At 69.0% G+C, this 57671-nt stretch carries 43 protein-coding genes and 1 pseudogene (1 of these 44 running past the window's edge); 24 read left to right on the forward strand and 20 right to left on the reverse strand.

The genetic code is table 11. The features are described from left to right. Positions 1-183: 183 nt before the first annotated feature. Positions 184-690 (forward strand): annotated as a pseudogene (locus ACFONC_RS14270) (hypothetical protein); the annotation flags it as partial. Positions 691-1041: 351 nt separating this feature from the next. Here the strand turns inward: ACFONC_RS14270 and kbl are convergent. Both kbl and tdh read right to left on the reverse strand, forming a co-directional pair. Next, on the reverse strand, positions 1042-2235 hold the full coding sequence (gene kbl / locus ACFONC_RS14275) for a glycine C-acetyltransferase (protein ID WP_386745178.1): 1194 nt from the start codon (positions 2233-2235) through the stop codon (positions 1042-1044). A 67-nt stretch (positions 2236-2302) separates the two neighbouring features. Then, a complete protein-coding gene (gene tdh / locus ACFONC_RS14280) occupies positions 2303-3337 on the reverse strand; it encodes an L-threonine 3-dehydrogenase (RefSeq protein WP_386745279.1) in 1035 nt (344 codons plus the stop codon). Between the two features lie 177 nt (positions 3338-3514). Here tdh and ACFONC_RS14285 point away from each other — a divergent pair, with 177 nt between their 5' ends. The 3 genes from ACFONC_RS14285 to ACFONC_RS14295 are packed head-to-tail and all read left to right on the forward strand — an operon-like array spanning position 3515 to position 10094. Beyond that, entirely contained in the window at positions 3515-5692 is a 2178-nt protein-coding gene (locus ACFONC_RS14285) for a S46 family peptidase (protein WP_386745180.1), read from the forward strand. Then, complete coding sequence (locus tag ACFONC_RS14290; RefSeq protein ID WP_386745182.1) at positions 5685-7865, forward strand: S46 family peptidase; 2181 nt, start codon at positions 5685-5687, stop codon at positions 7863-7865. The genes ACFONC_RS14285 and ACFONC_RS14290 overlap by 8 nt, the downstream gene beginning before the upstream one ends. A gap of 51 nt (positions 7866-7916) precedes the next feature. Beyond that, positions 7917-10094 (forward strand): S46 family peptidase, encoded by a 2178-nt coding sequence (locus ACFONC_RS14295; RefSeq protein WP_386745184.1) that lies wholly within the window; start codon positions 7917-7919, stop codon positions 10092-10094. Positions 10095-10161: 67 nt separating this feature from the next. Here ACFONC_RS14295 and ACFONC_RS14300 read toward each other — a convergent pair whose 3' ends face one another. Further along, on the reverse strand, positions 10162-10380 hold the full coding sequence (locus tag ACFONC_RS14300) for a DUF6289 family protein (protein ID WP_386745186.1): 219 nt from the start codon (positions 10378-10380) through the stop codon (positions 10162-10164). A 383-nt stretch (positions 10381-10763) separates the two neighbouring features. Between ACFONC_RS14300 and ACFONC_RS14305 the strand changes: the two genes are divergently transcribed. The 6 genes from ACFONC_RS14305 (at position 10764) to ACFONC_RS14330 (ending at position 16943) form a co-directional block, all read left to right on the forward strand. Next, positions 10764-11408, forward strand: coding sequence for a histidine phosphatase family protein (locus tag ACFONC_RS14305; protein ID WP_386745188.1), 645 nt, complete (start codon positions 10764-10766; stop codon positions 11406-11408). Between the two features lie 134 nt (positions 11409-11542). Then, positions 11543-12847, forward strand: coding sequence for a bifunctional tetrahydrofolate synthase/dihydrofolate synthase (folC, locus tag ACFONC_RS14310; RefSeq protein WP_386745281.1), 1305 nt, complete (start codon positions 11543-11545; stop codon positions 12845-12847). A gap of 65 nt (positions 12848-12912) precedes the next feature. Continuing rightward, positions 12913-13899 (forward strand): SPOR domain-containing protein, encoded by a 987-nt coding sequence (locus ACFONC_RS14315; RefSeq protein ID WP_386745190.1) that lies wholly within the window; start codon positions 12913-12915, stop codon positions 13897-13899. 60 nt (positions 13900-13959) lie between these two features. Next, positions 13960-15432 carry an amidophosphoribosyltransferase gene (purF, locus tag ACFONC_RS14320; RefSeq protein ID WP_386745191.1) on the forward strand — a complete coding sequence of 491 codons (1473 nt, stop codon included), beginning with the start codon at positions 13960-13962 and terminating at the stop codon, positions 15430-15432. Between the two features lie 153 nt (positions 15433-15585). Then, on the forward strand, positions 15586-16392 hold the full coding sequence (locus tag ACFONC_RS14325; protein WP_386745194.1) for a ferritin-like domain-containing protein: 807 nt from the start codon (positions 15586-15588) through the stop codon (positions 16390-16392). A 95-nt stretch (positions 16393-16487) separates the two neighbouring features. Continuing rightward, entirely contained in the window at positions 16488-16943 is a 456-nt protein-coding gene (locus ACFONC_RS14330) for a hypothetical protein (RefSeq protein WP_386745196.1), read from the forward strand. An 89-nt stretch (positions 16944-17032) separates the two neighbouring features. Here the strand turns inward: ACFONC_RS14330 and lpxH are convergent, their stop codons facing one another. Then, entirely contained in the window at positions 17033-17779 is a 747-nt protein-coding gene (gene lpxH, locus ACFONC_RS14335) for a UDP-2,3-diacylglucosamine diphosphatase (protein ID WP_386745197.1), read from the reverse strand. A 233-nt stretch (positions 17780-18012) separates the two neighbouring features. On the opposite strand from lpxH, the gene gltX reads away from it, so the two are divergent. Beyond that, the gene (gene gltX, locus ACFONC_RS14340) at positions 18013-19419 is read left to right on the forward strand and encodes a glutamate--tRNA ligase (RefSeq protein ID WP_386745199.1); all 1407 of its coding nucleotides are present in this window, start codon (positions 18013-18015) and stop codon (positions 19417-19419) included. Between the two features lie 125 nt (positions 19420-19544). Further along, positions 19545-20042, forward strand: a complete 498-nt coding sequence (locus ACFONC_RS14345) for a transcriptional repressor (protein WP_386745201.1) — start codon at positions 19545-19547, stop codon at positions 20040-20042. Between the two features lie 148 nt (positions 20043-20190). Here ACFONC_RS14345 and ACFONC_RS14350 read toward each other — a convergent pair whose 3' ends face one another. Both ACFONC_RS14350 and ACFONC_RS14355 read right to left on the reverse strand, forming a co-directional pair. Continuing rightward, complete coding sequence (locus ACFONC_RS14350) at positions 20191-20682, reverse strand: DUF2938 domain-containing protein (RefSeq protein WP_386745203.1); 492 nt, start codon at positions 20680-20682, stop codon at positions 20191-20193. Between the two features lie 13 nt (positions 20683-20695). Further along, positions 20696-22930 (reverse strand): TonB-dependent receptor, encoded by a 2235-nt coding sequence (locus ACFONC_RS14355; RefSeq protein ID WP_386745204.1) that lies wholly within the window; start codon positions 22928-22930, stop codon positions 20696-20698. 155 nt (positions 22931-23085) lie between these two features. Between ACFONC_RS14355 and ACFONC_RS14360 the strand changes: the two genes are divergently transcribed. Both ACFONC_RS14360 and ACFONC_RS14365 read left to right on the forward strand, forming a co-directional pair. Next, positions 23086-23484 (forward strand): MerC domain-containing protein, encoded by a 399-nt coding sequence (locus tag ACFONC_RS14360; protein WP_386745206.1) that lies wholly within the window; start codon positions 23086-23088, stop codon positions 23482-23484. Between the two features lie 149 nt (positions 23485-23633). Continuing rightward, a complete protein-coding gene (locus ACFONC_RS14365) occupies positions 23634-23891 on the forward strand; it encodes a 30S ribosomal protein THX (protein ID WP_386745208.1) in 258 nt (85 codons plus the stop codon). A 140-nt stretch (positions 23892-24031) separates the two neighbouring features. Here the strand turns inward: ACFONC_RS14365 and ACFONC_RS14370 are convergent, their stop codons facing one another. After that, positions 24032-24859, reverse strand: coding sequence for an inositol monophosphatase family protein (locus ACFONC_RS14370; RefSeq protein WP_386745210.1), 828 nt, complete (start codon positions 24857-24859; stop codon positions 24032-24034). 86 nt (positions 24860-24945) lie between these two features. On the opposite strand from ACFONC_RS14370, the gene ACFONC_RS14375 reads away from it, so the two are divergent. The 3 genes from ACFONC_RS14375 to ACFONC_RS14385 all read left to right on the forward strand — a co-directional run bounded on the left by ACFONC_RS14375 (position 24946) and on the right by ACFONC_RS14385 (position 28876). Continuing rightward, positions 24946-25725, forward strand: a complete 780-nt coding sequence (locus ACFONC_RS14375) for an RNA methyltransferase (protein ID WP_386745212.1) — start codon at positions 24946-24948, stop codon at positions 25723-25725. A gap of 77 nt (positions 25726-25802) precedes the next feature. Further along, positions 25803-26741: a phosphate/phosphite/phosphonate ABC transporter substrate-binding protein gene (locus tag ACFONC_RS14380; protein WP_386745214.1), complete on the forward strand. Its 939-nt coding sequence runs from the start codon at positions 25803-25805 to the stop codon at positions 26739-26741. Next, a complete protein-coding gene (locus tag ACFONC_RS14385; RefSeq protein WP_386745215.1) occupies positions 26738-28876 on the forward strand; it encodes a putative bifunctional diguanylate cyclase/phosphodiesterase in 2139 nt (712 codons plus the stop codon). The genes ACFONC_RS14380 and ACFONC_RS14385 overlap by 4 nt, the downstream gene beginning before the upstream one ends. A 302-nt stretch (positions 28877-29178) precedes the next feature. Here the strand turns inward: ACFONC_RS14385 and ACFONC_RS14390 are convergent, their stop codons facing one another. Then, positions 29179-29826, reverse strand: coding sequence for an exopolysaccharide biosynthesis protein (locus ACFONC_RS14390; RefSeq protein ID WP_386745216.1), 648 nt, complete (start codon positions 29824-29826; stop codon positions 29179-29181). Further along, entirely contained in the window at positions 29816-31123 is a 1308-nt protein-coding gene (locus ACFONC_RS14395) for a hemolysin family protein (RefSeq protein ID WP_386745218.1), read from the reverse strand. Before ACFONC_RS14395 ends, ACFONC_RS14390 begins: the two co-directional genes overlap by 11 nt. Before the next feature lie 284 nt (positions 31124-31407). On the opposite strand from ACFONC_RS14395, the gene ACFONC_RS14400 reads away from it, so the two are divergent. Further along, complete coding sequence (locus tag ACFONC_RS14400; protein ID WP_386745219.1) at positions 31408-32034, forward strand: DUF47 domain-containing protein; 627 nt, start codon at positions 31408-31410, stop codon at positions 32032-32034. Positions 32035-32049: 15 nt separating this feature from the next. Further along, positions 32050-33168 (forward strand): inorganic phosphate transporter, encoded by a 1119-nt coding sequence (locus tag ACFONC_RS14405; protein ID WP_386745221.1) that lies wholly within the window; start codon positions 32050-32052, stop codon positions 33166-33168. A gap of 7 nt (positions 33169-33175) precedes the next feature. Here the strand turns inward: ACFONC_RS14405 and ACFONC_RS14410 are convergent, their stop codons facing one another. After that, on the reverse strand, positions 33176-33586 hold the full coding sequence (locus ACFONC_RS14410; RefSeq protein ID WP_386745223.1) for a hypothetical protein: 411 nt from the start codon (positions 33584-33586) through the stop codon (positions 33176-33178). Positions 33587-33627: 41 nt separating this feature from the next. On the opposite strand from ACFONC_RS14410, the gene ACFONC_RS14415 reads away from it, so the two are divergent. Together ACFONC_RS14415 and ACFONC_RS14420 are read left to right on the forward strand one after the other, a co-directional pair. After that, positions 33628-33957 carry an MGMT family protein gene (locus ACFONC_RS14415; RefSeq protein WP_386745224.1) on the forward strand — a complete coding sequence of 110 codons (330 nt, stop codon included), beginning with the start codon at positions 33628-33630 and terminating at the stop codon, positions 33955-33957. Positions 33958-34192: 235 nt separating this feature from the next. After that, positions 34193-34855 carry a rhomboid family intramembrane serine protease gene (locus ACFONC_RS14420; RefSeq protein WP_386745226.1) on the forward strand — a complete coding sequence of 221 codons (663 nt, stop codon included), beginning with the start codon at positions 34193-34195 and terminating at the stop codon, positions 34853-34855. 380 nt (positions 34856-35235) lie between these two features. Here ACFONC_RS14420 and ACFONC_RS14425 read toward each other — a convergent pair whose 3' ends face one another. From ACFONC_RS14425 to ACFONC_RS14440, 4 genes are all read right to left on the reverse strand, one after another. Further along, the gene (locus ACFONC_RS14425) at positions 35236-37254 is read right to left on the reverse strand and encodes a M13 family metallopeptidase (protein WP_386745228.1); all 2019 of its coding nucleotides are present in this window, start codon (positions 37252-37254) and stop codon (positions 35236-35238) included. Positions 37255-37377: 123 nt separating this feature from the next. Further along, entirely contained in the window at positions 37378-39438 is a 2061-nt protein-coding gene (locus tag ACFONC_RS14430; RefSeq protein ID WP_386745230.1) for a M13 family metallopeptidase, read from the reverse strand. 234 nt (positions 39439-39672) lie between these two features. Beyond that, entirely contained in the window at positions 39673-41760 is a 2088-nt protein-coding gene (locus ACFONC_RS14435) for a M13 family metallopeptidase (protein WP_386745283.1), read from the reverse strand. A gap of 139 nt (positions 41761-41899) precedes the next feature. Continuing rightward, on the reverse strand, positions 41900-43741 hold the full coding sequence (locus ACFONC_RS14440; RefSeq protein WP_386745231.1) for a monovalent cation:proton antiporter-2 (CPA2) family protein: 1842 nt from the start codon (positions 43739-43741) through the stop codon (positions 41900-41902). Between the two features lie 131 nt (positions 43742-43872). Between ACFONC_RS14440 and ACFONC_RS14445 the strand changes: the two genes are divergently transcribed. Both ACFONC_RS14445 and ACFONC_RS14450 read left to right on the forward strand, forming a co-directional pair. Then, positions 43873-44181 carry a putative quinol monooxygenase gene (locus ACFONC_RS14445; protein WP_386745233.1) on the forward strand — a complete coding sequence of 103 codons (309 nt, stop codon included), beginning with the start codon at positions 43873-43875 and terminating at the stop codon, positions 44179-44181. A gap of 355 nt (positions 44182-44536) precedes the next feature. Next, positions 44537-45868, forward strand: coding sequence for a DEAD/DEAH box helicase (locus ACFONC_RS14450; protein WP_386745235.1), 1332 nt, complete (start codon positions 44537-44539; stop codon positions 45866-45868). Positions 45869-46025: 157 nt separating this feature from the next. On the opposite strand, the gene ACFONC_RS14455 is transcribed toward ACFONC_RS14450, so the two are convergent. The 6 genes from ACFONC_RS14455 to ACFONC_RS14480 all read right to left on the reverse strand — a co-directional run bounded on the left by ACFONC_RS14455 (position 46026) and on the right by ACFONC_RS14480 (position 56436). Next, entirely contained in the window at positions 46026-49607 is a 3582-nt protein-coding gene (locus ACFONC_RS14455) for an ABC transporter permease/M1 family aminopeptidase (protein WP_386745236.1), read from the reverse strand. Between the two features lie 2 nt (positions 49608-49609). Continuing rightward, entirely contained in the window at positions 49610-50509 is a 900-nt protein-coding gene (locus ACFONC_RS14460; RefSeq protein WP_386745238.1) for an ABC transporter ATP-binding protein, read from the reverse strand. Positions 50510-50773: 264 nt separating this feature from the next. Next, positions 50774-52594 carry a DUF885 domain-containing protein gene (locus ACFONC_RS14465; protein ID WP_386745240.1) on the reverse strand — a complete coding sequence of 607 codons (1821 nt, stop codon included), beginning with the start codon at positions 52592-52594 and terminating at the stop codon, positions 50774-50776. A 182-nt stretch (positions 52595-52776) separates the two neighbouring features. Beyond that, positions 52777-53547 carry a queuosine precursor transporter gene (locus tag ACFONC_RS14470; protein ID WP_386745241.1) on the reverse strand — a complete coding sequence of 257 codons (771 nt, stop codon included), beginning with the start codon at positions 53545-53547 and terminating at the stop codon, positions 52777-52779. Between the two features lie 19 nt (positions 53548-53566). Next, the gene (locus ACFONC_RS14475; protein WP_386745243.1) at positions 53567-54274 is read right to left on the reverse strand and encodes a DUF502 domain-containing protein; all 708 of its coding nucleotides are present in this window, start codon (positions 54272-54274) and stop codon (positions 53567-53569) included. Positions 54275-54336: 62 nt separating this feature from the next. Next, positions 54337-56436 (reverse strand): protein kinase domain-containing protein, encoded by a 2100-nt coding sequence (locus ACFONC_RS14480; RefSeq protein WP_386745244.1) that lies wholly within the window; start codon positions 56434-56436, stop codon positions 54337-54339. Positions 56437-56556: 120 nt separating this feature from the next. On the opposite strand from ACFONC_RS14480, the gene ACFONC_RS14485 reads away from it, so the two are divergent. Then, on the forward strand, positions 56557-57671 hold the 5' portion of the coding sequence (locus ACFONC_RS14485; RefSeq protein ID WP_386745246.1) for a hypothetical protein. 202 nt of this gene lie beyond the right edge of the window; the window shows 1115 of its 1317 coding nt (coding positions 1-1115); its start codon is at positions 56557-56559; the stop codon falls past the right edge of the window.

Here is a 57671-nt window from a genome sequence, read left to right on the forward strand (position 1 = left end):
AACGTCCAGAACTGAGTTCGACGCTCCATGCAGTACCCCGAAGCCCGGCTCACGCCGGGCTTCGTTTTTCCGGGCTGCCGCACATCGACAATGTTCACGTTTTACATGAACAAGCGTGCGCAAGGCTTGTCCGATTCCGGCTGCGAACCTACACTCGCGGGCACCGAAGAGAAGGTGCTGGACATGCGCAAGACCGCTGTATTCCTGCTGTGCCTGATGGTCGTCCCGGGATTCGCGCACGCCGCCGTGGACTGTTCGTCCACGACCGTGCCGCAGGCAGCGCCGCTGCGTCCGACGGTCATCGCGCCGGTTTCCAGCGAGCTCGCGGCATCGTCATACCAGCTTGGCACGCAGGTCAGCGTGCTCAGCCAGGCGTATGACGAGTCGCAATCCGCTGACCAGGTGCTGCTGCGCCTGCGCATCGAGGGTTGCCAGAACGTCGCCAAGGCAATCCCCGCGCCCAGTGCGATCAACCCCAACGACCCGGCCGCCTACAAGCCGAAGACCGAATTCGACAACACGCCCTGGCGTTTCGACATGAGCCAGAACGGCAAGCGCATGACGGCCGACGAGTTCAGCGCATGGATGGAATCGCGCGGCGTGCGCGTTGCCAAGGGCGCTGCGCCGGCCGCGCCGGCACCTGCAGCGGCACCCGCTCCGGGCGCCGCGCCCGCCACCGATGCGCAGGCAGCACCGGCGCCGGGCACGCCGCCCGGCACCGTGCCGGCCGAAGTACAGGCCCCCGTTCCGGGGACGCCTCCCGGCACCTTGCCGGCTACTGTCCCGGCTCCCGCTGCGCAGCCGGTCGAGGAGCCGTCGCCTGCGCAGCCGCCGACAGACGAACAGGGCGGGGAGCCCGCCACGCAGTAATCCATCGGCAACGAGCGCCTGCAGTCATGATCACGGCCGCTTGATGCACGTGATCCGGGCACCGTCCCCTCGATACATGTAGGAGCGGCTTCAGCCGCGAGCTTTTTGCGTGCCCGGCATCGGGTCGAAAAGCTCGCGGCTGAAGCCGCTCCCACGAGGCAGGGACTGCGCTCAGGCCTTGATGACGCCCAGCTCGCGGCCGATGCGGGTGAACGCATCGATGGCCTGGTCCAGGTGCTCACGCGTATGCGCCGCGCTGACCTGGGTGCGGATGCGGGCCTGGCCCTTCGGCACCACCGGGAAGAAGAACCCGATCGCGTAGATCCCTTCCTCGAGCAGGCGCTGCGCGAATTTCTGCGCCAGTGGGGCGTCGTGGAGCATCACCGGGCAGATCGGATGCACGCCGGGCCTCAGGTCGAAGCCGGCTGCGGTCATCTTCTCGCGGAAGTACGCGGTGTTGGCGGCCAGCCGCTCGCGCAGCTCGCCGGCGGCGTCGAGCATCTCGAACGCCTTGGTACCCGCAGCCACCACGTGCGGCGGCAGCGAGTTGGAAAACAGGTAGGGGCGCGAGCGCTGGCGCAGCAGTTCGACCACGTCCGCCGAGGCCGTCGTGAATCCGCCCAGCGCGCCGCCCATCGCCTTGCCCAGCGTGCCGGTGATGATGTCGATGCGGTCCAGCACGCCCTTGACCTCGGCCGAGCCGCGGCCGGTGGCGCCGATGAAGCCGGTGGCGTGGCATTCGTCGATGTGGACCAGGGCGTCGTACTTCGCCGCCAGTGCGGTGATCTCGTCGAGCGGGGCGATGAAGCCATCCATCGAGAACACGCCGTCGGTGGTGATCATGATCGTGCCGGCACCGTCGGCACGCGCCTGCTGCAGCTGCTTTTCCAGGTCCGCCATGTCGCAGTTGGCATAGCGGTAGCGCCTGGCCTTGCACAGCCGTACGCCGTCGATGATCGAGGCATGGTTGAGTGCGTCGGAGATGATGGCGTCGTTCTCGCCCAGCAGCGGTTCGAACAGGCCGCCGTTGGCGTCGAAGCAGGCGGCGTAGAGGATCGTGTCGCCCTTGCCGAAGAAGTCGGCGATCGTCTTTTCCAGCTGCTTGTGCAGGTCCTGGGTGCCGCAGATGAAGCGCACCGAGGCCATGCCGAAGCCATGGGTATCGAGCGCGGCCTTGGCCGCCTCGATCATCGCCGGGTGGTCGGCCAGGCCGAGGTAGTTGTTGGCGCAGAAATTCAACACCGTGCGGCCGTCTTCCAGCGTGATTTCGGCCGCCTGCGGGCTGGTGATGATCCGTTCGGCCTTGAACAGGCCGGCGTCGCGGATTTCGTCGAGGGTGTCGGCGTAGCGTTGGGTGAGTGACATGTCGATTCCTGTAGGGCGGGTCTCGACCCGCCTGATGCGCGGAAGGCGGGTCGAGGCCCGCCCTGCGTCAATTCCAGCTCAGCACGACCTTGCCGGATTTCCCCGATTCCATCAGGTCGAAGCCCTTCTGGAAGTCGTCCGCCGGCAGCTGGTGGCTGAGCACCTTGCCCAGCGGGAAGCCGTCGAGCACGAGCTGGGTCATCTTGTACCAGGTCTCGTACATGCGCCGGCCGTAGATGCCGTGGATGGTCAGGCCCTTGAAGATGATCCGGTCCCAGTCCACGCCCGCGCCCTTGGGCAGCAGGCCGAGCAGGGCGACCTTGCCGCCGTTGTACATGCAGTCGAGCATGTCGTTGAACGCGCGCGGGTTGCCGCTCATCTCCAGGCCCACGTCGAAGCCTTCCATGTGCAGGTCCGCCATCACGTCCTTGACCGACTGGTTGGTCACGTTGACCACGCGCGTGGCGCCCATGTCGGCCGCGAGTTTCAGGCGATAGTCGTTGACGTCGGTGACCACCACGTTGCGAGCGCCGATGTGCTTGCAGATGCCGGCGGCCATGACCCCGATCGGGCCGGCGCCGGTGATCAGCACGTCCTCGCCGACCACGTCGAACTCCAGCGCGCAGTGCGCGGCGTTGCCATACGGGTCGAAGAACGCGGCGAGTTCGGACGGGATCTGGTCGGGGATCGGCCACAGGTTGGTGGCCGGCATCACGATGTACTCGGCGAACGCGCCGTCGCGGTTGACGCCGATGCCGACGGTGTTCGGGCACAGGTGCTGCTTGCCGGCACGGCAGTTGCGGCAATGGCCGCAGACGATGTGGCCTTCGGCCGAGACCCGCTGGCCGATCGCATAGCCGTTCACCGCGGACCCGAGCTCGACGATGCGGCCGACGAACTCGTGGCCGATCACCAGTCCCGGCCTGATCGTGCGCTGGCTCCACTCGTCCCACAGGTAGATGTGCAGGTCGGTGCCGCAGATCGCGGTCTTCTCGAGCTTGATCAGGACCTCGTTCGGGCCCGGCTGCGGGACCGGGACCTCTTCCATCCAGATGCCCTTGGCCGCTTCGCGCTTGACCAGCGCCTTCATGGTGGAGGGGATCTGCGGGGTCTGGCTGGTGACTGGCGGCATGGCGTGGCCTGGAGGTCGGTGCGGATGCGCGATTGTACCGCCCGCCCGGACCGCGGGCCTCGCCGTGACCGCCGGCATTTGCCTCCATGGCCCCCCTGTGTCTAAGGTTCGAAGTTGCCTTGCCATCACCCGTTTCAAGGAGAGACCGTGCACCTGCGCCTGTTGCCCGCGGCCCTTGTGGTCGCCGTGTTGTCCACCGCCGCCAGTGCCGACGAAGGCATGTGGCAACCGAAACAGATGCCCGAACTGGCCGCGCAGCTCAAGGCGCGCGGCCTGCAGATCGCGCCGGAAGACCTGTCGAACCTCGCCGCCAAGCCGCTCGACGCGGTCATCAGCCTCGGCGGGTGCACGGCCAGCTTCGTCTCCCCGCAGGGGCTGGTGATCACCAACCACCACTGCGTCTACGGCGCGGTCGCCTACAACTCGACGCCCGAGAACGACCTGCTCGCCAACGGCTTCGTCGCCGGCAGCTTCGCCGATGAATTGCCGGCCGACCCCAACGCGCGCGTCTACGTGACCCAGGCGATCACCGACGTCACCGACCGGATCGTCGAGGGCCTCGATGGCATGGACGGCAAGGGCCGTTACGACGCTATCGACGCGCGCAGCAAGGCACTGGTCGCGCAATGCGAGGAGCCGGGCGGCCTGCGCTGCAACGTCTACAACTTCAACGGCGGGCTCGAGTTCTCGCTGATCCGCCAGCTCGAGATCGAGGACGTGCGGCTCGTCTACGCGCCGCCGGCGTCGATCGGCAAGTATGGCGGCGACGAGGACAACTTCGAGTGGCCGCGCCATACCGGCGACTGGGGCTTCCTGCGTGCCTACGTCGGCAAGGACGGCAAGCCGGCGCCGTACTCGAAGGACAATGTTCCGTTCGAGCCCGAAAGCTGGCTGACCGTGTCGCAGGAGCCGCTGGCGGCGGGCGACTACGTGATGGTGACCGGTTACCCGGGCCGCACCAACCGCTACCGGCTGGCCTCCGAAGTGAAGGACACCATCGATTACGGCTATCCGGAATCGGTCGCCTACTTCAAGGATTACCTGTCCACCATCGAGCGCACCACCGCGGGCGACAAGGCCGCGGCGCTGAAGTACGCCTCGACCGTTGCCGGCATCAACAATGCGCTCAAGCTCTACCAGGGCCAGCTCGACGGCTTCGCGCAGATGGACGACCCGGTCGGCATGAAGCGCGCCCGCGAAGACGCGCTGAAGGCGTGGCTGGCGCAGCGCGGCGCCGAGGGCAAGGCGCAGGTCGAGGCGCTCGCCGATCTCGAGCGCGAGCTCGCCGCGGACGAAGCGACACGCGAGCGCGACCGCTGGTTCCCGAGCGTCGCCTCCGGCGGCCTCACCGGCACCGCGGTCAGCCTTTATCGCAACGCGATCGAGCAGGCCAAGCCCGACGCGGAGCGCGAAAGCGGCTACCAGGAGCGCGACGCCGCGCGCCTGGAGGGGCGCATGAAGTCGATGGACAAGCGCTACGACGCGAACGTCGACAAGGCGCTGATGAAGCTGCGCATCGAGCGCTACCTGGCACAGGTACCGGCGGAACACCGGGTGCCGGAACTCGACCGGTGGCTCGGCGTCGGCACGGGCGACAAGTCCGCGCCCGGCCTCGACGCGAAGCTCGACGCGCTGTACGCAGGCAGCAGGCTCGGCGACGAAGCCGTGCGCCTGCAGCTGCTCGAAGCCGACCGCGCGGCGATCGAGGCCTCGGACGACTCCGCGCTGCAGTTCGCGGTGCAGGTGGTGCCGGCGCTGCTGCGGCTGGAGGACGAAGGCGAGGCGCGCAGCGGACGGATATCGGCGCTGCGACCACAGTTCATGCAGGCGATGATCGATTTCAACGCCTCCCAGGGCAAGCCCGTGTATCCGGACGCGAACTCCTCCCTGCGCATCACCTTCGGCACCGTGCGCGGCTACTCGCCGCGCGATGCCGTGCAGATGGAGCCGTTCACCACGCTGGCCGGCATCGTCGAGAAGGACACCGGCGTCGAGCCGTTCGACGCGCCGAAGGCCGAACTCGAGGCGATCGCGGCGGGCAAGGGCGCGCAGTACCGCATGGAGTCACTGGGCGACGTGCCGGTGAACTTCCTCAGCGACGTCGACACCACCGGCGGCAACTCCGGCTCGCCCACGCTCAACGGCAAGGGCGAGATCGTCGGCCTGCTGTTCGACGGCAACTACGAAAGCCTGAGCGCCGATTGGATCTTCAACCCCGACCTGACCCGTTCGATCCACGTCGACACGCGCTACATGCGCTGGGTGATGGACGAGATCGACCACGCCGAGCGCCTGCTCGAGGAGATGGGACTGCCGCATGACTGACAAGAAGAACCCGATTGCCGCCGCCCTCGCGGCGGCCCTCTGCCTGGCCGCCGCGCCGACGCACGCCGACGATGCGGGTGGCGAAGGCATGTGGTTGCCGTCGCAGCTGCCGGCCATCGCCGACCAGCTGCGCGCCGCCGGCTACAAGGGCGACCCCGCCGCGCTGGCGGACCTCACGAAGCCGCCGATGAACGCGGTGGTGTCGCTGGGCGGCTGCACCGCCAGCTTCGTCTCGCCGCAGGGCCTGGTGGTCACCAACCACCACTGCGCCCGCGGCGCGATCCAGTTGAACTCGACGCCGGAAGACAACCTGCTGGAGAAGGGTTTCATCGCCGCCGACCGCGCCGCGGAGCGGTCCGCCGGCCCGGGCGCGCGGGTGCTGGTGACGGTTGCCTTCGACAAGGTCACCGACCGCATCCTCGCCGATGCGCGCGGCAAGACCGGCCGCGCCTACTACGACGCGGTGGACGTCGCGGAGAAGGCGCTGGTCGCCGAATGCGAGGCCGACGAGGGCTATCGCTGCAGCGTCGCCGACATGTACTACGGCACCGACTTCTACCTGATCAAGCAGCTCGAGCTGAAGGACATCCGGCTGGTGTACGCGCCGCCGGAGGCGGTCGGCAACTACGGCGACGAGATCGACAACTTCATGTGGCCGCGCCACAGCGGCGATTTCGCCTTCTACCGCGCCTACGTCGGCAAGGATGGCAAGCCCGCGGAGTTTTCGAAGGACAACGTGCCATTCGAGCCGCAGGCATGGCTGGAAGTCTCCACCGACCCGGTCGCCGAGGGCGACTACGCGATGCTGGCCGGCTATCCCGGCCGCACCTACCGCCACCGCATGGCGATGGAATTCGCGCACCAGGTCGAGATCGGGCTGCCGTCGCGGATCGACCTGTACGGCGCGATGATCGACGCGATCGAAGCCGCTTCCGCTGGCGACAAGGCCGCCGAAGTGGCGTATGCCTCGACCGTGGCTGGCCTGAAGAACGGGCTCAAGCGTGCCCGCGGCGAACTCGACGGCATGCAGCGCAGCGACGCGGTCGCGGTGCGGCGCGCCGACGAGACTGCGATGCTGGCATGGCTGGACGGGCAGCCGGGCGCGGACGCGCTCGAAGCCGACATCCACGCCGCGCAGGCGCTGATCGCCGCCTCGCACGCCGGCGACGAGGCCTCGCAGCTGTTCGCGCAGATCCGCGGCCGCACCGAACTGCTGGCTGCCGCCTACCGCCTGCAGCGGCTGGCGCTGGAACGCGGCAAGCCGGACGCCGGGCGTGAGCGCGGCTACCAGGAGCGCGACGAGGCCCGGATCAAGGCCGCGCTCGAGCAGGCCACGCGGCGCTTCGACCCGAAGGTCGAGAAGGCCCTGCTGGCCGAGCTTCTGGAGCGCCATCGCGCGCTTCCCGCGGATCAGCACATCGCGGAGATCGACGCCGTGTTCGGAACCGATGCCGCGGCGGTCGCGAAGACGATGGACCGGCTGTACGCCGACACCGCGCTCGACGATGAAGCCGAACGCCTGCGCCTGCTCGTCGCCGAGCCGACTGCCGTCAAGGCTTCGACCGATCCGCTGATGCAGGCGGCGGCCAGGCTGCTCCCGGCGGCCTTGCGCGAAGAGGACGCCGACAAGCAGCTCGCCGGCGAACTGCTGCGGCTGCGCCCGTCGTACATGGAGGGCCTGATCGGCTACCGCGAGTCGCAGGGCAGGGCGGTCTACCCGGACGCCAACTCGACCCTGCGCATCGCCTTCGGCAACGTCATCGACCTGCACCCGCGCGACGCGGTGCGTTACGCGCCGCTGAGCACCGTGGCCGGCATCGTCGAGAAGCACACCGGCGAAGCCCCCTTCGACGCGCCCGACGTGCTGCTCGAGGCGATCGCCAAGGGCGACTTCGGCAGCACCATCGATCCTGTGCTCAAGACCCAGACGGTCGACTTCCTGACCAACCTTGACACCACCGGCGGCAACTCCGGCTCGGCGGTGCTCGACGCCAACGGCCGCCTGATCGGCCTGCACTTCGACAGCAACTGGGAGGCGGTCAGCGCCAGCTGGATGTTCGACCCCCGCTACAAACGCGGCATCCATGTCGACACCCGCTACATGCGCTGGCTGATGTCCAAGGTCTATCCGGCGCCATGGCTGCTCGAGGAAATGCGCCTGCCCGCCGAGTAGGCGCGCGCCATCCACGCATCACCACCACGATCCAACAAGCAGGAAACAGACATGCGAATGACGATTCTGGCCGCGGCGACCGCCGCCGTGGCGACGCTGGCGGCCACGCTGCCGGGCAATGCCCGTGCCGGCGAGGGCATGTGGGTGCCGCAGCAGTTGCCGGAGATATCCAGGACCCTGAAAAAGGCCGGCCTCAAGCTCGACCCCGACGACCTGGCCGACCTCACCGGCGACCCGATGGGCGCCGTGGTCTCGCTCGGCGGCTGCACCGCCAGCTTCGTGTCCCCCGAAGGCCTGGTGATCACCAACCACCACTGCGCCTACGGCGCGATCCAGCTCAACTCAACGCCCGAACGCAACCTGATGACCGACGGCTTCAACGCCGCGCAGCGCGGCGACGAGCTGTCCGCCGGCCCGAACGCGCGCATCTACGCGCTCGAATCGATCCAGGACGTCACCGACAGGGTCAAGGCCGCGATCGACGCCGCGCCCGATGCGCTGGGCCGCGCCAACGCGCTCGACGACATCGAGAAGCAGCTGGTAGCCGGCTGCGAGGCAGGCGGCGGTTACCGCTGCCGCCTCTACAGCTTCGCAGGCGGCAACACCTACCGCCTGTTCAAGAACCTTGAAATCCGCGACGTGCGCCTGGTCTACGCGCCGCCGGGCAGCGTCGGTGCTTTCGGTGGCGACATCGACAACTGGATGTGGCCGCGCCACACCGGCGACTTCTCCTTCTACCGCGCCTACGTCGGCAAGGACGGAAAGCCCGCCGCGTACGCCGAAGACAACGTGCCGTACAAGCCAGAGCACTGGCTGAAGTTCGCCGACAAGCCGCTGGGCGCAGGCGACTTCGTCATGGTCGCCGGCTATCCCGGCCGCACCGCGCGCTACGCGCTGGCCGACGAATTCGACAACGCCGCTGGCTGGAGCTACCCGGCGATCGCCAAGCACTACCGCGCGCTCGCGGCGCTGGTCGACGCGGCCGGCATCAAGGACCCGGACATCGCGGTGAAGTACGCCAGCACCGTGCGCGGCTGGGAAAACACGATGAAGAACTACACCGGCCAGGTGGAAGGCTTCGAGCGCATCGGCGCCGCGCAGCGCAAGCGCGACGAGGAGGCCGCCGTGCTCGCATGGCTGCGCGAACAGGGCGATGACGGCAAGCCGGCGCTGGAAGCGCACGACAAGCTCGTCGCGCTTGCCACCGATGCCCGCGCCACGCGCGAGCGCGACCTGGTCGTGTCGCGCTTCAACAACACCGGCGTGATCGACGCCGCGCTGACGCTGTACCGCCGTGCGATCGAGCACGAGAAGCCCGACGCGCAGCGCGAGGCCGGTTACCAGGACCGCGACGACGCCAGGATCGAAGGCGCGATGCAGCAGATGGAGCGCCGCTACGTGCCGGAGATGGACCGCCAGCTGCAGCGCTACTGGCTGCAGCAGTACGTTGCGTTGCCCGAGGCCCAGCACGACGCCGCGCTCGATCAGTGGCTTGGCGGCGGCGACGAGGAACACGTCGAGAAGGCCCTGGACGCGCTGGCGAAGACGAAGCTGGACGGCACCGGCGAACGCCTGCGCTGGCTGCAGGCCTCGCGCGAGGATTTCGAGTCGAGCAAGGATCCCGCGATCGAGTATGCGGTCGCGGTCATGCCCTCGCTGCTCGAGCGCGAGGCCGAGCGCAAGGCGCGCGCCGGCGACGCGCTGCTGTCACGCCCGGTGTACCTGCAGGCGGTTGCCGACTACCGCAAGGACGAGGGCGAGGCGGTGTACCCGGACGCCAACGGTTCGCTGCGCATCACCTTCGGCCACGTGCAGCCCTACACCAAGCTCAACGGCGCGAAGCAGCTGCCGTTCACCACCCTCGAACAGATCGCGGCCAAGACCACCGGCAAGGAGCCGTTCGATTCGCCGCAGCCCCTGCTCGACGCGATCGAGGCCAAGCGCTACGGCGGGCTGGCCGACAAGCGCCTGGGCACGGTGCCGGTGAACTTCCTGTCCGACCTGGACATCACCGGCGGCAACTCCGGTTCGCCGGTGATGGACGCGCGCGGGCGGCTGGTCGGCCTGGCCTTCGACATGAACTGGGAAGCGGTGGTGTCGAACTGGGTGTTCGACCCGGACATGACGCGGATGATCGCCGTCGACGGCCGCTACGTGCGCTGGATCATGCAGGAGGTCTACCCGGCGCCGCAGGTGCTGGAGGAACTCGGGCTCGCGCCGAAGCGCTGAATCCCGATGCTGGAATGGAAACGGCGGCCCTCGGGCCGCCGTTTTTCATGCAACTCCTACCGCCCGCTCAGGGCAGGTTGCACATCAGCTGGCCGTTGGTCACCGGATGGCTGGTGCGGGTGCCGCTGTAGCCGAAGACGCCATCGCAACTGACGCTGAAGGTGCCGACGACGTTGCCGCTGTCGTCGAGGTAGACGCCCAGGGCGCCGTTTCGCGGCTTGGCGATGGCGAGTCCCGCGGCCAGTGCGACCGAAAGTCCGAGGGCGATGACGAGTTTGATGCGCATGGAGCGATTCTCCTGGAATGGTTGCGATGCAGGTCGCGGCGGATGACCGGCAACCTGCGGACGGATGCACCGGCACGTTTTCCGGCGTGACGAAGCTAGGAGGAAAAATGTTCGGGTTCCGTTAGTCATCGATGAAGATTTTCGACGACGCGATGCACCATTGCACCTTTGCGGAATGCGTCACGCCGCAATGTGCATCGGTTGCGTTTTTTGCGACGGGCAACGGCTGTTCCGCTGCGCGTCGTTGCACGCGGTGTTCCCATGCCCGCGAGGCCATTGCAGGGGCGGCTTCAGCCACCTGCAAGAGTTTTCCACGCGGACCTGTCGCCCACAGCCACGTGTCTGCTACGCTGCCGCCGCCCCCGCGGAGGTGGACTCGCCCCATGAAGATACTGCTCGCCCGCCACGGCGAAACGCAGTGGAATGCCGAAGGCCGTTACCAGGGCCAGGAAGACATCGCGCTGTCGCCGGTGGGCGAGGCCCAGGCGCGCGCGCTGGGTGAACGCCTGCGCGATGTGCGCATCGACCGCGCCGTCGCCTCGCCGCTGTCGCGCGCGCGCCGTACCGCCGAACTTGCGCTGGGCGAGGCGCGCGTCGGCATGCTCACGCTCGATCCGGGGCTGATGGAGATCGCGCACGGCACCTGGGAAGGGTTGCTTGCCGCCGAGATCCATGAACGCGACCCCGCGCGCCTGGTCGCCTGGCGCGACGCACCGCACGAAGTGCTGATGCCGGACGGCGAATCGCTGCAGCACGTATTCGACCGCGCCTGGCCGGCGCTGGCGCGCGCAGTCGAGGGCCTCGGCGCGGACGACACCTTGCTCGTCGTCGCCCACGATGCCGTCAACCGCGTCCTGCTGTGCCGCGTGCTCGGCATCCCGCTGGCGCGCCTGTGGACCTTCCGCCAGGCGCCGACCACGCTGAACCTGCTCGAAGGCGCGGACGTCGACCATCTCGAAGTCGTCCGCCTCAACGACTGCTCGCACCACACGCCGCTGTTCGGGGAAGCGGTGCATCGGGCACTGTAGGGCGGGTCTCGACCCGCCAGTCGCCAACGTCGACCTGCCGACGCTGCGTCATCGGCCGGCGACGGATCGAGACCCGTCCTACAATCCCGGCAATCGGCAATCGGCAATCGGCAATCGGCAATCGGCAATCGGCAATCGGCCCCGTGTCCCACACCCTCCCCGACTGGCTCGCCTACATCGAGCGCCAGCACCCGCGATCCATCGCCATGGGCCTGGATCGCGTGCGCGAAGTTGTCTCACGCATGGGTCTGGCGCGCCCGGCACGGCGGGTCATCACCGTCGGCGGCACCAACGGCAAGGGTTCGACCGTTGCCTTCGTCGAGGCGATCGCGCGTGCGGCCGGCTGGAAGGTCGGCGCCTACACCTCGCCGCACCTGCTGGCCTACAACGAGCGCGTGCGCATCGATGGCCGTGATGCGGACGACGCCTCGCTGGTGGCAGCATTCGAGGCGGTCGAGGTCGCGCGCACCGGTGTGGATGGCGACGGGCGCGACGAGGTCCCGCTGACCTATTTCGAGTACGGCACGCTCGCCGCGCTGTGGCTGTTCGAACGCAGTGCGCTGGACCTGGCGGTCCTGGAAATCGGCCTCGGCGGGCGCCTGGACGCGGTCAATGTCGTCGACCCCGACGTCGCGGTGATCACCACCGTCGACCTCGACCACCAGGACTGGCTCGGCAGCGACCGTGAACTGATCGGCTCCGAGAAGGCCGGCATCGCAAGGCCATGGAAGCCGCTGGTGCTGGGCGAGGCCGACCCGCCGTCGAGCGTGCTCGGCCACGCCTATGCGATCGGGGCCTCGGCCTGGCGCATCGACAACGATTTCTTCTTCGAGCGGATCGAGGCCGACCGCTGGCGCTGGCGCGAAGTCGGCTGCGAGCTGGAACTGCCGCTGCCTCGGCTCGCCGCGCCGGTGCAGCTGCGCAACGCGGCGACCGCGATCGCCGCGCTGCGCGCGCTCGACGCGCCGATCCCGGATGCGGCATGGGCCGAGGGCGTCGCCACGGCGCGCCTGCCCGGGCGCCTGCAGCGGTTCGTGCGCGACGGCGTGGAGATCGTGGTCGACGTCGGCCACAACCCGCAGGCCGCGCGTGAGCTGGCGGCATGGCTGGACGCCGCGCCGGCCATCGGCCGCGAACTGGTCGTCTACGCCGCCCTCGGCGACAAGGACGTGGCCGGCGTAGTGGGCGCGCTGGGGGAGCGGATCGACGCCTGGTTCCTCGCCGGGCTCGAATCGGACGGACCGCGCGGCGTCCCGGTCGAGGGGCTGGCCGGACGCCTGGCCGGCACGGCCGCGGCGCGCGGCGACCGCCATCCCGACGTGGACACCGCGCTGTCGGCGGCGCTCGCGCAGGCGCGTGCGGGGGACCGGATCCTCGCGTTCGGTTCTTTCCACACCGCCACTGCCGCGCTGCAGTGGCTGGCAGCCCGGGGTTCATGAGCACCCGCGCGGCCCGCGTATAATTTGCCGGCCCGCCGCCTCGCGGCTGCGATGGAAACCGGACCGTGGACTCACAACTGAAGCAGCGCCTGATCGGTGCCGCCGTGCTGGTTGCGCTCGCGGTGATCTTCCTGCCGATGCTGGTCAAGGGGCCGGCGCCCGACAGCGGCGTCTCGGACGTATCGCTGAAGGTGCCCGACGCCCCGCAGGGCGAGTACGAAACCCGCGACCTGCCGCTGGTGGTGCCCGACGAGGCGCCCGCGGGCGGCGTGGTCGGCCTGCAGGCGCCGGACGTTGATGACGGCGCGCTGCCGACCGTCGACACCACCACTGCGCCTTCCGGCCGCGACACGCCGCAGGCGGGTGGTCCTGACGCGCAGGCCACGATGCTGCCGCCCACCGCCGCCGGTGGCGACTACGCGGTGCACTTCGCCGCCTACGACAGCAGCGTGAGCGCCGACACCGTCGTCGCGCGCCTGCGCGACGCGCGGCTGCCTGCGTATCGCGAGGCCAGCCAGGTCGGCGACAAGCAGGCCTGGCGGGTACGGATCGGCCCATACGCAACCCGCGCCGACGCGGAGATCGCGCGGGTGGAAGCCGCGCGCGCCGGCAAGTACGCCGGGGCGCGCGTGATCGCACTGGACGCGGCCGAACCCGCCGCGCAGGTTGCGGCCAAGCCCGCGCCCGAACCGGTGCCACCGGCGCGCCCGGCGCCGGCCGAACCTGTCGCCAGCAAGCCCGCCGAAAAGCCTGCCGAGGCGCCGAAACCGGCGACCAAGCCCGTGGAGCCGCCGAAGCCCGCCGCGACGGCCGGCGTCGGCTTCGCGGTCCAGATCGGGGCCTTCAGCAATGCCGCCCAGGCCACCGCCAAGCGCGATGAGCTGCGCGCTGCCGGTTTCAGCGCCTTCACCGAAACCGTCCAGACCGACAAGGGCACCCTGACCCGGGTGCTGGCCGGGCCGGTGGTCAGCCGGCCCGAGGCCGAGCAGCTCAACGGTCGCCTCCGCGCCAGGCTCGGCATCAGCAACGGACTGGTGCGCTCGCACCCCTGACCCCACATTCCCGGTGCGGCCCGCCGCGCCTGACTCCCTCCAGCAAACGGCAGAACCTCCATGTGCGGCATCGTCGGCATCGTCGGAACCACTGAAGTCGCGGCAGCGCTGTACGACGGACTGACCGTGCTGCAGCATCGCGGCCAGGACGCGGCGGGCATCGCCACTGCCAACGGCACCCAGCTGCGCGTGCACAAGGGCAACGGCCTGGTGCGCGACGTGTTCGACAACCGCGCGATGGCGCTGCTGGAAGGCCGCGTGGGCATCGGCCACTGCCGCTACCCCACGGCAGGCAGCGAGGGCCTGGACGAGGCCCAGCCGTTCTACGTCAACTCGCCCTACGGCATTGCGCTGGCGCACAACGGCAACCTGATCAACACCGATGCGCTGCGGCGCGAGGTGTTCGAACAGGATCGGCGCAACATCAACACCGAGTCGGATTCGGAAGTGCTGCTCAACGTGTTCGCGCATGAGCTCGACCGGCAGCAGGTGCTGGGCCCGGAGGCCGCGTTCCGCGCGATCGAGGGCGTCAACCGTCGCGCGCGAGGCGGCTACGCCGTGGTCGCGACCGTGCTCGGACTGGGCCTGGTGGCATTCCGCGACCCGCACGGCATCCGTCCGCTGGTGCTCGGCAAGCGCGAAGCCGAAGGCGGCACGGAGTACGCGGTGGCGTCGGAGTCGGTCGCGCTGGACATCCTCGGCTTCGAGCGCATGCGCGACGTGGCGCCGGGCGAGGGCGTGGTCGTCACCGCGCGCGGCGAACTGCACGTGCACCAGTGCACCGAGCCCGCCGGCAGCACGCCGTGCATCTTCGAATACGTGTACTTCGCCCGCCCGGACTCGATGATCGAGAACATCTCGGTGCACAAGGCGCGCATGCGCATGGGCGTGACCCTGGGCGAGAAGATCCTGCGCGAGCGGCCCGGCCACGACATCGACGTGGTGATCCCGATCCCCGACACCTCGCGCGACTCGGCGATGGAGATCGCCAACGTGCTGGGGGTGAAGTACCGCGAGGGCTTCGTCAAGAACCGCTACGTCGGCCGCACCTTCATCATGCCGGGGCAGGGCGAGCGCGCGAAGTCGGTCAAGCGCAAGCTCAACGCGATCCCGCTGGAATTCCGCAACCGCGTGGTGCTGCTGGTCGACGACTCGATCGTGCGCGGCACCACTTCCACGCAAATCGTGCAGATGGCGCGTGACGCAGGCGCGCGCAAGGTCTACCTGGCCTCGGCCGCGCCGCCGGTGCGGCACCCGAACATCTACGGCATCGACATGCCGTCGGCCGACGAACTGGTCGCCAACGGGCGCAGCGAGAAGGAGATCGAGCAGATACTGGGCTGCGACTGGCTGGTCTACCAGGACCTGCCCGACCTGGAAGCCGCCGTGGCCGGGCCGAAATTTCCCGGCATGCGCTTCGACAGCTCGTGCTTCAGCGGCGAGTACGTGACCGGGATCGAGCCCGGCTATTTCGAACGCATCCGGCAGCTGCGCTCGGACGAGGCCAAGCGCAAGCGCCGCCTGGCGTCGTGAGGCGGGCGATCGCCGTGATGGTGGCGATCCTTGTGGGAGCGGCTTCAGCCGCGATCTTTTAGCTCTTGCCCCCTTTGAAAAAGGGGGTATGGGGGATTTGCTCTTCGTTACGCAAAAGCTTGCGGCTTCCGCCGCTCCTGCAGGAATAGAGCGGTGAGGACATCCCTCTTCACCGCCGCCCGCGCCTGCCTCGACGCCGCCTCGCCTGACGACAAGGTCGCCGCCACCTTCGCCGCCGCAGAAGCCTTCGCCCGTGGCGAACTGGTGATCGACGACGCCGCGCCCGCGCCCGAACCCATCGCCATGCCCGGCCGTCCGCCGCGTCCGCGGCTGGTGCATCCGCGCGAGCTGCCGCGGCGCGGCTTCGGCACGGACGAGGGCCGCGCCGCCTTCATCCATTCGATCGCGCACATCGAGTTCAACGCCATCGACCTGGGCTGGGACGCGGTGTACCGCTTCCGCGGCATGCCGGCGGGCTTCTACGCGGACTGGGTGTCGGTCGCCAGCGACGAGGCGCGCCATTTCACGATGCTGCGCGGGCGCCTGCGCGAACTCGATCACGACTATGGCGACTTCGACGCCCACAACGGCCTGTGGGAGATGGCCGAGAAGACCGCGCACGACGGCCTGGCGCGGATGGCGCTGGTGCCGCGCGTGCTGGAGGCGCGAGGCCTCGATGTCACGCCCGGCATGATCGTGAAACTGCGCGCGCTGGGCGACGAAGAAACCGCCGCGATCCTCGAAGTCATCCTGCGCGAGGAAGTGGCCCACGTCGCCGCCGGGTCGCGCTGGTTCCGCTGGCATTGCGAGCGCGCCGGCGTCGCGCCCGGGCCGAAATTCCGCGAGCTCCTGGCCGAGTACGCACGCGCCGTGCTGCATGGACCATTCAACTTCGAGGCCCGCGCGGCGGCGGGATTCGGCGAGGATGAGCTGGCGGCGCTGCGGCAGCTGTCCGGCTGAAAGCTGAACGGAGGCCACCTCCGGCCGCGACCATCACCCGGGCTTGCAGGCCATGCCGCTAGCGTGCGCACGGTGACTCCGGAGGGAATGTCCGCATGACCCGATGCAATCGTTTGTCCCTGATCTTCGTGCTGGCGTGCACGGCCGCCTGCACCGCGCCGGACCGTGCCGGCGACCCTGCGGGGGCCGCCCCGGCCGCCGGTGCCGGCGAGCCGGTGGATGCCACGGCGCCCGCATCGGGAGAGGGCGACGTGCTCGCCGGCGAGGGCTTCCGCGCGCAGGGCAACGAGCCGTTCTGGGCGATCGACGTCGAGGGTGACGTCCTGCACTTCGTCACCCCGGAGATGCCGGAAGGGCGCACCCTGCAGGGCGTGCGCATCGCCCATGCGAAGGGCGTCGCGTTCTCCGGGGAGGACGACGGCCGGCCGTTCAACCTCGACATCACCCGCGTCGGGTGCAGCGACTCGATGTCAGGCCAGGAGTTCGAGTTCACCGCGACCTGGGACTACGCCGGCCAGCGCATGCACGGCTGCGCGCGTACGAGCGAGTGACCGCCGTGGGTCGGGGCTACGCCCCGACGCCCGCGGTGTGGGACTGCATGGGAAAGCTCGCGGCTTCCGCCGCTCCTGCGAGGGCGTCGTCAGCGCGACGGCGCTGCCAGCGCCGACAAATCGAACCCCTGCGGCGATACCTGCAGCACCGACCCCTGCTCGTACCAATCCCCGAGCACCACGCGCCGCCGGGGACGGCCGGCGACTTCCAGTTCATGCACGGCTGGCCGATGCGTATGCCCATGGATGATCGCGTCGACATCGTATTCGACGAAGGTGGCCTCCACCGTTGCCGGCGATACGTCGGTGATCGTCTCCATCGTCCCGGCCTCGCGCAGCTCGCCCTGGCGCGCCTGGCTGGCCGCGCGCGCCTGCTGCGCGAACGCCAGCCTCGCGGCCAGCGGCTGCGACAGGAACTGCGCCTGCCACGCCGGGTCTCGCGTCTGCGCGCGGAACTGCTGGTAGGCCACGTCGTCCGTGCACAGCGTGTCGCCGTGCATCAGCAGCGTGGGCTTGCCGTACAGGTCGATGCGCGTCGGATCGGTGAGCAATGCCATGCCGGCGCGTCGCGCGTAGTCCCCGCCGAGGAGGAAGTCGCGGTTGCCATGCATGAACGACACCGGCACGCCGCTGTCGGCCAGGGCCTTGAGCTTCTCCGCGACGAAGGCGCCCGTTTCGGAGGGGTCGTCGTCGCCCACCCAGGCCTCGAACAGGTCGCCAAGGATGTACAGCGCCTCGGCGCCTCGCGCCTCGCCCTCAAGGAACTCGCCGAACAGGCGGGTGATCTCCGGACGGGCGGGGTCCAGGTGCAGGTCGGAAATGAAAAGGATCGTCATTGCCCCATTGTAGAGCCCGCCCCGTACGCGATACGGGGTCGGGGCTACGCCCCCGACACGACGCCCGATGCTCTTGTGGGAGCGGCTTCAGCCGCGGGTTCTTCGCCGGGGACGGCTTCGTGCAAAAGCCCGCGGCTGAAGCCGCTCCCACAAGGACGTGGGCAGGCGTGGTGTCGGGGGCGTAGCCCCGACCTACGGTAAAATTCGGGTTCTCCCGCTTTCGCCTGCCTGCCATGACCTGCCGCACCCGCTTCGCCCCCAGTCCCACCGGCTACCTGCACATCGGCGGCGCGCGCACCGCGCTGTACTGCTGGCTGGAAGCGCGCCGCCGCGGCGGGCAGTTCATCCTGCGTATCGAGGACACCGACCGCGAGCGCAGCACGCAGGAAGCCATCGACGCGATCCTGGTCGCGATGGACTGGCTCGGGCTCGACTACGATGAGGGCCCGGTCTACCAGACGCAGCGCGTCGAGCGTTACCGCGAAGTCGCCGAACAGATGGTCGCGACCGGCAGCGCCTACTACGCCTACGAGTCGAAGGAAGAACTCGATGCGATGCGCGAGGCCGCGATGGCGAAGGGCGAGAAGCCGCGCTACAACGGCGCCTATCGCGAGCAGGGCGCGCCGTACCGGGACGATCCCAATCGCGTCATCCGGCTGAAGAATCCCCTCGACGGCGTCGTCGCCTGGGACGACAAGGTCAAGGGCCGGATCGAGATCGCCAACAGCGAGCTCGACGACCTGGTGATCTTCCGCCCGGACGGCTATCCGACCTACAACTTCGCGGTGGTCGTCGACGACCTCGACATGAAGATCACCGACGTGGTGCGCGGCGATGACCATGTCAACAACACCCCGCGCCAGATCAACATCTACCGTGCGCTCGGCGCCGAAGTGCCCGCGTTCGCGCACCTGCCGATGATCCTCGACGAGGAGGGCGCCAAGCTGTCCAAGCGCACCGGCGCCGCCGACGTGATGCAGTATCGCGACGCCGGCTACCTGCCGCACGCGCTGCTCAACTACCTGGTGCGGCTGGGCTGGTCGCACGGCGACCAGGAGATATTCTCGATCAGTGAAATGCAGTCGCTGTTCGACCTGCGCGACGTCAACGCCAAGGCCTCGCGCCTGGACCCGGCCAAGCTCGGCTGGCTCAACCAGCAGTACCTCAAGAGCGACGATCCGGCGGCGGTCGCGAAGCACCTCGAATGGCACCTGCAGCAGGCCGGCTGCGACCTCTCCAACGGCCCCGCGCCGGCTGACGTGGTCGTCGCGCTGCGCGACCGCGTGCAGACGCTCAAGGACATGGCCGAGCGCGCACTGGTCTGGTACCAGCCACTGACGCAGTACGACGACAAGGCCGTCGCCAAGCACCTCAAGCCGGAAGCCGCCGCGCCGCTGCGCGACATGCGCGAGCGCCTGGCCGCGCTGCCTGAGTGGACGGCCGAGGCCATCGACGCCGCGTTCCACGCCACGGTGGAAACGCTCGAACTTGGCATGGGCAAGGTCGCCCAGCCGCTGCGCGTGGCGATCACCGGCACCCAGGTCAGCCCCGACATCGCGCACACGATTTACCTGGCAGGTCGCGATGAAGCGCTCGGGCGCATCGACGCGGCGTTGACCAGGATTCCTGCCGCTGGATAGCCGGTAGGGCGGGTCTTGACCCGCCTTGCCACCAAGCGACGCATCAAGCGCACGAAGTGACGGGTCAAGACCCGCCCTACGCGCTTCGGCTTGAGTCCCGCGGCCAACGCCACCATCATCAAGGCATGCCCCGGCACGCCTGCACCGATCCCAAGCACCACGTCCACGACGCCGAAGGTTTCGTGGAAGCGGTCGAGCGCGCCTGCCACGAGCGCGGCCTGCGCCTGACCCCGGTCCGCGCGCGCGTGCTCGGCCTGGTCGCCGACGCGGGCCAGCCGATCAAGGCCTACGACCTGCTCGAACTGATCCGCGCCGGCAACGACGCCGGCGGCGAGGGCGCAGGCGCGGCCGCGCCGCCGACCGTCTACCGCGCGCTCGACTTCCTGCTCGCCAACGGCTTCATCCACAAGCTCGAGTCGGTCAACGCGTTCGTCGCCTGCCACCACCCGAGCACGGCGCAGCATTCGGTGCCGTTCCTGATCTGCGACCGCTGCCACAGCGCGATCGAACTCGAGGACCTCGACGTGGTCGCGCAGCTCGAGCAGCGGGCGAAGGCGCTGGGCTTCCGGCCACAGGCGCAGACGCTGGAAGTGCACGGCATCTGCGCGCGCTGCGCGGCCTGAACATCCAGCGCGCAACTACCTCGCACCCGCGCGGGAAAAATGCCGCGACGTGCCCGGTGCATGATGGGAGAGGGAGCACCGGGACCGCCGCGGCGAAGGACTTCGAATTACATCGCCTTGCGCACGGGTAGCAGCAAGCGACCGCCGCTCAACGCGGGAACAGCGCCGCCGCCAGCAGCGCCGCCAGGTACAGCCCGACGCCGAACACCACGTGCGTGGCAAGGCTGCGCAGGCGCGCCTGCGCGGGCCTGGGCGTCTTCGATGCGGCGACGCCCGCGCCCATCGCCGGCTGCATGACGAAAAAGGGGAACAGCACCGTCAACACGCCGAGCGCCAGGCACGGCGGCCACGTCGGCTGCCGCGCCCAGTCCGGGCCGCACGCGGCGAGCAGCAGGCCGGCGAACGCGATTCCCGTGGCGTAGTGGAAGCCCCAGCCGAGCAGCCGTTCGCGGCGCACCGGCGCCGCGGCGGCGATGCTGTCGTGCATGAACCTGCCGCGGCGGAGGTGCCCGATCCAGCGGCCGACGAGCGCCCAGTCCAGCGGGCGCACGCCGGATGCGCGCCGCAGCGCCAGCGCCCACAGGTCGAGCACCAGCGTCGCGCCGATGCCGACGACGACTGCCCGCAGCACGATGTCCACGGTCGCCTCCACGTCAGAAGAACACCCGCGCGCCGAACGATACGCCGCGGCCGGGCAGGGGTGCGACGTCCTTCAGGAACGACGTGTGCACGCGCGCTTCCTCGTCGAGCAGGTTGCTGCCGTCGAGGAAGATTTCCCATGCGTTGCCCTGCGCGGTGTCGGCGTGCCACGCCAGGTGCGCGTCGACCAGCGTGTAGCCGGGCGTGGCGCGCTCGAACTCGGCCACCCGGTCCTGTTCGGCATAGCGCACCGCGCCCAGCGAGGCGCGCAGCGGTCCGCGCTCCCAGCGCAGCTCGCCGCCCACGCGCCACGGCGCGATCCGCGGCAGGTTGCCGCCGCGCGCCAGTTCGACGCTGTACGCGTGCGCGTGGTCGCCGTGCGGCACCGAAAGATCCAGCTGCCGCGTGCCACTGCCGCTGAGCTCGGCGCGCACCACGTCGCCGAACAGGCGCAGGTTCCACAGGCCGCTGTCGTTGTCGGCGAACGCCCAGTCCATGCTCGCCTCGGCGCCGTTGAAGCGCGCGTCGTCCTGGGTCCAGGCGCGCAGCGGCCCGTCGTGCTCGTCGATGCCGGTGTCGGCCAGGTAGATGAAGTCGGCGTAGCGCACGTGGTACAGCGAAGCGCCCAGCGTCAGCGGGCCGCTGTGCCAGTGCGCGCCGATCTCGGCGCGGTTCGCGGTCTCGGGATCGAGGCCGGCGTCGCCGAGTTCGACGCTGCCGGTGGCGACGTGCAGGCCGCCCGAATACAGCTCTTCGGCGGTCGGCGAACGCTGCGCGCGGTCGAGCCCGAGCGAAAGGTGGAGCGCGTCGCTCACGTCCCACCGCAGCGCCGCCGACAGGCTGGTGGTGTTGAAGTCGCGGTCGGGCCGTGCGGCCGGACCGGTGTTGTCGATGTCGATCTCGTTGCGGTCATGGCGCGCGCCGAGTTCCAGGCGCAGCGCATCGAACTGCCTGTGCCCGATCCAGAACAGGCCGGCATCGCGCGTCTGCGAAGCCGGGACGAAAGCCTCGTCGCCGACCGCCTCGAAGTCGCGCTGCGCCCACTGCAGCCCGAACGCGCCGTCCCAGCCGGCCCACGGCCTGTGCACCAGCTCCACGCGGCCTTCGGTGCTTTCGTTCTCGAACACCGTGCCCACTTCATCGCCCTCGAACTCGGTGTGCGTGTAATCGGTGTGCGCGAGCTTGACCCGCAGCGAGGCGAACGGGCCGAGGTCGTCCAGGCCGCCGCGCAGTTCGCCGCGGCGCTGGTCCATCACGATGTGCACGCCACCTTCCTCCGCGTGCGCGTCTTCGTCGTGATCATGGTCATGATCGTGGTCGTCGCCTTCACCGTGCGCGTGCTCATGGCCGGGCACGCCGTAGCGGGTGTTGAACAGGCTGTAGCCGACGCCCAGGAAGCCGCGGTCGCCGACCCAGCTCACGCCCAGCGCGCCGCTGTCGGTGCGCAGCGCGCTGTTGGCGAGGGTGCCGCGCGTCGCCGGGTCCGGGGCTTCGCCTTCCTCGGCCATGTGTTCGGCGCTCTCGGCGTAGCCGGGGATGTCGTAGTCGCCGGTCTCGCGATGCAGGGCGTCGAAATGGAACACCAGGTTGCCCGAGGCCGAAGTGCCGTCCAGTCGTGCCATGCCGGTCTTCTCGTCGTTGACGCTGCCGGCGCGCAGTTCGGCGCGCCCCTGCAGGGGTTCGTCGGTCGCCGCCTGCGGGACCCGGCCGTCGACGACGTTGACCGCACCGCCGATGGCGCCGCTGCCGTAGAGCAGGGTGGCCGGCCCCTTCAGCACTTCGATCTGGTCGGCGAGGAAGGGCTCGATGGTGACCGCGTGGTCGACGCTGACGGTGGACACGTCGCCCGAGCCCAGGCCGTCGCTGAGCACCTGCACGCGCGCACCGTCGAAGCCGCGGATGATCGGCCGTCCGACGCCCGGGCCGAAGTAGGACGACTGCACGCCGGGCAGCTTGTTGACGGTGTTGCCGAGCGAATTCGACTTGGCCTCGTCCAGTCGCGCGCCAGCCAGCACTTCGACCGGGCGGATCAGGTTCTCGGCCGTGTCCGGCAGCGGGCTGGCGGTGACGATGACGCTGTCCAGGTCCTTGACGTGGCGGTCGTCCTGCGCGGCTTCGTCCGCTGGAGCCGGGGCGGAGCCGGGCGTCGGGTCCGTTGCGCCGCCATCGGGCGGCTGCACCGCGAGGGCAGCGCCGGGCAGGGCCAGCGCGGCGGCCAGCGCCAGCGCAAGGCGGGCAGGGGTCGGCATGGTTACTGCAGGAGCGGGAGGCAGGGAGCGGGTCGCGGCGGGAGCGCGTGTGGTTCGGGTCACGGGGGATACCTTGGCGGGTGACGAAACGATGTAAATGTTATAACATATCAATTCTGGACATCGACCCTGCCGCAAGTCACGATTCCCCACCCATGAGCCCAAGCCTCCACGCCTTCCTCGACCGCTTCGGCGCCACGGGGTCACTTATCTGCGCCGTCCACTGCGCGCTGTTGCCGCTGTTGCTGGCCGCGATCCCCTCGCTCGGACTTTCCGAATGGCTCGGCGACGGCTTCGAGCTGGCCTTCGTCGTGTTCGCCACCTCGGTGGGAATCTTCAGCCTGGTCTACGGCTATCGCCGGCACCGCCGCATCCGCGCGCTGGGCGTGCTGCTGGCCGGACTGGCGCTGCTTTGGACCGGTTTGCTGTACAGCCCGTGGCACCACGGCTCGGTGGCGCTGCATGCCGCGGTGATGACCCTGGGCGGGACCCTGATCGGCGCGGCCCACCTGCTCAACCTGCGCCACGTGCACGACGCCAGCTGCGCGCATTGAACCAATGCTTCGCATTGGTTCAATCCCAAAATCCGCTTCGCGTATTTCGGGCCCCGCTTCGTGTCTCCACACCCCGCCCCTTCGGGGCGCCCCCTGACTCAGGGGGCTTTGCTCCGGAGGGTGCCTCTGCAGGGCCTGGGTATTGGCGCATGGTAGAATCGCCGGCCTCGCGCGCGTCGCGATCGACATTCCGAAAGACACGAATCCAGGAGCACGACATGGGCAAGGGCGACCGCAAGACCGCCAAGGGCAAGCGCTACAACTCCAGCTACGGCAACGCCCGTTCGCACGTGGCCACCAAGGCGACCGGCGCGGCTTCGGCCCCGGTGGCGAAGAAGGCCGCGACGAAGGCGACCAGGGCACCGGCGAAGAAGGTCGTGGCCAAGAAGACCGTCGTCAAGGAGTAAGCGCCCGCCCCGCAGGCGTGAAAGAAAAGCCCCGCGCCCGCGGGGCTTTTTCGTGAGCGCATAGCACGATGCCTCACGTAGGTCGGGGCTACGCCCCCGACACCCGCGCCGCCTCCGATGGCCGCGAATACCTGCAAGCGTCAGGAAAACGCCTGCAGATACCCCGACGAAACGATGGTCTTCAGCAGCGGATCGACGATCCTGACGTTGCCTGCGACCAGATGGCGCGGGCCGGTCTCGATGTGCAGCGGGCCGGTGGCCGCGCCGCGGAAGTCGCTGACCCGGCCGCCCGCTTCGCGGACCAGCAGGACGCCGGCCGCGATGTCCCACGGCTGCACGCCGGATTCGAAGTAGGCGTCGCTGCGCCCGCAGGCGACATAGGCAAGGTCCAGCGCCGCCGAACCGGTGCGGCGCACGTCCTCGGCCGAGGACAGCAGGTCGCCCACGCACTTGAGCTGCGCGCCCGCGCGCTTGCGCTCGCGCGGCGGGAAGCCGGTCGTGAACACCGCACCGGCCAGCTCCCTGCGCTCGGCCACGCGGATGCGGCGCTCGTTGAGCTGCGCGCCGCTGCCGCGGCTGGCGGTGAACAGTTCGTTTCGCAGCGGGTCGAAGATCACGGCATGGATCGGCTCGGGGCCCTCGCACAGCGCGATCGAGACGCACCAGTGGGGGAAGCCGCGCAGGTAGTTGCTGGTGCCGTCCAGCGGGTCGATGACCCAGGTGTACCGGCTGGGGCCGCGATTGCCCTTCTGCGCGCCGCCTTCCTCGCCGAGGATGGCGTAGTCGGGGTTGGCCCGGCGCAGTTCCTTGATGATCGCTTCCTCGGCGAGGCCGTCGACCTCGCTGGCGTAGTCCATGCGCTCCTTCTCGACCACGTTCAGCGCATCGAGCTTGTGCATGTTGCGCAGCAGGACGTTGCCGCCGGCGCGCGCCGCCTTGACCATGACATTGACAGCGGGTTGTTGCATCGCGGACAGCTCCGGGCGCAGGCGGGGATCGGGAGGGAAAAGAACGGTCCGGCGCCAAGGCCGGCCGCGCAGTTTACCATTTGCGCATGAACCTCGATCCCTCCGCCGTCGGCCGCATCCGCGTCGTGCTGGTCGGCACCCAGCATCCGGGCAACATCGGCTCGGCCGCGCGGGCGCTCAAGACCATGGGGCTCGACCGGCTGGTGCTGGTCGCGCCGCAGCGTTTCCCGCACGCCGATGCCATCGCCATGGCCGCCGGCGCAGACGACGTGCTCGAATCCGCGCTGCGCGTGCAGACCCTGGCCGAAGCCGTGGCCGACTGCCGCCTGGTGCTGGGCTGCACCGCGCGCAGCCGGCGCGTGCCGCTGGAGGAACTGTCGCCGCGGGCGGCCGCCGCCCGGACGCGGGCCGCGGCGCTGGCGGGGACGGAAGTGGCGCTGGTGTTCGGCCGCGAGCGCACGGGCCTCGAGAACGACGAGTTGCAGCTGTGCCACGCGGCCGTGCACATTCCTGCCAACCCGGGCTACAGCTCGCTGAACCTGGCCGCCGCGGTGCAGGTACTGGCCTACGAGCTGCGGGTGGCGCTGTTGGACGAGGATGCCACCGCGCCGGCGCCCGGTGGGCACGGGCAGGCCGGACAGGTTGACCTGCCCGCCAGCCACGCCCAGATGGAGGGGTTGTTCTCGCAGCTGGCCCAGGCCCTGGACGACATCGACTTCCACAAGGGCCGGGCGCCGGATTCGGCGATGCGGAAGCTGCGACGGCTGTTCCTGCGCAGCGGCCTGGACGAACGCGAGGTGCGGCTGCTGCGCGGCATCCTCGCCGACGCCCAGCGCATGGCGCGACTGGCCGGGGAGCGGCGCTGAGCCGTGCCAGCCGGGCAGCCCATTGCGTGCTGCCAGACGGTATTTCGGCTAGGCTCGCAGGATTCCCGAATCCCGGCATGGCAACCTTGATCGACACGCTTGATCGCATGGGCAGGGCACTGGTCGTCGGCCTGCTCCTGCTGGCATTGCCATCGGGCGCGCTGGCCAACGACGACGACAACGTCCTGGTCCTGGGCCGCATCAGCGACAACCCGAAGGCGCATTACGAACAGCTCAAGCCGCTGCTCGACTACGTGGTGCCGCGGATGCGCGACGTGGGCATCACGGAAGGCCGGATCCTGATGGCCCGCGATGCGCAGCAGATGGCCAGCTACCTGCGCCGTGGCCGCGTCGACTGGGTCACCGAAACCGCGGGTACCGCGATGCAACTCCAGCAGCAGGCTGGTGCGGTCCCGATGCTGATCACCGAGCGCAACGGCGTGAACCGGTACCACTCGGTGTTCTTCGTCCGCAACGACAGCAACATCGGTTCGCTCGAAGACCTGCCCGGCCACAGCATCGCGTTCCAGAACAACGCCTCCACCAGCGCCTACTTCGTGCCGGCGACCGAACTGCTCGAACGCGGCCTGCCGATGGAGATCCTGCTCTCGCCGATGGACCGCCCGGCCGCCGGCTCGGTCGGCTACCTGTTCGCGCGGTCCGAGCTCAACATCTCGACCTGGGTGGACAAGCGCCTGGTCGATGCCGGCGTGATGAGCAACCTCGACTGGGACAACCCGCGGCGCATGCCGCCGGCCTACCGCGCCAGCATGAAGATCATCTACCAGACCGGCGACTACCCGCGCGCGGTGGAGATGGCCCGCGGCGACCTCGACGAGCGCGTGCGCGAACGCCTGCAGCAAGTGCTGGCCGAGGCCGCGGACGACCCCGACGCGCGCGAGCCGATGCTGCGCTTCTTCAAGACCACCCGCTTCCTGCCGGTCGACGAGCAGGCCCGGCAGGCGCTCGAGTCGCTGCGCGCGGGCATCGCGCGGGTCGGGAAAGAGATCGAATGAAGCTGCGCCACGGCCTGTATCCGCGCTTCCTGCTGCTTGCCGCGGGCGTGCTGGTGGTGGTGGCCGCGGTGGTCGGGGTGATGCTGCACCGGCAGGCGACGATGCAGCGCGACGTGGTCGCGCTCAGCCAGGAGTCGATCCACGGACTGCTGTTCAACCGGGTGCAGGAGCGTGGCGAGGCGGTGGCCGCCCAGCTCGCGGACTCGCTGGTCAACCCGTTGTACTACTTCGACCTCGATGCGATCGGCGTGGTGGTGCGCAACGTGCTGCGCCAGTCGGACGTGAGCTACGTCATCGTCTACGACAACGCCGGCGCGGTGATCCACGACGGTTCCAGCGACATTTCCACCTACGGCCAGGCGATGCAGGATCCGCTTGCCTACGAAGCGGTCGCCGCGCGCGACGTGCACGTGCAGGTGCAGATGAAGGAAAGCATCATGGACGTGTCCGCGCCGATCCGGATCGGCGACCAGCGCATCGGCGGCGTCCGCGTCGGCTATTCGCTCGACTCGGTCGTGGCCGAGCAGCACCGCGCGACCGAGGCGATGCAGGCGCGGATGGACGACATCGGCTACCACCACGCGCTGTGGATCATCCTGATGATGCTGGTGCTGGTGGCGATCGGGGTGCTGGTGAGCCTGGTCGTGCAGCGCTCGCTGGTGCGCCCGATCCGGCAGCTGGCCAACGCCGCGCGCGAGATCGAGGCGGGCAACTTCGCCGCCGAGGTGCCCGTGACCCCGCGCAACGACGAGGTCGGCGACCTGACCCGCGCGTTCTCGCGCATGGGCGACAGCATCGTGCGCCACGACCGCGACATCCGCCGCATGGCCTACACCGACGCGCTGACCGGGCTGTCGAACCGGCTGGCGTTCCGCGAATACCTCGACCAGCAGCTGATGCTGGTGCGCGGCGCGGCGCGGCAGATGGCGCTGCTGTTCGCCGACATCGACGATTTCAAGCGCGTCAACGACACCCTCGGCCACGACGCCGGCGACGAAGTGCTGGTGCAGTTCTCGAACCGCATCCGCGACGTGATCGAGCGCGAGAACGACGGCCATGCCACGCTTGCGCGCTTCGGCGGCGACGAGTTCGTGATCCTGCTGGAGCTGCCCGACGGCGGCAACGACGGCATCCGCGCGCGGGCCAGCAGGCTGGCCGGGGCGCTGGTCGCCGAACTGGGCCAGCCGATCCTGGTGCGCGGGCGGCAGGTGTTCCTGGGCACGTCGATCGGCATCACGCTGTTCCCGGACGACGCGTCCAACGCGGCGATGCTGATGAAGAACGGCGACATCGCCATGTACCAGGCCAAGGTCGCCGGCAAGAACTGCCACCGCTTCTACAGCCGCGCCATGGACCAGGCGGTCGAGCGCCGCGTGCACATGGAGCAGGACCTGCGCGGCGCCTGGGAGCGCGGCGAACTGAGCCTGGTCTACCAGCCGGTCTACCGGATGTCGGACAACAGGCTCGCGGGCGCCGAGGCGCTGCTGCGCTGGCAGCACCCCGAGCACGGCCCGATCGCGCCGTCGGTGTTCATCGACGTGGCCGAGCAGAGCGGCCTGATCGAGACCATCGGCCCGGCGGTGCTGCGCGCGGCGTGCGTGGACGCGATGCGCTGGACCGATGAACATCCCGGCGCCGGCGAACTGTTCGTATCGGTCAACGTGTCGCCGCGGCAGCTGCGCAACGGCGACCTGTCCGAACAGGTCGCGCAGGCGCTGGCCGACACGGGCCTCGTGCCCGAACGCCTGCACGTCGAACTCACCGAGACCGCGGTGATCGGCGACGAGATCCGCGCCAGCACCCTGCTCGGGCGCCTGCGCAACACCGGCGTGAAGGTCTGGCTGGACGACTTCGGCACCGGCTTCTCCGGCCTGAGCCACTTGCGCCGGGTGCCGATCGACGGCGTGAAGATCGACCGCAGCTTCGTCGCCGACGTCCTGCGCGACCCCGACGACCTCGCCCTGACCACCGCGATCATCGCGATGGCGCACTCGCTGGGCATCACCGTCGTCGCCGAGGGCGTGGAGAAGGAAGGCCAGTACGACATCCTGCGCGAACGCGGCTGCGACCTCGCGCAGGGCTACTGGCTCGGCCACCCGATGACGATGCGGGATTTCATGCAGCTGCTGGGTTGAGGCGCGGAGGATGGGGTTCCGGACCCCGTCGTCGGGGTTCCGGAGGCCGTCGATGGGGTCGCGAAGGCCATCGATGGGGTTCCGGACCCCATCACATGGGGTCGTCGAGGTCATCGCCGGGGTTCCGGAGGCGATTGTTGGGGCCGCGAAGGCCATCGACGGGGTTCCAGACCCCATCGTTGGGGTTGCGAAGGTCACCGATGGGGTTCCAGACCCCATCGTTGGGGTTGCGGAGGTCATCGACGGGGTCCCGGACCCCATCGGAGCGGCAAGGCCGGCCTCCGCCGACCCGGTGCCCCGGGCTATCCCAACCGGTCCAGCCACTCCGCCGCCGCGGCGGCCAGTGCGCCGCTGAGCACGCCGAATACCGCCACCGCCACCACTCCCAGGCCCCAGGCGACGACCATCAGCGCGCCGTCGCGTTCGAGCAGGGCCAGGGCGAACAGCAGCAGCAGGCCGCCGAAGATGTAGTTGGTGAACGGGATCGGCAGCGCCAGCAGCAGGCCGAGCAGGACCAGCAGCAGGCCGCTGAACATGCCGGCGACGCGGTGGTCGAGCAGCAGTGACAAGCGCGGCTTGACCAGGTGCTCCAGGCGCCGCAGCCAGGGCGAGAGCATCCGCTCGAAGCGCACCATGGCGTGGCGGTGCGGGCCGCGGCGGGCGATGAACTTCGGCAGCCACGGGGTGCGACGGCCGGCGAGCAGCTGCAGCCCGATCAGGATCGCCAGCGGGCCGCTGACCGCGCCGCCCACGCCCGGGATCGGAATGAAGGCCGGCAGCGTGGCCACGAACAGCAGCATGCCGAATGCGCGTTCGCCCAGGCCCGCGAACACGTCGCAGAAGTGGATCGTTTCGTCCGGGTCGCCGGCCGCGAGGAGGGCCAGCAGCGCGCGTGTCCCCGGCGGGCGAGGAGGGCTGTCGTCGTCGCCGGCCGGCCGGTCAGTCCGCATCGTGCGTGCTGGTCGCGGCGACCTGCTGCAGCAGCAGCTTGTCGATGCGCGGGCCGTCGAGGTCGATGATCTCGATCCGCCAGCCGTTCCACTCGAAATGCTCGCCGACGTTGGGGATGCGGCCGAACTGGGCGATGATCATGCCCGCGGCGGTGTGGTATTCGTGCTCGTCCTCCAGCGGCAGGACGCCGGTGCCGAGCAGTTCGCGCAGGTTGTCCACCGTCAGGCTGCCGTCGACCAGCAGCGAGCCGTCATCGCGAGCGACCACCAGCGCGGCCGCGTCGCCGCCGCCGCCCTGGGTGCGCCCGATCACCGCTTCGACCACGTCGTTGACCGTGACCAGGCCGGTGATGTCGCCGTACTCGTCGACCACCATCGCCAGCGACTGCTGGTCCTCGCGCAGGATCTCCAGCAGCTTCAGCGCCGGCGTCGATTCGGACACGAACAGGGCCGCGCGCAGGTCGCGGAACAGGTCCTGCTCGCGCTGGTCGAGGCGGTCGAGCAGCGACTTGACCTCGAGCACGCCCAGCACTTCCTCGTCGCCATCGCGGTAGACCGGATAGCGCGAGAACGGCGTGGCGCGCATCGTGGCCAGGTTCTCCTCGTAGCTCTCGGACGCGTCCAGCCAGGCGATGCGGGTGCGCGGCGTCATCAGGCTCTCGGCGTCACGGTCGCCCAGGCGCATCACCCGGTTCATCATGTTGCGCTCGTCGGCGTCGATCACGCCCTGCTCGTGGCTTTCGCTGACCAGCAGGCGGATCTCCTCCTCGGTGATGGCGTTGCGTGCGTCGTCCCTGATCCCGAGCAGGCGCAGCACCAGGCGGTTGATCGAGCCGAGGGTGAAGACCACCGGCTTGGCGGCGCGGGCCAGCATGTCGAGCGGGAGCGCCACGACGCTGGCGATCGCCTCGGCATTGGTCAGCGCCAGGCGCTTGGGGATCAGCTCGCCGAAGATCACCGACGCCGAGGTGATCAGGCCCACGGCCACCACCAGGCCGATGGTGTGCGCATACTCGCCCAGCACCGGCAGCGAGCCGCCGAACCATGCGGCGATCTTCGCGCCGATCGAATCGCCACCGAGCATGCCGGTCAGGATCGCGATCAGGGTGATTCCGATCTGCACCGTCGACAACAGGTTGTCCGGCTGCTCGGCCAGCGCCAGCGCCTTGCGCGCGCCGCGGCTGGTCTCGGACATCTGCTTGAGGCGGATCTTGCGAGAGGTCATCAGCGCCATCTCCGACATTGCGAAGAAGGCGTTGAGGAGGATCAGGGCGGCAACGACCAGCAGTTCGATCATGGCTGGCCCCTGCTGCGGACGCCATGGCGCCCGGCTACCGGGATACCGGCGCCGGAAGGCGGATTGGGCGGGGGAGGCGGTGGTTCGTCCATAGGGGCGCGCCGGGGGCGCGGCCGCATGATAGCAGGGGCGTCGCGGGGCCCCGGGCGGCCAGGCCATGCGGCGAGGGCACGCGAGGCGGGCGAAGCGCGGCGGGGCGGACACCGCACGGCTTCGGCTGGTGTCATTTTCCGGTCATAATTGCGCCTTCGCTTCGATCGCCAGCCCGCGAAGGGACCCCACCGATGTTCTCACTGCAGACGATCTTCGGCTCCGGCAAGCAGTTCTACGAACTGCTGGACGAGTCCGCCGACGCGGCTTACGAGGCCGCCAAGGCCCTCCACGCGATGTTGAAGGAAGCCGACCGGCAGCCGGCGCTGGACGCCTTCAAGCTGGCCCGGGTGCGCGAGCGCAGCGCCTCGGACAAGATCGGCAAGGCCCTGGTCGAGAGCTTCATGGTCCCGATCGAGCGCGAGGACATCGAGTCGCTGGGCTCGGCGCTGTACAAGATCCCCAAGCAGATCGAGAAGTTCGCCGACCGCTATTCGCTGGCCCTGCAGCACCTGGAACACATCGATTTCGCGCCGCGCGCGGCGATGCTCGAGCAGGCCGCCTCGGTGGTCGTGGAGATGATCCACGAGCTCAAGCACATGGACCTGGACCGCATGAGCGTGCTCAACGAGAAGCTGCGCTCGCTGGAGAACGAGGCCGACCGGCTGATGCTGGAGCTGTACCGCGACATCTACTCGGGCAAGCTCGACCACCTGCAGATGTTCCTGCTCAAGGAGTTCTTCGAGATCCTTGAAAAGGCCATCGACCGCTGCCGCGAGGCGGGCGTGGTGGCCTACCAGATCGTGCTCAAGAACAGCTGACACGGGGCCTGTCGCATGCTGACCCTCGTGCTGGTGGTGATCTTCGCCGCGCTCGTATTCGAGTTCATCAACGGCTTCCACGACACCGCCAACTCCATTGCCACCGTGGTGGCGACCAAGGTGCTCACGCCCGGGCAGGCGGTCATCCTGGCGGCGGTGATGAACCTGATCGGCGCGCTGACCGGTACCGCGGTGGCGATGACGATCGCCTCGGGCCTGGTCGATACCGACGTGGTCGCGGTCACCTCGCAGGTGATCCTGTGCGCACTGGGCGGCGGCATCATCTGGAACCTGATCACCTGGTGGAAGGGGCTGCCGTCGTCGTCGTCGCACGCGCTGATCGGCGGCCTGTGCGGCGCCGCGGTCTCTGCCGCGCACAACGACTGGAGCGCGCTGATCTGGTCCCAATCGCTCGGCGGCTGGACGGAAAACGGCGGCCTGCTGTGGAAGGTGGTGTTGCCGATGATCACCTCGCCGGCCGCCGGCTTCGGGCTCGGCATCGTGGTGATGCTGCTGCTGTGGGCGATCATCGCCGCGATGGTGCGCGCGGGCGGGGTGCTGCGGCGCCTGGCGCGGCCGCGCTGGGTCAATGCCTTCTTCGGCAAGGCGCAGCTGGTGTCGGCGGCCTACATGGGCTACGCGCACGGCCACAACGATGCGCAGAAGACCATGGGCATCATCGCCCTGACGCTGTTCGGCGCCGAAGCTTCCGGCGCGCTGGACGACCTGCCGGGCTGGGCCGCCTTCCTGCATCCCGCCAGCAGCGAGCAGGAAATCGCCGTCTGGATCGTGGTGACCTGCGCCGTGGTGATGGCGCTGGGCACGGCATCGGGCGGCTGGAAGATCATCAAGACGATGGGCCACAAGATGGTCAAGCTGCACCCGATCCACGGCTTCGCCGCGGAGACCAGCTCGGCCACCATCCTCACGCTCGCGGCCCACTTCGGCATGCCGGTGTCGACCACCCACAGCATCTCCACCGCGATCATGGGCGTGGGTTTCGCCAAGAACCCGCGCGCGCTGCGGCTGGGCGTGATCGAACGCATCGTGTGGGCCTGGATCCTGACGATCCCGGCCGCGGGCGGCGTCGCCTACGGACTGTTCATGCTGCTCGAGTTGATGGGCTGGGCGTAGCCCCGATCTACAGCAGGTCGCCCTCCGCCGACAGCGCGCGCTCCAAGCTGTCGCCCACGCCGCCGATCTCCAGCAGCAAGCGGTCGACCTCGGCCGCGGTCAGCGCGTCGTAGGGGCGGTTCTCGCACAGCTGCAGGTAGGGCACGCCGTCGAGCTCGTCGATGGCGAGGTAGCCGATCCGGCTCTGCCAGTTGAACGCCAGTGCGCGGCGGGCATCGATGCCGGTGATCGGCGCGATCACGGTATTCACGCGCAGGTAGTTGCGGCCGTCGTCGTCGTGCAGCTCGGACAGGAAGATCGCCTGGTGCCGGCGGCCGCCGTCGAGCGAGAGCTCCACGCACATCACGTAGGGGTCCTGCATGGTGACGCGGTAGTCGCCGGCGCTGATGTGGCGGCGGATCTGCTCGAAGTTCTGCATGGCGCTGTTTCCCGGTCGCGTATGGCCGCTATGCTAGCCCAATGGCCGACGCGTCCGCCGAGCAGCGCATCCTCGCCGCGATCCGCGCCGTGCCGCGCGGGCAGGTGGCCGGCTATGGCCACATCGCGCGCCGGGCGGGGCTGCCGGGCCGCGCGCGGCTGGTCGCGCGGATCCTGGGCGGCAACGAGGATCCGGACCTGCCCTGGCACCGCATCCTTCGCAGCGACGGTCGCATCGCCTTCCCGGAAGGCTCGCGCGGCTGGCGCGAGCAGTCGCAGCGGCTGCGGGCCGAGGGCGTGGTGGTCGAACGCGGCCGCGTGCGCATGCCGAAAGCCGACGCGACGCTGGACGAGATGATCTGGGGGCCGTAGGTCGGGGCTGCGCCCCCGACGGTCGCGCCGCACCCATCACCACGCTCCCCGAGGCGTAGGTCGGGATTACGCCCCCGACACCACACGTCGTCGATCCAGAGAACGACATGACCCACGCATCCCCGGTGTCGGGGGCGTAGCCCCGACCTACGGCGTTGCAGCGCCGGCCCCGGCCCTGCCGAGAGCGCCACTCCGGCCCACGCTTTATCATGTGCCGGCCGCACCAAGGATTCCGATGTTCACCAATCTCCCCCCCGTCACGAAGGCGCTGTTGATTATCAACGGCATCGTCTTCCTCCTGCAGATCATGCTGGGCGAGCGTGCCTACGCGATCTTCGAACTGTGGCCCTGGGTTCCTGGTGGCATAGATGCGCTTGGTGGCGGCCAAGCCTTCATGCCGTGGCAACTGCTGACCTACGGCTTCCTGCACGACCCGTCCAATTTCGCCCACTTGCTGTTCAACATGCTGGCCCTGCTGATGTTCGGCGCGCCGCTGGAATACACATGGGGCCAGCGGCGTTTCGTAACTTATTACCTAGTGTGCATCGCGGGTGCGGGGTTGTGCCAGCTGCTGGTCACGACCTGGATGATTTCGCAGGGACTGCCGGCCGGACGTACGCTGGGCGCGTCGGGCGGGGTGTTCGGCCTGCTGCTGGCCTACGGCATGCTGTTCCCGAACCAGCGGGTGATGCTGCTGATCCCGCCGATCCCGATGAAGGCGCGCACGCTGGTGATCATCTACGGCGCGATCGAGCTGCTGCTGGGCTTCACTGGCCTGCAGCCGGGCGTGGCGCACTTCGCGCACCTGGGCGGGATGCTGTTCGGCTGGCTGTTGATCAACTACTGGCGGGGGAAGCCGCCCTTCAGCCGCAGCGGGTCGCGGGTGCGGCGGTTCTAGGTAGGGCGGGTCTTGACCCGCCTGCTGTTCGGTGGAGATCAAAGACAAGAGCTTTCGCGCCGTGACGGCGCGAGCCACCTTTCTTTGCTTGTGCAAAGAAACCTGGCGCAAAGAAAGCACACCCCGCCTTCGCGCCCGGTGCTGCGCACCGGGTTCGCGGAGCCGGCGGGATTTTTCGAAGGGGCATCCTGCCCCTGCGAAAAACGCCGCACATCCCTGTGCGTCGCCCCCGTATCAAGTACGGGGCAGGCTCTTCGGGTCTTGACCCGCCATTGCCGCCCGGGCGCGGGTGATCATGGTGGGAGCGGCGGGTCAAGACCCGCCCTACAACGAAAACAGGCGCGGATATCCGCGCCTGTTTCGTGTCGCGACGATGATGCTTATCGCCAGATGCCGACCTGCTGCCCCGGCTTGGCCTGCATCGCGGTGCCGGCCTTGCAGCCGTAGGCTTCGCCGAAGGCGGGCAGGTTGACCAGGGGGCCGTTGGCGCGCCATTGGCCCGGGGCGTGCACGGCGACGGCGGCGCGGCGGGTGGCCTCTTCCTCGGTCATCTGCTGCGGCCACAGGCGGGCCCAGCCGTCGAAGAAGGCCTGCTTCGATTCCTCCGGCAGCTCCGGCTGCGAGGCCACGAGTGCGTCCCAGGCGAGTTCGACGCCGGCCAGGTCCGCGGCGTTCTCTTCCTGGGTCTGGTTGCCGTTGACCTTGACCTCGCGCAGGCCGGGGAAAGGGTAGGCCGAGTACTGCGCGACCAGCGGCGCGATGCGCAGGCTCCAGGCGGTGTCGTCGGCGGGCGTCCACCAGGTCTTGAGTTCGCCCGCCGCGTCGATGTACTTGCCCTTGGCATCGACGCTGCGGCCGAGTTCGTGGCCGACCAGCGCGCCGAAGCTGCCGTAGTGGCTGGCGGCGTTCTTCGTCATGTCCAGCACCGGCGGCTGCAGCACCGCGGCGCTGACGATGAGGCGGTTGTGGGCCATGTCGTAGGCCAGCGCCGGCTGCTGCGCCAGCACGTCCCAGCGGCGGGAAGCGTTGGCGTTGCCGATGCGCTTCATCTCCTCGCGATGGCGCCAGGTCGAGGCGATCAGCATGTTGCCGCCGAAGCTGCCGCGGCCCATCGGCTGCACGCTGTAGTCCAGGTCGCGCTTGGGCCGGCCGACCTCGATCTTCAGCTTCCCGAGCTTGGCACGGGCTTCGGCCTTGGCCGGTTCGCTCATCCACGTGCTGCGGTCGACCGCGGCCGAGAGGGCGTCGCGGACCTCGCCGGCGATCGACTCGGCGCGCGAGACGGTGGTGGCCGGCAGGTAGCGCGAGACGTATTCGCGCGCCAGCATCGGCCCGGCGGCGAGGTTGATCGCGTCGAGCACCAGCTGGTCGCGCGGCGGCTGGACGGTCTCGCCGCGCAGCACGCGGCCGCGGAACTCGAAGTCGGCGTCGCGGAAGCTCTTCGACAGGTACGGCGCCATCGCGTTGCCGACGTGGAAGCGCAGGTAGGCCTTCCACTGGTCCGGCTTGATCTTGTCGACCATGGCGTCGAGTTCGGTGAACAGCGCCGGGTTGGCCAGCGACACCACGTCGTCCTTGACGGCCTGCGCGGCGAGGAAATCGTCGAGCTGCAGGTGCCGGTACGACTTGCCGAGCGTGGCCGTTTCGACCAGCGCGTAGTTGTTGCGCGGGTCGCGCATCAGCGACAGCGGCCGCGAGGCGTTGGCGATGCGCGTCTCGATGTCGATCACCTGCTGCGCCTGCGCCGCGGCCTTGTCCACCGGCGTGCCGGTGAGCACGAGGATCTTTTCGACGTAGTCCTTGTAGCGGCCGAGCAGGGCCTGGGTGTCGGGGTCGGCGCGGGTGTAGTAGGTGGGGTCGGTCAGGCCGAGCCCGCCCTGGGTGAAGTAGCCGATGTGGCGGTCGAGGTTGGCCAGGTCCACGTCGGGCGTGAACTGGAACAGCACCGGGATGCCGACCTGGTGCAGCGCCGCGATCGCCGGCGGGATGTCCTTGTCGCGGCGGATGCCGTCGATGCGCGAGAGCAACGGGGCGATCGGCTGCGCGCCGTCGGCCTCCACCGCGGCCACGTCCAGGCCGCTGGCCCAGAAGTCGCCGAGCAGCTTCTGCACGTGGTTCTGCGGTGCCTGCATCGCCGAGTCGAGCAGGTCGCGCTGCTGCTGCTGGGCAAGGTCGCGCAGCTGGCCAAGGACCGAAACCGAGCCGGTGCCCTCGACGATGACGTTGGCTGCCAGCCAGTCCTTGTTGGTGAAGGTGTAGAAGTCGGTGCAGGCGGTGACCGTGGGCTGGGCCTTCTTCTTCTTCTTCGCCGCGTCGGCGTCCTGCGGCAGGCCGGCGGCCAGGACCACGGCCAGGGCGAGGACGGAATACCTGAGGCAGGCGGGGCGCGCGTTGGGCATTGCGGGTACCGGTCGATGGAGTCGGGCGAGTTTAACAAGCCGCCCGGGCGTCTCTCTGAACACCCCGTCGAAAAAAGAAGGCCCGCACGGGGCGGGCCTCCTGCCGGGGGTATCGAGGACCGGTTACCAGATCCGGACCCGCTGGTCGTCCGGCCGCACCATCGGGTCGCCGGCCTTGCAGCCGAACGCCTCGGCGAACGCCGGCATGTTCGACGGCGCGCCGATCGCGCGGAACTTCGCCGGCGCGTGCGGATCGGTGTTGAGCAGCACCAGCTGCGCCTTGTCGCGGATGTTGCCGCGCCAGACCCGCGCCCAGCTCAGGAAGAAACGCTGGTCGCGCGACAGGCCGTCGATCATCGGGTCGGGCTTGTCGCCGTCGGCCGCCTGCAGCGCGTCGTAGGCGAAGCTCAGGCCACCCAGGTCGCCGATGTTCTCGCCCAGCGTCAACCGGCCGTTGACGTGCTTGTCGGGGTGGCTGGCCAGCGGTGCGTAACCGTCGAACTGGGCGACCAGCTTGTCGGCACGCGCCTCGAACCGCGCGCGGTCTTCCTTCGTCCACCAGTTGACGTTGTTGCCGGCGCCGTCGAACTGGCTGCCCTTGTCGTCGAAGCCGTGCCCGGCCTCGTGGCCGATCACCGCGCCGATGCCGCCGTAGTTGATCGCGTCGTCGCCGTCGGCGTAGAAGAACGGCGGCTGCAGGATCGCGGCGGGGAAGTTGATCGTGTTGGTGCCGGAGCTGTAGTAGGCGTTCACCGTCTGCGGCGTCATGTGCCACTCGTAGCGGTCGGTGGGCTTGCCGATCTTGTCGAGGTCGTAGCGCTCGTTGAAGGCATTGGCCGCGCGCACGTTGGCGAAGTAGTCGTCGGGCACGATTTCCAGCCCGCCCCAGCCGCGCCACTTGTCCGGGTAGCCGATCTTGGGCAGGAAGGTGCTCCACTTCTCCAGCGCACGGGCCTTGGTCTCGTCGCTCATCCATGCCAGGTGCTCGATGCGCGCCTTGAGCGCGTTGCGCACGTTGTCGACCAGTTCCTGCGCGCGCGCCTTGGCCGCGGGCGGGAAGTACTCCTTCACATACAGCTGGCCCAGTGCCTGGCCCATGCCGCCGTTGACCGTATCGAGCACGCGCTTCCAGCGCGCACGCTGCTCGGGCTGGCCGTTGAGGGTCTTGCCATAGAAGGCGAAGTTTTCGTCCTGGAACGGCTTCGACAGGTATTCGGAGGCGTCGTCGATGGTGTGGAAGGCGAGGTAATCGCGCCACTGCTCCGCCGGGACGTCCGCGAGCATGGCGTCGAACTCGGCAAAGAACTTTGGCTGCGACAGCGAGAAGCCGTCGCCCACCGGCACGTCGATGGCCTTGAAGAACGCGGCCCAGTCCAGGTGCGGCGTGACCTTGTTGGCTTCGTCAATGGACATGAAGTGGTACTGGTTCTTCGGGTCGCGCAGTTCGACGCGCGACAGCGAGGCCTGCGCCAGCCGGGTCTCGAAGGCGAGGATGCCGTCGGCCTTGGCCTTCGCTTCGTCCGCCGGCACGCCGGTGAGTTCGAACACCCTGGCGATGTGGGCCAGGTAAGCGCTGCGGATGTCCTTGTACTCGTCCTTGGCGTAGTAGTCCGGCGTCGGCAGGCCGAGGCCGCCCTGCCTTGCGAACGCGATCTGCCGCGACGCGTCCTGGAAATCGGAGCCGGAGCCGAAGCGGAAGCCCTGGCCTTCGCCCTTCGCGAAGGCGTCGCCAAGCCAGGCGACGATGGCGGCGGTGTCGTCGAGCTTCGCGATCGCGTCGAGGTCGGGCTTGATCGGGTCGAAGCCGGCGGCGTCGATCGCCGCCTCGTCCATGCCCGAACGGTACAGCCAGCCGATCTTCTGTTCGATCGAGCCGGTCTTCGCCGCGTCCGCGCCGGCGTCCGCCGCCTCGACGATGCCGCGCTGCGCCTGCAGGCTCTGTTCGCGCAGCTGGTCGAACGCGCCCCAGCGAGTGCGGTCGGCGGGGATCGGGTTGGCCGCGATCCACTTGCCGTTGGCGTAGGCGTTGAAGTCCTTGCAGGCGGAGATGGACGGGTCAAGGTCGCCCACGTCGTACACGGGGGCGGGCGCGGCAACCGGCTGCGCGGCGTGCAGCGATGCCTGCGGTGCGGCCAGTACGAGTGCGGTGGCGAGGGCGAGTGGCTTGAGCGCGGATGCGGGCATGGTGTTCTCCTTGCGTGTTGCGGACTTGGAAGCGGGAGGATGTCGTGGCCGGAATGAAAACGGCCGTCGTGGCGAACCCCGACGGCCGTTCGTGCAGCGGTTGCACGGCGCGCGGCTCAGCCGCGCGTGGCGTGCATCACCAGATCACCACCGCGCCCCCGCGGCACTCGCACACCCGGTTGTCGAACGCGCCGCAGCGCGCCGGGATAGTGAAGTGCCGGGGACGCTTTGCCGTCACCAGATCACGACCTTTTCGTCGTCGCCCCGCACCATCGCGTCGCCGGCCTTGCAGCCGAACGCTTCCGCGAATGCGGGCATGTTCGACGGCGCGCCGATCGCGCGGAAGTTGGCCGGCGCGTGCGGGTCGGTGGTCAGGCGCACCTTCAGCTCGTCGGGCGTGAAGTTGCGGCGCCACACCGTGGCCCAGTTGAGGAAGAAGCGCTGGTCGCGGGTCAGGCCGTCGGTCTTCGGGTCTTCCTTGCCTTCGGTCGCGGCCTTCATCGCGTCATAGGCGGTGCTCAGGCCGCCCAGGTCGGCGATGTTCTCGCCCAGCGTCAGCTTGCCGTTGACCTTGCCGCCGGCCTCGGTGGTGTAGCCGTTGAACTGGTCGACCAGCTTGCCGGTGCGCGCGGCGAAACCCTTGGCGTCGGCGTCGGTCCACCAGTTCTCGAAGTTGCCGGTCGGCCCGAAGCGCGCGCCCTGGTCGTCGTAGCCGTGGGTCATCTCGTGGCCGATCACCGCGCCGATGCCGCCGTAGTTGGTGGCGTCGTCGGCGTCCGGGTCGAAGAACGGCGGCTGCAGGATGGCGGCCGGGAACACGATCTCGTTCTGCAGCGGGTTGTAGTAGGCGTTGACCGTCTGCGGCGTCATGCCCCACTCGGTCTTGTCGACCGGCTTGCCGATCTTCGACAGGTTCCACTTGTAGTTGAACTCGTTGGCCGCAAGCACGTTGCCGATGTAACTGTCGCGGTTGGTCGCCAGGCCCGACCAGTCGCGCCACTTGTCGGGGTAGCCGATCTTGGGCGTGAAGGTCTCCCACTTGGCGATGGCCTTCTTCTTGGTCTCGTCGCTCATCCACTCGAGCTTCTCGATGCGGGCCTTGAGCGCGACGCCGAGGTTCTTGACCAGGGTTTCCATCTTGGCCTTGGACTCGGGCGAGAACGCGACCTTGACGTACATCTGGCCGAACGCCTCGCCGGCGTTGGATTCGATCGTGGACAGCACGCGCTTCCAGCGCGGCTTGATCTCCGCCTGGCCGCGCAGCGCCTTGCCGTAGAAGTTGTAGTTCTCCTGCACGAAGGCATCGCTCAGGTACGGCGCGGCGCCGTCGACGGTGTGGAAGCGCAGGTAGGCCTGCCAGGTGGCCGGCGCGGTGTCGGCCAGCATCTTGCTCCACTCCTCCTGGAAGGCGGGGATCGCGAGCGAGAACTTCTCCTGTGGCGCGACGCCCTGCGACTCGAAGAACTTCGTCCACGAGAAGTTCGGCGTCAGCTTGTCGGCCTCTTCCATGGTGACCGGGTTGTAGAACAGCGACACGTCGCGCGACATCTCCTCGCTCGACTTCGACACCTTGGCCAGGCGGGTCTCGAACGCGATCACGGACTTCGCCTGTTCGGCGGCATCGGCGGCCGGTACGCCGGACAGTTCCAGCACCTTGGCCACGTGCTGTTCGTAGGCGTCGAGCTTGGCCTTCTTGTCGGCGTCGAAGTAGTAGCCCTTGTCGGGAAGGCCCAGGCCGCCCTGCATGGCGTAGGCCATGTTCATCGCCGAATCCTTGAAGTCGGCCTCGGCGCCGAAGCCGAACAGGAAATTCTCGCCCTTGGCCGCGGTCGCGCGCAGGTAGTCGGCGATGGCGTCCGCGCTGTCGAGCTTCGCGATCGCGTCCAGGCGGTCCTGGATCGGCGCGATGCCCTGCGCGTTGATTGCGGCCTCGTCCATGCCGGTGGCCCAGAAGTCGCCGACGATCTTCTCCACGCCGGTGGCGTCGGCGTCGGCTGCGGCCTGCTCGGCGAGCTGGTGCTGCACGCCGACCGAACGCTCATCGAGCATCTCGAACGCGCCCCAGCTGGTGCGGTCGCCTGGCACCGGGTTGGCGGCCAGCCACTTGCCGTTGGCGTAGGCGTTGAGGTCGGTGCAGGCGTTCTTGCTGTCGTCGATGTCGGCGAACTGGAAGCGGTTGACCGGCGGCAGCTTGCTCTCGTCCAGGGTCAGCGCCGGAGTTTCGTTCGGGGTGTCGGCGTTGGCGTCGGTTGCGGCGGCGTTGTCGGCCTTGTCGCCGGTGCATGCGGACAGCGCCAGCGCCACGGCCAGCGAAAGGAGCAGGGCTTGCGGTTTTCTCACGGTCACTTGGATCTCCGGGCCCGTCAGGGCATTGGATGGAAAGAAGCATGCCGGCCCGCCGGACGGTTCCGGGCATCAGGGCACGATACCCCCGCGTCCGGCGGGTCGGGGGTGTCGAAGGTCATGGCGCCGGCGGGGCGTCGCCGGCCGCCGGGGCGGGCGGCTGGTCGGCGTTCAGCGAGCGGCTCTCGCGCCGCGGCGGGGTGAATGGGGTGGGCCGGGGGCCGTTGCCGATCAGCATTCCGGCCCCTGCGCGCAGGTCGCCGGACGCGGCCATCTCCAGTTCGAAGCGCTCGGCGTCGCGGCGCCGGATCTCGGTCGCGATCATGTCGGCGTCCTCCTGGGGGATGCCCATGGCCTGCAGCGCCGCCTTGCCGAACTCCACCGCCGACTCGAAGGTCTCGCGGATCTGGTAGTCCACCCCGGCGGCGATCAGCTGCAGCGAGTGCTCGCGGTCGTAGGAGCGCACCAGCAGCTTCGCGTGCGGGAATTCGTGCGTGGCCAGTTCGACGATCCGGTCCGCGGCCGCGCGGTCGTCCACGCACACCGCGATCACCCGCGCCACGCCGCCGCCGGAGGCGTGCAGGACGTCCAGCCGGGTACCGTCGCCGTAGTAGATCTTGAAGCCGAAATCCGCGGCGCTGCGGATCATCTCGATGTCGTTGTCGATGATGGTCACGTCCACGTCCCGCGCCAGCAGCGACTGGCTCATGACCTGGCCGAAGCGGCCGAAGCCGATGATCAGCACGCTGCCGGTGCGGTCGTGCACTTCCTCGATGCCGTCCATCGATGCCTGCGCCTCGCGCGCGAAGCGCCGTAGCGCCAGCATGCACAGCGGCGTGAGCACCATCGACAGCACCACGATCGCGGTGGCGTTCGCGTCGGCGCGCGCGTCGATCACGCCGGACGCGCCGGCGGCGGCGAACAGCACGAAGGCGAACTCGCCGCCCTGCGCCATCAGTACCGCACGGTCCATCGCCTCGGCGTGCGGGCTGCGCAGCACGCGCGCGACGGCATAGATGCACAGCGCCTTGGCGGCCATCAGCGCCAGCACGCCGGCGACCACCAGCGGCCAGTTCTCGGCGACCACCGACAGGTCCAGCGCCATGCCCACGCCGAGGAAGAACAGCCCCAGCAGGATGCCGCGGAACGGCTCGATGTCCGCCTCGATCTGGTGCCGGAACGTCGATTCGGACAGCAGCACGCCGGCCAGGAACGCGCCCATCGCCATCGACAGCCCGCCCAGCTGCATCAGCAGTGCGGCGCCCAGCACCACCAGCAGCGCGGCGGCGGTCATCACCTCGCGCGCGCCGGCGGCGGCGAGGATGCGGAACATCGGGTTGAGCAGGTAGATGCCGGCGACGATCAGCCCGGCCAGCGCGCCGACCGCGACCGCGATGTCGGCCAGCCGCGCGCCCACGCCGCCTTCGGCCGCCTGCGGCGACATGAACGCCACCAGCGCCAGCAGCGGCACGATCAGCAGGTCCTCGAACAGCAGGATCGACACGATCTTCTGCCCGCGCGGCTGGGTGATGTCGCCGCGCTCGTCGAGCAGCTGCATCACGATCGCGGTGGACGTGAGCACGAAGCCGGCGCCGAGGATGAACGCCGACGGCCACGCCAGCCCCAGCAGCCGTCCGACCAGGGTCAACGCGAGCGTGCAGGTGGCGATCTGCAGCGAGCCCAGGCCGAAGATCTGCCGACGCAGGCTCCACAGGTGCGAGGGCCGCATTTCCAGGCCGATCACGAACAGGAACATCACCACGCCCAGCTCGGCGACGTGCAGGATTGCCTGCGGATCGGAAAACCAGCCCAGGCCGAACGGCCCGATCGCCAGTCCCGCGGCGAGGTAACCCAGTACCGAACCCAGGCCCAGTCGCCGGAACAGTGGCACTACCACCACCGCCGAGCCCAGCAGGGCGACCACGCGGACCAGTTGCCCGGCATCGAATTCGGCGGACATGGGCGTTCTCCGGTGGGCGGCGCGCCAATATAACCGGCGCCGGCCCGGCATCCGTGCGGCGCGCCAACACCGGATGCTCACCCGGCGCCTGCGATGCTGCACCGGATCGCACCGCAGCGAGGAGGCGTGGGATGGCGAGACTGGCCGTGCTGGTGAACATCGAGGCGAAGTCGGGCAAGGAGGCCGAGGTCGAGGCGCTGCTGCTCGGCGCGCTGCCGCTCGGCGCGCTGCCGCTGGCGCGGGCAGAGGCGGGTACGCGCAGCTGGTACGCGTTCAAGTCCGGGCCGTCGACGTTCGGCATCTTCGACACCTTCGACAGCGAGGCAGGGCCGCATGCACACCTGGAAGGCGAGGTGGCCAGGCTGCTGCTGGAACGGACCGAGGAGCTGCTGGCGCGCCCGCCGCAGGTCACCAGCGTCGACCTGCTGGCGGCCAAGTGACCCGCGCGGCGCCTGCGCGCGGCTGAACGGCCGCCCGCGCCGGCTGGCGACGGCACCCGCATTCACGTAGACTCCCCCGGTCCTGCAACACGGCTGCCGCTGCCCCGGATCGATTCCCGGGCAGTTACGATCCTGGTACGCCTGCCGCGACGGCCGAGCAGTCGGCTCCCCGCGGCCTTATCCCGCACGTCCTTCGTCGCGCAGGCACGGTCCGGAGCATCCGGCAACCGTCAAACCCTTGCCCGCGGCGCGGTTACGGATAGCTCCGGGCAAACCATCGATCCTCCCGACGGGAGCCCGCGCGCCATGCGCGGACTCGTTGCCGGCGGGCGTCGATTCCAGGAGCAAGAAACCAATGACGTTCGAAACACTCGGGCTTTCGCCCGCACTGCTGCGCGCGCTGTCCGAAAACGGCTACAACGCGCCGACCCCGATCCAGCTCGAAGCCATCCCGCTGGCGCTCGCCGGCCACGACCTGCTCGGCGGCGCCCAGACCGGCACCGGCAAGACCGCCGCGTTCGGCCTGCCCCTGCTGCAGCGGCTGTCGAAGTTGACCCCGCCCAACGGCTCGCGCAAGCCGCGCGCGCTGGTGCTGGTGCCCACGCGCGAGCTCGCGGTGCAGGTCGCCGACAGCATCAAGACCTACGGCCGCCACCTGCGCATGAACGTGACCACCATCTTCGGTGGCGCCGGCATGGGCCCGCAGGTCGACAACCTGCGTCGCGGCGTCGACATCCTCGTCGCCACCCCCGGCCGCCTGATCGACCACCTCGAGCGCGGCAGCGCCAAGCTCGACGCGATCGAGGTGCTGGTGCTCGACGAAGCCGACCGCATGCTCGACATGGGCTTCCTGCCGGCGATCAAGCGCATCGTCAACCGCGTGCCGAAGGAGCGCCAGACGCTGCTGTTCTCGGCCACGTTCGAGGCGCGGATCAAGGCGCTGGCGATGGAGTTCATGCGCAACCCGCAGCAGGTGCAGGTGGCGGCGAACAACACCATCGCCGAAACCATCGTGCACCGCGCGCATCCGGTCGACGGCTCGCGCAAGCGCGACCTGCTGATCGACATCCTCACCCGTCGCCACACCGACCAGGTGCTGGTGTTCGGCAAGACCAAGCACGGCTGCAACCGCCTGGCCGAACAGCTGGAAACCGCCGGCCTGCGCGCCGTCGCGATCCACGGCAACAAGAGCCAGGCGCAGCGGCAGAAGGCGTTGAACCTGTTCAAGGCCGGCAAGGCGCGCGTGCTGGTGGCCACCGACGTCGCCGCGCGCGGCCTCGACATCCCCGACCTGCCGCTGGTGATCAACCACGACCTGCCGATGGTCGCCGAGGATTACGTGCACCGCATCGGCCGCACCGGCCGCAACGGCGCCACGGGCGAGGCGCTGTCGCTGGTGTCGCCGGAAGAAGGCGGGCTGCTGCGGCAGATCCAGCGCATGCTCAAGGCCGAGATCGTGATGGACACCGTCGACGGTTTCGCGCCGAGCAAGCCGATCCGCCTGGATGCACCGATCCCGAAGAACGGCGGCGGCCAGCGCCAGGGTGGCCAGCGTCCGCCGGGCAAGCCCGCGCACCGCGCGCACGGCAAGCCGGGCGCGCGCAACGGTGCCCCGGGCCACGCCGGCCCGAAGCGCAAGAGCGGGCAGGGCGCGTATGCCGGGCGTCGCGGTACGCGCGTCGGCTGACGGTTGCGCTCGCAGCATGAAAAAGGGCCGGCAATGCCGGCCCTTTTTCGTGCATGAGGTTCATGTAGGAGCGGCGGAAGCCGCGAGCTCTTCGTCGCTTTTTGCCGGATCGAAAAGCTCGCGGCTTCCGCCGCTCCTACGACAAACGGGTGGTGCGTTACTGCACCGTCACCCGCTTGCGGTTGTCGCCGGAGCTGCGGTCGACCAGCTTGTTGTACGGGTCGATGCCGGCCTCGTAGGGCTCCTCGTCCAGCACCAGCTCGATTGTGTTGTCGGTGCCGGTGATGTGGTGCTTCTGCAGGTACAGCACTTTCTCGTCGGACTCCTCGCCGCCGGGCGGGCGCGAGAACACGCCGATGTCGACGATCTCGTCCATCGGCTCCTCGGCCTCCTTGCCCTTGCCCTGGGCGACCAGCTTGGCCGAGTGCACCTTCAGGGTCAGCGCGTACTTGCCGTCGGGCCGCTTCTTCGCGGTCGCCTCGACCGCGCGGTTGTCGAAGAACACGATGCGTTCGAACATGTCGCGGATCAGCGGGTGGTACTTCTCGTCGGTGCCCGCGTACAGGTCGGCCAGGAAATCGCGCGTGGTCGGGTAGGGCGGGCCCTTGAACGCCCACTTGTCGAGGAAGCCGGCCAGGATGCGGTTGAACGCTTCCTCCCCGATCGCGTCCTTGAGCGCGTAGAACACCACCGAGCCCTTGTTGTAGTGGATGTACTGCTGGTTCTCGTTGAGCGCCAGCGGCAGTTCCTGCACGCGCTCGGTGGCACGGCTCATCAGGTAGGTGTCGAGTTCGTGGCGGAGGAACTTGCGCATCTTCTGCGGCCCGTACTCGTGCTCCATCACCATCAGCGCCGAGTACTGCGCCAGCGATTCGGACAGCATCGTCGCGCCCTGCACGTTGGCGCCCACCACCTGGTGCGCCCACCACTGGTGCGCGACCTCGTGCGCGGTCACGTAGAACACGTAGTCGATGTCGTCCTTGTCGCGCAGGTCGGCGATGAATCCGATCGATTCGGAGTAGGGCACGGTGCCGGCGAAGGCCTGGGCGAAACTGGCGTAGCTGGGGAACTCCAGGATGCGCAGCTGGCGGAACTGGTAGGGCGAGAACTCGCGCGTGTAGTAGTCCAGCGACTTCTTCGCCGACTGGATCATGCGGTCGACGTTGTAAGGGTGCTTGGCGTCGTAATAGACCTCGAGCGCCACGTCGTTCCAGCGGTCGCGCTTGACCTGCCAGTCGGCCGACAGCCAGGAGAAAAACGGCAGCAGCTTTGCTTCGGACTTGTACTCGAAGTAGTTGCGGCCGTCCTTCGTCCACTTGCGCTGCAGGTAGCCAGGCGCGAGCGCGATCTGCCCGGATGACGTCGAGACCGTGGTCTGGAAGTTCACCCAGTCCGCGTTGCCGGAGATGTAGTTGTTGTTCCACTCGTTGCGGTCGTCGATCGGCGGCATCCGCGGCTGCTCGGGCAGGTCGTACTTCCTGCGGTCGTTGCTGTCCTGCAGTTGCCGGCGCGCGTCGTAGCCGATCTGCGGGAGCGCGGCGAAGTTGTTGAAGAAGGTGCCGTTGTAGACCACCGCGGTGTCGCCGCCGTTGAGCGGAAAGCCGTGCGGACGGGACGTGTAGCCGAACTCCAGGTCCATCGCGGCGCCAGGTGCCAGCGGCGTGTCCAGCCGGTAGATGCGGTAGCCGGAGACGGGATCGGATTCGACCAGCGTGTGGGCGGGGAAGTCGAGCCGGATGTCGTCCAGGTCCGGGCTGATGGTGACATGCAGTTCGGCGATGGGCTCCGCGGTCCGATTGACCATGCGGTAGCTGCCGCTGATCGTCACGCTGCGCGCCTCGGGGAAGATGTCCACGTCGGCGCGGATGTCGGTGATGCGCGGCTGCGGCAGGTCGCGGTACTTGCCGTAGGCCTTCTCGTAGTCGGCCTGGCGCTGCTTGGCCAGGTCGCCGGGTACGTACTCGTTGAGCACGTTGGTGTTGTAGTAGATCCAGCCGCCCGCACCGACGAAGGCCAGCAGGGCAATCACCAGCGTCGCGCGCAGCGGCGTGCTGCGCAGGCGCAGCTTCGCGGTCTTGAGCCGGTCCTTCCAGCCCAGCGAAGTGCCGCGCGGCCACATCGCTGTCGCCACGCCCAGCAGCAACACGGCGAACGCGCCCCAGTACGCGCGCGACCACAGCCACGGACCGATGAAATGGCCGTAACCGTTCATGTCCGAGTACGGCGTCCGCACTGCGGCGCCGTAGTTGTAGAGGAGGTGGTCGAAGTCGTACATGCGGATGACCACGCGCACGACCAGGTAGGCGATCATCAGCACGTAGCCGACGAACATGTTGCCGGTGACGACCTGGAAGAACACCGCCAGCGCTGCCATCAGCACGAACGAAGCCAGCTGGATGCCCAGGCCCTTTGCGTACAGCATCGGCTCGATGTTGGTGTAGCCGTCGACCAGCTGGTAGCAGACTGTGAACAGCGCGCAGGCGAGCAACACCACCGCGACCAGGCCCGAAAGCGCGGTCATCTTCGCCGCCAGCGGCACCCAGTCCGGCGCGGCGTAGGCGTCGGTGGCCTCGGCCACGCGCATGCTGCGCTCGCGCCACACCATCTCGCCGGCGTAGAAGGTGATGATGATGATCAGGAACAGGCTCATGCCGCCACCGATCATGTCGAGCATCTGCGCGGTGACCGGCAGGGTCTTGGTGCCGTAGATCAGGCCGCTGAACTTGATGACGGTGAAGGTCAGCAGCAGTCCCAGCACCACCATCACGATGAACGGCGCGCCGCGCAGCGTGTTGCGCAGGTCGAACCAGGACTGGTGCAGGTACTGGCGCCACTGCGCGCGCCAGTCGCTGCGCAGGGCGACCTGCGGCAGCGTCGATGCCGTGCCTGCGTCGTCGTCGGCGGCCTCGGCCGTCGCCTTGCGCCGGCGCAGCACGATGCCCTCGCGGTCGGCGCGGAACAGGCTGAACGCGGCCACCAGCATGACGAGCGAAATGCCCAGCCACAGCGCGCGGTTGCCCAGCAGCAGGCCGGTGAGTTCCGGCAGCTGGCTGTTGAACTGGGCGCTGGACCAGTAGCGGATGTGCTCGGCCACGGCGGTGCCGCCCGACGGGTCGACCAGGGCGCCGATCCAGCGGCTTTCGAGGTCGTTGGTGAACGAGCCGGACATCGTCCACAGCACGAAGAACACGATCACGCCCAGGTACGTGTAGAGCATCGACCGCGTCAGCGTCGCCAGCAGGAACATCAGCGACGACACGAACAGCAGGTTCGGCAGCACCAGCACGCCGAACGCCCAGGCGTAGGCCAGCCACGGCGTCGGCCCCAGGCGCGAGCTGTCCAGCCATGGCATCAGGCTGCCGACGTACAGGCCGATGGCCATCGCCAGCATGATCGCGAAGGTGGCGATCACGCCGCCGCCGAAGCGGCCCAGCAGGTAGTCGCGCTTCTTCATCGGCGTGGCGAAGAACAGCTCGGCGGTGCGCTGCTCAAAGTCGCGGATCGCGATGCCGGCGACGAAGATCGTCGCCAGCAGCACGCTGATCACGCTGAACGAGCCGAGGATCGAGATGACCACTGCAGGCGCATTGCGCATGATGTTGCCGACGCCGCCGCCGATGCTGACGTCGTCGGAGGCCATGGTGCCGAAGCCCATCAGCGCGTAGACCGCGACGACGATCCAGAACACGCCGTTCTTCAGCAGCTGGCCCAGCTCGAATCCCAGCAGGTGGCGCAGCATGGTCAGGCCGCCTTCGCGGTGGCGGCGTCGCTGGCCGCGGCACGCCGCAGCTCGCCGAAGTACACGTCCTCCAGGTCGGGCGGCACGGCAGTGAAGCCTTCACCCGGATTGCCGTCGCTGAGCACGTGGATCACCGGCTGGCCGGCGACCAGGCGCGACGACAGCACGCTGTGCGCGGCGAAATGCTCGTCGAGCGCGGCCTTGTCGACGGTCTTCTTCCACACCCGGCCGTCGAGCGAGGCGATCGCCTCGCGCGGCTCGCCGGTCAGGCGCAGTTCGCCCTGGGCGATGATCGCCATGCGCGGGCACAGGTCGGTGACGTCCTCGACGATGTGCGTGGACAGGATCACCACAACCTGCTCGCCGACCTCGGCCAGCAGGTTGAGGAAGCGGTTGCGTTCCTGCGGGTCCAGGCCCGCGGTGGGTTCGTCGACGATGATCAGCTGCGGCTGCCCGATCAGCGCCTGGGCGATGCCGAAGCGCTGGCGCATGCCGCCCGAGAACGTGCCGAGCTTGCGGTGCCGCACCGGCCACAGGTTGACCTGCTGCAGCAGCGCCTTCACCAGATCCTTGCGCTGCCTGCCGTCGACCACGCCCTTGAGGATCGCGAAGTGGTCCAGCATCGCCATCGCCGAAACCTTGGGATACACGCCGAATTCCTGCGGTAGGTAGCCCAGCCGCCGCCGCGCCTCGGTCTTGTCGGCCAGCACGTCCAGGTCGCCCAGGTGCACGCTGCCCGAATCGGCATCCTGCAAGGTGGCGATGGTGCGCATCAGCGTGGACTTGCCGGCGCCGTTGGGCCCGAGCAGGCCGAACATGCCGGTCGGGATGTCGAGGCTGATGCCCTTCAGGGCCTGCACGCCGTTGGCGTAGGTCTTGGACAGATCTCGGATCTTGAGCATGGATGGCGGGTCCCCGGAAGCAGCGGACATCCTAAACGCTGCGCGCGACGTTTGCCGCGCGGCGAAAGTCATGGACGCGATCGCTGCACTTTCCTGCCGTCATCCCCGCGCAGGCGGGGATCCATGCCGGAGATCTTCACGACGACGGCACTGCTGGCCCGGGACCCTGCGGGATTGCAGGCTCTGGTCACGGTTTCGTGTATCCGGGCATGGATTCCCGCCTGCGCGGGAATGACGGACAGAAACCCGCGACTTCTACTGGCCTCAGCCCTTCTGCTTCCCGGCGATCCAGCGATCGATCTTGCCTTCGAGGATCTGCAGTGGCACGGCGCCGTCCTTGAGCACCTCGGCGTGGAATTCGCGCACGTCGAACTTCGGCCCCAGCGCCTTCTCCGCCTTCGCGCGCAGGGACTGGATCTTCAGTGCGCCGATCTTGTAGGCCAGCGCCTGGCCGGGCCAGGCGATGTAGCGTTCGGCTTCGGCGGTCGCCTGGGTTTCGCTTTCGGCGGAATTCTCGAGCATGTACTTGATGACCTGCTCGCGGGTCCAGTCCTTGCTGTGCAGGCCGGTATCGGTGACCAGGCGGATCGCGCGCCACAGTTCGTTCTGCAGGTAGCCGAAGTAGTCGTACGGCGTCTCGTACACGCCCAGCGACTTGCCCAGCGACTCAGCGTACAGGCCCCAGCCTTCGATGAAGGCGGTCTCGCCGCCGAAGCGGCGGAATTTCGGCAGCCCGGTCAGTTCCTGCTGCAGCGCGAGCTGGAAGTGGTGGCCGGGGATCGCTTCATGCAGGAACAGGTCTTCCGCATCCCAGGTCTTGCGCGTGGGCAGGTCGTAGGTGTTGACGTAGAAGATGCCCGGGCGCGAACCATCCTCGCTGGGCGACATGTAGCTGCCACCGGCGGCGGACTTGGCGCGGAACGGTTCCACCGGGCGGATTTCGAACGGCGCCTTGGGCACCAGCGAGAACTGCTCGGGGATGCGCTTGTTGATGCGGTCCTCCAGCGAGCGGTAGTACGTGAGCAGCGCGTCCTCGCTTTCGAAGCTGAACTTCGGGTCGGTCTTCATGAACTCGAAGAACTCCTGCAGCGTGCCTTCGAAGCCGACCTCGGCCATCACCTTGCGGATCTCGCCGTGGATGCGCGCGACTTCGTCCAGGCCCAGCTGGTGGATTTCGGCGGGCGTCATGTCGGTGGTGGTCGACTGGTGCGCGTTGAAGGCGTACCACTGCGCACCGTCGGGCAGCTTGTCCAGGCCCACGCTGTCGCGCGTGGCGGGCAGGTATTCGTCGGCGATGAAGTCGCGCAGCTTGCGGAACGAAGGCACGATGCGCTCGCCGATCATCTCGCGGTAGGCCGCGGTCAGGCGCGCCTTGTCGGCGTCGCTGAAATCGGCCGGCATCGACTTGATCGGCCCCCACAACAGCGTGTCCCCGGGCTTGTCCTTGATCAGCGCGTCGAGCTGCGGCACCACCTTTTCCATCAGCGCGCGCGGCTGCACCACGCCGGCCTTCATGCCCTGGCGCATGTTGTCGATCGCGCTGTCGAACAGCACCGGCAGGCGGTTGCCGCGCGCCAGCCAGTTGTCGTAGTCCTGCACCGTCTTGAACGGCTGCGCGCCGGTGCCCGAGCCGAGCATGATCGCGTAGCTGGCGATGCTGCCCATCTGGTTGACCGGCATCATCCAGCCCGGGTACTTCTCCGATTCGAGTTCGTCCTTCGCGTCGCGCACGAAGATCTCGTAGCTCAGCAGGTCCTGCCCGGAGAGGCCCTCGCTGCCGACCGACTCGATCTTCTGCAGCCACTTCGTGGTGAAGTCGTGCGACTTCGCACGGAACTGCGCGCTGTAGAAGTCGGGCAGCTGGTCGTTGTAGCGGTTGTCGCCCTGGAACGTCGCCTGCAGCGGGTTGAGCTTGAGCAATTCTTCCCAGTACTGTTCGTACAGGGCGTCGAGCCTGGCGGCCTTGTCGCTGGCGGGCGCCGTGGCGGTCGTGGCTTCCTGCGCGAAGGCGGGCGACGGGATGGCGAGCGCCCCGGTGAGCGTGGCGGCGATGGCGAGGCTGAGCAGCAGCGGTCGGGCGGTCATGGGGTTCCCCGGAGCGGTGGCAAACTCCGACTCTCACCCGATGACCCGGCCACGGCATGGGCCAAAGGTCATCGAATCTCCGCAGGAATAGCCAACCCCCTGCAGGAGCGGCTTCGGCCGCGAGCTCTTGCCGCCGCTCCCGCGCAAGTCCATGGACCTGCGCCTGCGCGCCGTACGCAGGGTCAGCCAGCGGCCGCGTGCGCCTGCAGCTCGGCCGCGCGGGCGTCGCCGAGGTAGCGGCGGATGCCCGCGCGCGCCAGGTACAGCAGCGGGATCAGCGCGACCGCCGCCAGCATCTTGTAGATGTAGTTGAGCGTGCCGACCGCGAAGAACAGCGACAGCTCCCAGTGCTGCGGCCCGAGCACGAACGCGATGTACAGCACCACGAAACTGTCGATCAGCTGCGATACGGCAGTCGAACCGGTCGCCCGCAACCACGCATGGCGATCGCCGGTGCGGCGGCGGATGCGGTGGTAGACGCTCACGTCGATCAGCTGGCCGAGCATGAAGGCGACCAGCGAGCCCCAGATCGTCCACAGCCCCTGCCCGAACACCGCTGCGAACGCAGCCTGGTAATCCGGTACGCCCTGGTCGGCCGCGATGCCCGTCCACCACGCCGCCGGCGCCAGGTGGATGGCGATGAACGCGAACGCGAAGCCGTACACGATCAGCGCCGCCGCCAGCCAGCTGATGAAGCGCACGCCGCTGCGGCCGAAGTACTCGTTGATCGTGTCGGTCATGATGAACACGATCGGCCACAGCAGCGTGCCGGCGGTGAAGCTGAGCGAGCCGCTCTGGCCGAACAGGTTCCACTCCAGCGGCGCGATGCCGAGCGTGTCCTCGAGCGCGAAGATCTTGACGCCGATGAACTCGGCCAGCACCGCGTTGACGCAGAAGAACGCGGCCAGCGCGATGAACAGCCGGGTGGTGCGGTCGTCGATCAGGCGGTTCATGCGATGACAGAGGGCGCGGTCACGGCAGTTCGCGCCCTGCGTTGTCGTGTGCCTGCGCGGCACCCGGCACCGCGAACGGGATCGAGTCGGGCGACACCGCGCCGCCGGAGATGATGAAGCTCATCGCCTGGTCGACCGTCCAGTCGGTGGGCGTGATCTTCTCCACCGGCACGATCTCCAGGTAACCCGACGTCGGGTTCGGCGTGGTCGGCACGTATACCGCGGCGAGTTCGCGGCCGGTGCCATGTTCGCGGATTACGCGGGTGACGAAGCCGACCGATTTCATCTGGTCGTGCGGGAAGTCGATCAGCACCACGCGCTGGGTGCCGTCTGGCTTGGTCTGCAGGATGTCGAGCAGCTTGCGCGCGCTGCCGTAGATCGTGCTCGCAAGCGGCACGCGTGCGACCAGCGCTTCGAACCACGCCAGCAGCCGTTGCCCCACCACGCGCCGCGCCAGCCAGCCGACGAGCAGGATCACCAGCACCGTGGCGACCATGGCGATGGTGGTCTGCACCCACGCGTCGGCGAACCAGCCGAGCAGCCGCGGGTCGCTGGCGGCGATGCGGCGCGACAGCGGCAGCACCCAGGGCGCGCTCAGGTCGCTGAGCAGCACGAACACGAACTTCACCACCACCCAGGTCAGCCAGATCGGCAGCAGGGTGAGCAGGCCCGTGAGCAGGGTCTTCTTGAAGCCGTGGCGTGGCGGCGGCGCACCTTGCGTGGACATGTTCTACGACCGGATGGAGATGGCGCGATTCTACCGGCCGGCGCCATGCCCGGCAGCGTGCATCAGCGTGCGGCGCCGCCGTGCGGCAGGTCGCTGACCAGGCGGATGCCGACGTCGTCGTAGCCGCGCGTGGCATCGAGCGGGCGGGTGCCGGTCTCGCCGCGCCAGCTTGCCCCGCTGCCGATGCGACGGCTGCAGTTCCCGCTGCAGTCGCTGTTCCAGGCCGAGACCTGCCGCGCCGACTTCGCCGCCGGCAGCAGTTCCGCCTCGCGCGCATGCGGCAGGCGATAGGCATGGTCGCTGCGCTGGTCGAGCCAGCGGGCGTAGGCGTTGGCGTCTTCCCACGACACGCAGACGACGGGGTCGCTTCCGGACTGCTCGAACCCGGGCGACGTCCAGTCGCGCGGTGCCAGCACCCGCAGCAGCGACGCGCTTGCGCGGCAGCGCGCGGGTTCGCGGCCGGTGGCGTTGGCGAATCGTGCGTACTCGTCGCGGCTGACCGGGCGTTGCGATGCGGCGAACACGCTGCCGCCGTTGCGCACCAGCACCATGTCGCCGGGCAGCTTGTCGAGCGGTTCGCCGGGCGCCGGGATGTCGTTTGCGCGCGCGGACAGTTTCCCCAGGTCCGCGCGCGACAGGCCCAGGGTACGCGCCGCTTCCACGACCTGCTGCGCGCCCGCGCGGTCGAATGTCGCGGCGCTGGCGTCGATGCGCGCCTGCAGCGCCTGCGCCACGCGCCGGTGCAGTTTGTCGACGGCACCACCGTCGGCGCGCTGCGTGGCCTCGGCGACCTTCATCGCATCGCGCATGCGCGCGGCGGCGAGCTTGAACTCGTTGTCGCGGATGCCGCGCACGGCCGCGTCCGCGCTCGCATCGACGAACCTGTCCACGGCCGCGGGCAGGCCCAGGTAGCTGGCATCGCTGCGCTGCGCAGCGAGCAGGCTGTCGCGGGCGTTGCCGTCCGCGGGCGTGCCGAGGCGACCGCGCCGGATCTGCTCGTCGGCCTTCGTCACCCAGTGCTCGGCGTTCGAGACGGGTGCGGCGCGCAGCAGGGCGCTGGCGGGATCGCCGGCGACCGGCCGGCCGTTTGGATCAGGCGGTGCCGGCAAGGCGAACGTGGCCTCGTTCTCGGTCATGGCCACCACGTCGGGACTGGCGACGCGGAAATAGTCCTTGTCGCCGCCACCCTGGCGCAGGAACACGCCCACGCCCGCCGCCACCACCAGCGCCACGCCCAGCCACGCCCATACCGGCATCGTGCGCACCTTCGCGACCTGCTCGCGCAGCGCGGGCAGGGCCAGCATCTCGTGGGTGCCGCTGCGCTGCGGCACGCGCTCGAGCGCGGACAGCATGTGGGCCGCGTCGTGGTAGCGCTTGATCGGCCCCTTGGCCAGGGCACGGTCGATGAACCGCTGCCAGTGGCGCAGGCTCGGTGGCAGGCGCGGGATCGGGTCCTTGACGTGCATGATCGCCATCGACACCGCGTCGCCCGCGTCGTAGGGCAGCTTGCCGGTGAGCATCTCCCAGGCCAGCACGCCGATCGCGTACAGGTCGGTGCGGTGGTCGACCTCCTCGCCGCGGGCCTGTTCCGGCGCCATGTAGGCGGTGCTGCCCACGGCCATGCCGGTGGTGGTGACGCGGGTGCCGTAGCCGCGCCGCAGGGCGATGCCGAAGTCGGCCAGCAGTGGCCGGTCGGTTTCGTCGAACAGCACGTTCTCGGCCTTGACGTCGCGGTGGATGGTGCCGCGCGCGTGCGCGTAGCCCAGCGCGGACAGCAGCGCATGCAGTATCTCGCGGACCCGGGCCTGGTCCATGCCGCGGTTGCTGGCGTTGATGCGCTGGCCGAGGTGGCCGCGCGTGAGGTGCGGCATCGAATAGTAGGGAAGGCCGTCGCGCGTGCGGCCGACGTCATGGATGCCGACGATGTGCGGGTGTTCCAGCCGGGCGATGGTGCGCGCTTCGTTTTCGAACCGCCGCCGGCTGACCTCGTCGGCCAGCGCCTCGGGCAGCATCACCTTGATCGCGACCTGGCGCGACAGCGAAACCTGCTCGCCCAGGTACACCGTCGACATCCCGCCATGCCCGATCGCGCGCAGCAGCGTGTAACCGGTGATCTCCGGCAGCGATGCCTTTCCGCTCTCGTCAGACAGCGTGTCGCGCATGGTTCCCCCCGTGGCCGGCCAAGCATACGTCGTGTGCGCAGGTTGGGGATGAACGACGCTCGCGGTTCCGATAAGGTGATGCTGGAAGGATAGGGGGTGTCGATGCTCAGGTTCGCCCGGGTGGCCCTGCTGGTGCTGGCAGGCGGTTTGATCGTGGGGGCGCTGCTGTGGACGTGGTCACGCCTGCAACCGCCGACGCCGATGCAGCGCGATGCAATGGCGCTGCTGCAACCATCGCCGGAGCCGGAGGGGCGCAATGCGTTCGCCGCGCTCTGGCTGCTGGATCGCGATGTTCCCGACGCGCGGCTGCGGCAGGTCGCGACGGCCGACATGCAACGCATTCGCGCGGAACTGGCCCGGTCACCGGACGCGCGGCCGGGCAAGGGTGCGGCCCCGCAGTATCGCGACCTGCAGCCCAACGACGCCGACAAGGCGCTGTTCTGTCCCCTGCGCGGTGACTGCCTGCAGCAGGTGCGTACAGATCCCGACGGCTACGCGGCGTTGGTGGCGCGGCATCGGGTGCTGCTCGACCGGATCGCCGCGTTGTCCGGATACGACTTCTATCGAAGCCAGGTGCCGGCCGATGTCAGGGCACCGATGCCGATATTCTCGCTGGCGCCCCTGGGGATCACGCGTGCTGCGCAGGCGTACGCGTCGGGCGACGTCGACGCAGGCCTTGCCCGGGCATGCACGGGCGTGCGGACGTGGCGCGGGTTGGGTAGGAATGCCGATTCGCTGATCGTGAAGATGCTGGGCATCGGGCTGGCCACGGACGGCTATGGTCGCCTGCTGGCGCAGATGCTGGCCGAACTTCCCGCCGGTCATCCGCTGCCGCCCGCATGCGAAGCGGCGTTGGCGCCGGTGTCGGTGGATGAACTCTCCATCTGCGAGGCGATGCGAGGCGAGTATGCATCCAGTGCGGCGGCGATCGAAGCGGTCGAAAGCCCAAGTCGTGCCGGAACCCTGCAGGCCGCGTGGAACCAGCTGTTCTACGACCCGGAAAAGAGCAGGGCGTTGATCGCGGGGAACTTCGCGCTGGCGTGCAGCCGGGCGACCCGGGCGATGCTTGCCGCGGACGAGTCGTGGGACTGGTCGCAGGAGCATCGCCCGCTGTTGCGCATGGAATGTGTCGCCAATCTTGCCGGGTGCATCCTGGCCGACATCGCTACGCCAGCCTATGTCGCATATGGCCGGCGCGCGCAGGATTCGGGTGCGCGGCTGGACCTGCTGCGCGG

The organism is Luteimonas soli, assembly GCF_042648865.1.
Lineage (GTDB): Bacteria > Pseudomonadota > Gammaproteobacteria > Xanthomonadales > Xanthomonadaceae > Luteimonas > Luteimonas soli.

Bases quoted from the DNA above. Each gene is read 5' to 3' on its own strand.
- kbl (WP_386745178.1), bottom strand. From the start codon at position 2,235: ATGTCACTCACCCAACGCTACGCCGACACCCTCGACGAAATCCGCGAC.
- ACFONC_RS14290 (WP_386745182.1), top strand. From the start codon at position 5,685: ATGACTGACAAGAAGAACCCGATTGCCGCCGCCCTCGCGGCGGCCCTC.
- ACFONC_RS14295 (WP_386745184.1), top strand. From the start codon at position 7,917: ATGCGAATGACGATTCTGGCCGCGGCGACCGCCGCCGTGGCGACGCTG.
- ACFONC_RS14300 (WP_386745186.1), bottom strand. From the start codon at position 10,380: ATGCGCATCAAACTCGTCATCGCCCTCGGACTTTCGGTCGCACTGGCC.
- ACFONC_RS14305 (WP_386745188.1), top strand. From the start codon at position 10,764: ATGAAGATACTGCTCGCCCGCCACGGCGAAACGCAGTGGAATGCCGAA.
- purF (WP_386745191.1), top strand. From the start codon at position 13,960: ATGTGCGGCATCGTCGGCATCGTCGGAACCACTGAAGTCGCGGCAGCG.
- ACFONC_RS14330 (WP_386745196.1), top strand. From the start codon at position 16,488: ATGACCCGATGCAATCGTTTGTCCCTGATCTTCGTGCTGGCGTGCACG.
- lpxH (WP_386745197.1), bottom strand. From the start codon at position 17,779: ATGACGATCCTTTTCATTTCCGACCTGCACCTGGACCCCGCCCGTCCG.
- gltX (WP_386745199.1), top strand. From the start codon at position 18,013: ATGACCTGCCGCACCCGCTTCGCCCCCAGTCCCACCGGCTACCTGCAC.
- ACFONC_RS14345 (WP_386745201.1), top strand. From the start codon at position 19,545: ATGCCCCGGCACGCCTGCACCGATCCCAAGCACCACGTCCACGACGCC.
- ACFONC_RS14355 (WP_386745204.1), bottom strand. From the start codon at position 22,930: ATGCCGACCCCTGCCCGCCTTGCGCTGGCGCTGGCCGCCGCGCTGGCC.
- ACFONC_RS14360 (WP_386745206.1), top strand. From the start codon at position 23,086: ATGAGCCCAAGCCTCCACGCCTTCCTCGACCGCTTCGGCGCCACGGGG.
- ACFONC_RS14365 (WP_386745208.1), top strand. From the start codon at position 23,634: ATGGTAGAATCGCCGGCCTCGCGCGCGTCGCGATCGACATTCCGAAAG.
- ACFONC_RS14370 (WP_386745210.1), bottom strand. From the start codon at position 24,859: ATGCAACAACCCGCTGTCAATGTCATGGTCAAGGCGGCGCGCGCCGGC.
- ACFONC_RS14375 (WP_386745212.1), top strand. From the start codon at position 24,946: ATGAACCTCGATCCCTCCGCCGTCGGCCGCATCCGCGTCGTGCTGGTC.
- ACFONC_RS14380 (WP_386745214.1), top strand. From the start codon at position 25,803: ATGGCAACCTTGATCGACACGCTTGATCGCATGGGCAGGGCACTGGTC.
- ACFONC_RS14385 (WP_386745215.1), top strand. From the start codon at position 26,738: ATGAAGCTGCGCCACGGCCTGTATCCGCGCTTCCTGCTGCTTGCCGCG.
- ACFONC_RS14390 (WP_386745216.1), bottom strand. From the start codon at position 29,826: ATGCGGACTGACCGGCCGGCCGGCGACGACGACAGCCCTCCTCGCCCG.
- ACFONC_RS14395 (WP_386745218.1), bottom strand. From the start codon at position 31,123: ATGATCGAACTGCTGGTCGTTGCCGCCCTGATCCTCCTCAACGCCTTC.
- ACFONC_RS14400 (WP_386745219.1), top strand. From the start codon at position 31,408: ATGTTCTCACTGCAGACGATCTTCGGCTCCGGCAAGCAGTTCTACGAA.
- ACFONC_RS14405 (WP_386745221.1), top strand. From the start codon at position 32,050: ATGCTGACCCTCGTGCTGGTGGTGATCTTCGCCGCGCTCGTATTCGAG.
- ACFONC_RS14410 (WP_386745223.1), bottom strand. From the start codon at position 33,586: ATGCAGAACTTCGAGCAGATCCGCCGCCACATCAGCGCCGGCGACTAC.
- ACFONC_RS14415 (WP_386745224.1), top strand. From the start codon at position 33,628: ATGGCCGACGCGTCCGCCGAGCAGCGCATCCTCGCCGCGATCCGCGCC.
- ACFONC_RS14420 (WP_386745226.1), top strand. From the start codon at position 34,193: ATGTTCACCAATCTCCCCCCCGTCACGAAGGCGCTGTTGATTATCAAC.
- ACFONC_RS14425 (WP_386745228.1), bottom strand. From the start codon at position 37,254: ATGCCCAACGCGCGCCCCGCCTGCCTCAGGTATTCCGTCCTCGCCCTG.
- ACFONC_RS14430 (WP_386745230.1), bottom strand. From the start codon at position 39,438: ATGCCCGCATCCGCGCTCAAGCCACTCGCCCTCGCCACCGCACTCGTA.
- ACFONC_RS14440 (WP_386745231.1), bottom strand. From the start codon at position 43,741: ATGTCCGCCGAATTCGATGCCGGGCAACTGGTCCGCGTGGTCGCCCTG.
- ACFONC_RS14445 (WP_386745233.1), top strand. From the start codon at position 43,873: ATGGCGAGACTGGCCGTGCTGGTGAACATCGAGGCGAAGTCGGGCAAG.
- ACFONC_RS14450 (WP_386745235.1), top strand. From the start codon at position 44,537: ATGACGTTCGAAACACTCGGGCTTTCGCCCGCACTGCTGCGCGCGCTG.
- ACFONC_RS14455 (WP_386745236.1), bottom strand. From the start codon at position 49,607: ATGCTGCGCCACCTGCTGGGATTCGAGCTGGGCCAGCTGCTGAAGAAC.
- ACFONC_RS14460 (WP_386745238.1), bottom strand. From the start codon at position 50,509: ATGCTCAAGATCCGAGATCTGTCCAAGACCTACGCCAACGGCGTGCAG.
- ACFONC_RS14465 (WP_386745240.1), bottom strand. From the start codon at position 52,594: ATGACCGCCCGACCGCTGCTGCTCAGCCTCGCCATCGCCGCCACGCTC.
- ACFONC_RS14470 (WP_386745241.1), bottom strand. From the start codon at position 53,547: ATGAACCGCCTGATCGACGACCGCACCACCCGGCTGTTCATCGCGCTG.
- ACFONC_RS14475 (WP_386745243.1), bottom strand. From the start codon at position 54,274: ATGTCCACGCAAGGTGCGCCGCCGCCACGCCACGGCTTCAAGAAGACC.
- ACFONC_RS14480 (WP_386745244.1), bottom strand. From the start codon at position 56,436: ATGCGCGACACGCTGTCTGACGAGAGCGGAAAGGCATCGCTGCCGGAG.